The sequence below is a fragment of the Agromyces salentinus genome (genome assembly GCF_009749395.1).
Classification (GTDB): Bacteria; Actinomycetota; Actinomycetes; order Actinomycetales; family Microbacteriaceae; genus Agromyces; species Agromyces salentinus.
Window position 1 is genome coordinate 170,040 of record NZ_WBIR01000005.1, and the last position, 55,230, is coordinate 225,269.

Sequence of the window (55,230 nt, forward strand, 5' to 3'; positions counted from 1 at the left end):
CGTCGACCACCTGCACCCCGACTCGGGCATCGCGATCGCGACCGCGGCCGACGGCGAGGAGCTGACGGCGAAGATCTTCGGCGACGAGGTCGTGTGGGTGCCGTGGCGCCGCCCCGGCTTCCAGCTCGGCCTCGACATCGCGGCGATCAAGGCGGCGAACCCCGCCGCGATCGGCTGCATCCTCGGCGGGCACGGCATCACCGCCTGGGGCGACACGTCGGAGGAGACCGAGGCGAACTCGCTCCGGATCATCGACACCGCCGCCGCGTACATCGCCGAGCACGGCGCCGCCGAGCCGTTCGGCCCCGTCGTCGAGGGCTTCGAGCCCCTCGAGCCGGGCGAGCGCCGCGCGAAGGCCGCCGCCCTCGCCGCGACGGTTCGCGGCCTCGCGAGCCACGACAAGCCCATGGTCGGCCACTTCACCGATGCCCCCGAGGTGCTCGACTTCCTCTCGCGCGAGAAGCTCGCCCCGCTCGCGGCGCTCGGCACGAGCTGCCCCGACCACTTCCTCCGCACGAAGGTCAAGCCGATGGTGCTCGACCTGCCCGCCGCGGCGAGCATCGAGGACTCGGTCGCCCGCCTCCAGGAGCTGCACGAGGCCTACCGGGCCGACTACCAGGCGTACTACGACGCGCACGCGACGTCCGAGAGCCCCGCGATCCGCGGTGCCGACCCGCTCATCGTGCTCATTCCGGGCGTCGGCATGTTCAGCTACGGCGCGAACAAGCAGACCGCGCGCGTGGCGGGCGAGTTCTACGTCAACGCGATCAACGTCATGCGCGGCGCCGAGGCGCTCTCGACCTACTCCCCCATCAGCGACGCCGAGAAGTTCGCGATCGAGTACTGGGCGCTCGAGGAGGCCAAGCTCCAGCGGATGCCGAAGCCGAAGCCGCACGCCGGCCGCATCGCGCTCGTCACGGGCGCGGCATCCGGCATCGGCAAGGCCATCGCGACCCGGCTCGCGGCCGAGGGCGCGTGCGTCGTCATCGCCGACCTCGACCTCGAGAAGGCACAGGCCGCGGCAGCCGAGCTCGGCACGACGGATGTCGCGATCGGCGTGCAGGCGAACGTGACGGATGCCTCGGCGATCCAGCGCGCGATCGACGACGCCGTGCTCGCCTTCGGCGGCCTCGACCTCGTCGTGAACAACGCCGGCCTCTCGCTCTCGAAGCCGCTGCTCGAGACCACCGAGGCCGACTGGGACCTCCAGCACGACGTCATGGCCAAGGGCTCGTTCCTCGTGTCGAAGGCCGCGGCGCGCGTGCTCATCGACCAGGGCCTCGGCGGCGACATCATCTACATCTCCTCGAAGAACTCGGTGTTCGCCGGCCCGAACAACATCGCCTACTCGGCGACGAAGGCCGACCAGGCCCACCAGGTGCGACTGCTCGCCGTGGAGCTCGGCGAGTACGGCATCAAGGTCAACGGGATCAACCCCGACGGCGTCGTGCGCGGCTCGGGCATCTTCGCGAGCGGCTGGGGCGCGAACCGCGCCAAGACGTACGGCATCGAGGAGGAGGACCTCGGCAAGTTCTACGCCCAGCGCACGATCCTCAAGCGCGAGGTGCTCCCCGAGCACGTCGCGAACGCGGTCATCGTGCTGACCGGTCCCGAGCTCAGCCACACGACCGGGCTGCACATCCCCGTCGACGCGGGCGTCGCCGCAGCCTTCCTGCGATGAGGACGGCGGGCGTCGTCGGTCGAGTGGCGACGAAGGAGCGTATCGAGACCATGCGTCGGGTCTCGATACGGCGCCGGGGCGCCTACTCGACCGCCGGAGGCCGACGATGAGCGGCGGCACGGTCGCGGCCGTCGACCTCGGCGCGACGAGCGGGCGCGTCATCCTCGGCCACGTCGACCAGGCCGCGGGCCGGCTCGACCTCGAGCACGTCGCCCGGTTCCAGAACGGACCGGTCCGCCTCGCGTCGGGGCTGCATTGGGACTTCACCGGCCTCTACCGCGACCTGACGCGCGGGCTCGCCGACGCCTTCCAGCGCGAACCCGCCGTCGCCTCGATCGGCGTCGACTCATGGGCCGTCGACTACGGCTTGCTGCGGGGCGACCGGCTCCTGGGGCAGCCGTTCCACTACCGTGACGACCGCAACGCGGCCGCGGTCGACGGGGTGCACGCGATCGTGCCCTTCGCCGAGCTCTACCGGCGCAACGGCCTCCAGTTCCTGCCGTTCAACACCGTGTACCAGTTGGCCGCCGAGCGCGACGAGCCGACCGGCTGCCTCGCCCTCGCCGACTCGCTCCTGCTCGTGCCCGACCTCATCGGGTTCGAGCTCACTGGTCGCCGCGTCGCCGAGCGCACGAACGCCTCGACCACCGGGCTCGTCGGCGTCGGCACGGGCGAGTGGGACGACGAGCTCATCGAGCAGCTCGGCCTCCCGGCCTCCGTCTTCGCCCCGATCGTCGCGCCCGGGGACTCCCTCGGGCCCCTGCGTCCCGCGGTCGCGGCCGAGCTCGGGGCCCCGGCCGGCATCGAGGTCGTCGCGGTCGGCTCGCACGACACGGCCTCGGCGGTCGTCGCCGTCCCGATGCGGGCCGAGTCCGCCGCGTATATCTCCTGCGGCACCTGGGGCCTCGTGGGCGTCGAGCTCGAGCAGCCGGTCACGACGGATGCCGCGCGCGAGGCCAACTTCACGAACGAGGGCGGTGTCGACGGCCGGGTGCGGTTCCTGCACAACGTCATGGGCCTCTGGCTGCTGTCGGAGTCGGTGCGGTGGTGGGAACGCGACGGCGAGGCGATCGACCTCCCCGAGCTGCTCGCGGCCGCGGCATCCGTCACCGCGACCGTCGCCGTGTTCGACGCCGACGACCCGCGGTTCATGTCACCGGGCGACCTGCCGGGCCGGATCGCCGAGTGGTGCGCCGAGCACGGCGTGCCCGCGCCGCAGAGCCGCGCGGAGTTCGCCCGCTCGATCATCGAGTCGCTCGCCGAGGCGTTCGCGGGAACGGTGCGGCAGGCATCGGTGCTCTCGGGGGTCGACGTCGAGACGATCCACGTGGTCGGCGGCGGCGCGCTGAACGCGCTGCTCTGCCAGCGCACGGCCGACCGCTCGGGCCTGCCCGTGCTCGCCGGCCCCATCGAGGCCACCGCGATCGGCAACGTGCTCGTGCAGGCGCGGACGCAGGGGTTCGCGAGCGGACCGCTCGAGGACCTCCGCGATCTCGTCGCGGCCGCGTTCGAGCCACGACGCTTCGAGCCGCGCGCCCGCTGAGGCCGCGCCGGCGCGTCGTGACCGGTCAGTGGCCGTGGGCCGCGAGCTGGATCAGCACCACGCTGAGCCCGACCGCCATGAGCGCCGCGAGGGCCACGAGCTGCTTCCACCAGGGCGCACCGGTGCGTCGCACGCCGAGGTACGCGATCACGCCGAGCGTCACCACGTACACGATCGAGACGATGCGCAACGCCGTCTCGACGTCGACGAGTCCGACCACCGCGAGCACGAGCACGACCACCGGCACGCCGGCCGAGGCGAGCGCCGAGGCCGCGATGCGGAGCATGACCCGCACCTCGTGCCCGTCGGGGAACCTCGAGTGCACCGAGAGGAACGAGATGACGTCGGCGGCCAGGCCGGCGGCGGTGATCGCGAGGATGCCCACCACGAGCTCGATGGCGACACGACCCGCGGCGAGGTGCTCGACGTTCGTGAGCTGCACGAGCACGATGGCGAGCCCGGTGAACGTGGCGTACACACGCTCCTTGAGGGCTTCGGCCCGCACGTTCTCGGGCCGCACCCGATGGTCGTCGTGCGCGACGCCGCCGGCCGCGCCGTTCGTGCCGTCGGCGTCGGACCTGCCCCCAGCGTCATCCATGAGCGTTACGGTAGCAGCCGTCGGGCCGAGCCTCAGACCGTGACGGATGCCGCGCGCACGCGCCCCTGCGCCTGCTCGGTGTCGCGCATGGCCGTGAGCGAGACGCCGACCCCGTAGGTCACGAAGTCGCTCGTGGGGCGCACGCTCACCCCGACGATGTTGCCGTGCTCGCCGCCGTCGGTGATCTCGAGCCCGTGCAGCAGCGCGTCGCGCACGTGCTCGGGCATTTCGGCGAGCGGGACGATCCGGGCGTCGCCCGAGAAGGTCACGGTCGCGGCCGGGATCTTGACCCAGGGCACGAAGGGGATGCGCTTGGCGATCGGCACGGTGACGCCCACCGAGCCGTTCGCCGCGAGGTGCCGCGTCTTCCACGCCCGGTCGTGCGTGGTGAACCAGATGAGGCCGTCGTGCACGGCGTGCATGACCCCGGCGGTGCGCGCCTCGCCGCGCGGGGTCACCATGCCGATGACCATGAAGTTCTCGGCGGCGAGGGTCTTCCAGACGGCCTCGCTCGTGATGTCGACCATGTCGAGCCCCTTCCTGTGATGAGTGCTTTACAATGTAAAGCACACGATACGAGCGCGTGCTTTACATTGTCAAGCCCCGCGTTCGACCTTCCGGCCGCACTTGCTCGCCGGGCCCGCGCGAACCACGATGGGAGGCACCATGACCGAGACCGTCCCCACCGGAGCGCCCGGGCGCGCAGCGCTCCTGCGCGCCATGGAGGAACTCGCGCGCGAGCAGGGTGTCAACGGCGTCGGCCTCCGCGAGGTCGCTCGGCGTGCCGGACTCTCGCATGCGGCCCCGACCCACTTCTTCGGCAGCCGGGAGGGGATGATCCGTGCCCTCGCGCTCGAGGGCCTCGCCCTCCTCGACGACGAGCTCTGCACGGCGCAGGAGCGCGCGGCCCGCCTGCCGGGGCGCGAGCGACTCGTCGCCGACTCGCTCGAGTTCGTCGCGTTCGCGCAGCGGAACCCGGCCCACTACGACGCCATGTTCCGCACCCCGAGCATCGCCAACGGTGACGACGTGCTCGATCGTGCTCGGCTCGCGGCCCTCGGCGGCCTGCGAGCCCTGGTCGTCGACGTGCACGCCGCCGGCGACATCACGGGCGACATCGAGACGACCTTCCTCCAGCTCTGCGCCATGAGCCACGGCATCGCCTCGCTCGCCGTCGATGGCCTGCTGCACGGCTTCGACGAGCTCGCCCCCGGCGATTCGGGCATGGACATCGCCGAGCGCATCATCCGCGCGCAGGTCGCGCAGCTCCCGTGACGCCCCGGCTCCCCTGACTCCGCCCGCCCTCTGAGAGGATCGGAGCATGACCGATCGACTCCTCGTGTCCCTGCCAGGCGCCACCCTCCGCGACGCCGTGGGACCCCTGCCCGACGGAGTCGACGTCGTGCTGTGGGATCTCACGGGCCCCGCACCGGCCGAGCACCTCGACCTCGTCGTCCCGCCGTACATGGACGCCTCGGCGAAGCTCGGCGCGCTCGAGGGCGTCAGCACGCGCCTCGTGCAGTCGCAGTCCATCGGCTACGACGACGTCGCGGCGGCCCTGCCGCCCGGGCACGTCTACGCGAACGCGGCATCCGTGCACGAGACCTCGACCGCCGAGCTCACGCTGGCCCTCGTGCTCGCCGCGCAGCGCGGCATCCCCGACTTCGTGCGCGCGGCCGGCGAAGGGCGCTGGGCGCCGGCCAGGCATGCGAGCCTCGCCGACCGCCGCGTGCTCATCGTCGGCTACGGCGGAGTCGGCCGGGCCATCGAGGAGCGCCTGCTGCCGTTCGAGGTCGCCGTCACGCGCGTCGCCAGCCGCGCGCGCGACGATGAGCGCGGTCGCATCCACGGCATCGACGAACTCTCCGACCTGCTGCCCGACGCCGAGATCGTGATCGTCGGCGTGCCGCTGACGGATGCCACGACCGGCCTCGTCGACGAGGCCTTCCTCTCGGCGCTGCCCGACGGGGCGCTCGTGGTGAACATCGCCCGCGGCCGCGTCGCCGACACCGACGCGATCCTCGACCACGCCACGCGCGGGCGGCTCCGCTTCGCGCTCGACGTGACCGAACCAGAGCCGCTCCCCGACGGGCATCCGCTCTTCGCGCTCCCGAACGTGCTCGTCTCACCGCACGTCGGCGGCGCGTCGACGGCGATGATGCCTCGCATGGCCCGCCTCGTCCGCGATCAGGTCGAGCGGATGCTGCGCGGCGACGAGCCCCGCAACGTCGTGCTGCGCAGCTGATCCGAGTCGGCGCCCCGCCGACCGCCCGCGCACGACCCCTGCACCGACCCAGCCCCGCCCTCACCGGAAGGATCCCCATGCCGATCTTCGACCACGCCTTCGACTGGACCAGACGAGCCGTCGACCGGGGGCCGCTGCCCTCGGCGGTGCTCGGCATCGCCACGGCCGACGGCACGGTCGCGCTCGACGCGTTCGGCGCGGCATCCGTCGACGACCACTACCCGCTGTTCTCGGTGACGAAGCCGATCGTCGGCCTGGCGGCCCTGCACCAGATCGAGCAGGGCCGGCTCACGCCCGACACCCCGCTGAGCGCCGCGCTGCCCGAGTTCGGCGCCGGGCGCGACGACGTCGTGCGCCTGCGTCACCTCGTCAGCCACACCTCGGGCATCGCCGAACCGCCCCTGGATGCCCAGGGCCTGCGCGCGCTGCTCCTGCAGCCCGGACGCGACTTCGCGGCCGGTACCGCCAGCCGGTACTCGACCCTCGCGTACGAGGGCGTCGCCGCGCTCATCGAGCATGCATCGGGAGCGCCGTGGGAGCGATCGGTGACCGCCGTCGGAGAACGCGTCGGCGCCACGGGCTTCACGTTCGACGCGGAGGCGAGCCGGCATGCGCCGATCGAAGCCGCCGAGCAGGGCGTCGACTATGCGCAGTTCGCCGCCCTGCGGCATCCAGGAGCCGGACTGCTCGCACGCGCCGAGGACCTGCTCGCCGTCGGCAGCGCCCTGCTCCGCGACGACGGGTCGCTCGTCTCGCACGCGGCGAACGAGGCGATGCTGCGGCCGCTCACATCAGGCCTGCCGAAGCTCGAGCCGTACCCGGCGTCCCGCGGCCAGGACTGGGCCTTCACGTGGAACGTGCGCCACTCGGCGCCCGGCCTGCTCGCCAAGGACACGTACGGCCACGGCGGCTGGGCCGGCACGGAGTTCTGGATCACGCCGTCGCTCGGCGTCTGCTTCGTGCTGCTGACCAACGTCGGCGGCGGCTTCGGGCGCTACGGCGTGGATGCCGACCAGCTGCACAACGCGGTGGCCGCCGGGGCCTGACCACATCGGGGGCGCGCTCAGCGGGGTCGCCGGCTCAGCGGGGTCGCCGGCTCAGCGAGGTCGCCGGCTCAGCGAGGTCGCCGGCTCAGCGGGTCCAGGTGCCGAGGCCGTTGGTGTCGAAGAACTGCAGCCGCATCGTCTCGGCGCCGCCGCCCCCGATCGCGAACGTGGCGGAGGACTTCGACCCCCACGGTGCGTTCTCGCCGGTCGGCACGAAGGCGAACTCGTCGCCGTCCCAGGGCTCCAGTGCGAGCTCGTACCCGCCGTCTGGGCCGAGCCTCGCCACGAGCGCGTCGCCCTGCACCTCGACGACGGCATCGCCGTAGTACGGGTTCATCCACGTGCCCGCATACGCGTCGAGGGGCCCGGGCGCCGCGGCATCCGACGGCTGCTCCTCGCCCGAGAGGTCGCCGGCCGGCTCGTAGTAGTGCGCGAACGCCTGCCCGTAGTCGCTCAGCCAGTCGCGGTGCACCTCGCCGAACTGCACCCGGTCGAGGAACGTGCTGACGATCGCCTCCGGCACCCCGATCGGGCCGCCGTTGGTGAGCGCGACGACGCCGAGGCCGAGGCTCGGCACGATCTGGAAGTTCGTGGCGGCGCCCAGGCAGAATGCGCCGGAGTGGGATGCGGTCGTATGCCCCGTCGGGTCGGTGCCCGTGTTGAACCCGTATCCGTAGAAGCCCGCGCGCAGATCGGGTGCGCCCGCAGGGCTCGAGACGATCTCCGGCGAGAGCGCCGGCAGCAGCTCCGCGGGGGTCACGAGCTCCTCGCCCGAGAAGGTGCCCTCGCCGAGCAGCAACGACATCCACTTCGCGAGGTCCAGGACGTTCGAGCTGACTCCGCCCGCCGGGGTCTGGGCGTCGGCGTCGCGCTCGTAGAGCGGCTGGAACCGGCCGTCCTCGAGCGCGTGCAGGGTCGCCCGGTTCTCCTCGTCGAGGAAGTCCTCGGAGCGCGAGCTCGTCGAGTCCATGCCGAGCGGCTCGTAGAGGGCCTGCTCCGACAGCTCCTCCCACTCGGTGCCGACCGCGTTCGCGACCGCTTCGGCGCCCGCGGTGAGCCCGAAGTTCGCGTAGTGGTAGGTCGTGCGGAACGGATCGAGCGGAAGCTGGTCGAGGTGGTCGAGCACGTAGTCGCGGTCGTATCCGATGTCCTCGAGGGAGTCGCCGGCGGCCATCGGAAGCCCAGACCGGTGCGAGAAGAGATCGCCGACCGTCACGTGCTCGGCGACCCACGGGTCGGCGAGCCCGAAGCCCGGAAGGTGCTGCGCTGCGGGCGTGTCCCACGTGAGCTCGTCGCCCAGCTGCGACGCGACGACCGTCGCCGCGATCGGCTTGGACATGGACGCGATCTGGAACACCGTCGACTCGTCGACGGCGCCCTCCTCCCCGACCTCCCGCACGCCGAAGCCCTCGGCGTACAGCAGTTCCTCGCCGCGGACGACGGCGACGGCCGCGCCGGGCACCCCCGACTCCTCGAGGATCGCCTCGATGTCCCCCGTCAGGGACTCGAGCGCGCCGTCGAGCCCGCCCTCAGCGCCCTCGACCGCGTCGCCGGGCGGTGGCCCGTCGGCCGAGACGCGTGGCGCGTACGGTTCCGGTTCGGGCGCACATGCGGCGAGCGCGACGGCGATGGCGGCGATCGAGACGGCAGCGGCGAGCGAGCGCGCACGGCGACGAGACATGTGAACCCTCCCCCATGGAGACACTCCCGCGAGCGTATCGGCATCGGCGGTCGTGCGTCTGCCCCCGTTCGGGGCGGCCCTCAGCGATCCCCTGCCCCTTGCCCCTTGCCTCCTTGCCTCCTGCCACCTGCCTCCCGCCTCCTGCCTCCCGCCACCCGCCTCCCGCCTCCTGCCACCCGCCACCTGCCTCCCGCCACCCGCCTCCTGCTCGACCCGACGCTGCGGCGCGGACGCGAATGGTCGCCATTCCGTGGCGGACGCGACCATTCGCGTCCGCAGGGCCGCAAGGCGCGTGCGGGCGAGGCGCTCAGCCGGCCAGGCGCGCCGACACCTGCCAGGCACCGCGGCGCACCGCACGCTCGAGTTGCATCGACCGGGCCGCGAAGTCCTTCGCCTGCACGGAGACCGAGACGGCCCCGACCGTGCGGCCCGCCGACGAGCGCACGGGAGCGGCGATGCACGCGAGCTTCGGCAGGTACTCCTCGATCTCGACGGCGACCTGCTGCGCGCGGATCTCGTCGAGCTGCTCGTTCAGCGCCGCGGCATCCGTGATGCTCGATGCCGTGAGCCGGGCCGGCGCGTGCCGTTCGAGGAAGCGGGCGACCGCGGCGTCGTCGCGCGAGGCCAGCATGAGCTTGCCGAACGCCGTCGTGTGCGATGCCTCGGAGAACCCGACGTGCAGTTGGCCGATGCGCGGATGCGCCGCGGAGTCCTCGATGTGCGCCACGGCGATGTCGTCGCCGCGGAACACGGTCAGGTACGCGGGCGCCCCGACGGCGTCGTGCATCGCCCGAAGGACCTGGCGCACCGGGTCGGTCGCGACGAGCTGGACCTGCAGCGCCCGCCCGAGCTGGTCGACCGTGCGCCCGAGGATGTAGCGGTGCTCGCCCGACTGCCGGGCGAGGTAGTCCTGGCGGTGCAGCGTCGCGAGCAGCCGGTAGGTGGTCGACTGCCCGAGCCCGAGGCGCTGGGCGATCTCGGCAGCGGTCAGGCCGGTCGGCGTCGTACCGACGAGCTCGAGGATGCGCAGCGCGCGCTCGGCCGACTGGATGCCCGCGCCGCCGTGGCGCTCCCCTGCGCTCATGCCCCCGATGCTACGCCCGGCATCCGGCGCACGACACGGGCCGGCGACGGCGAGCGCGACGGATCCGGCGCCGTTTCGCACATAGTGCGAACCACGGGTGACACCGGATGCCGCGGCGGCGCAGAGTCGACCCGTCGCCGCCGACCGCGGCGACCGCCCGGGTCGCCGACCCCGCGGCATCCGATCAGCCGGCCCATGTACAGCGCCGTGCAACCCCGGAGGTACCCCTCATGACCAAGATCCTCATCATCACCGGCGACGCCGCCGAGACCCTCGAGGTGCTCTACCCGTACGAGCGGCTGAAGGAGGAGGGCTTCGAGGTGCACATCGGCGCGCCCGAGGTTCGCAAGCTGCAGTTCGTCGTGCACGACTTCGTCGACGGGTTCGACACCTACACCGAGAAGCTCGGCCACACCTGGCCCGCGGATGTCGCGCTCGCCGACGTCGACCCCGCCGACTACGCCGCGATCGTCATCCCGGGCGGCCGCGCACCCGAGTACCTGCGCAACAACGAGGACGCGAAGCGCATCGTCCGACACTTCTTCGAGGCGGATGCCCCGGTCGCGGCGACCTGCCACGGACCGCTGCTGCTCGCGGCGGCCGGCGTGCTCGCCGGGCGCACGTCGTCGATCTACCCCGAGCTGGCGATCGACCTCGAGGTCGTGGGCGCCGTGTTCGAGAACGGCGGCGGCGTGGTCGACGGCAATCTCGTCACCTCGCGGGCATGGCCCGACAACGGCACCTGGATGAAGGCGTTCCTGGGCGTGCTCGCGGCAGCGGGCGTGCAGGGCGGGAGCGAGCTGGCCGCGGCATCCGCCTGACGTCCGACCGCCTCAAGCCGGATGGCCCCACGCCCGACGCCCGTGGGCGTCAGCGGCCTCGCCGGCGACGCTCGTCGGATCCGGGCCCGTAGATGATGATGCCCGCGACCGGCACGAGGAGGAACCACGCCCACGACCATGCCCATCCGCCGGCGAACCCGGTGATCAGGAAGAGCGCGAACGCCGTGATCGGCACGAGCGCCATGATCGTGGCGCCGACCGTTCCGCCGAGCGCACCGCCGGTGCCGTCCCCTCGTCGCGGCCGTCCGGTGCGGCCGACCGGCGGTGCGGGCGGCACGGTGGGCGTGGGTGCCGGCGCGGGCGGCGTCGTCGGGGTGGATGCCGGCGCGAACGGCGGGGTCGAGCTCGCGGGCGGCGGGGTCGAGCTCGCGCCGTACCCGGCCGGCCCGGACGCGCGGCCCGCGCCGCCCGGCGCCGTCGGCGGTGCCGCCGGGAGGTCCGTGAAGAGCGGCGCGAGGTCGCCCCGGGTGACGGCCGCCCGCGCGGCGGTGGCGCGCTCGGCGTACTCGTCGCCCGTGAGCCGACCGGCCGCGAAGGCCTCCGCGAGGTCGGCGACGGCGGCCTCCCGCTCGGCGTCGCTCAGGCGGAGCTCGGGACGGTCGGGGTGCGCATGGTCGGTCATACGCCCCAGTGTGGCCGAGGCCCGCGTCGCGGGCCAGTACCGCTGGTGGCCGACCCTTCCGGGGCCTGCACAGGTCGCGGGCGTAGCATCAAAGGCACACCCTCGATGGAAGGCATCCATGCCCCTCACGGCAGAACCCCGCGTGGCCCTGTACTTCGACTTCGACAACATCGTCATCTCGCGGTACGACCAGCTGCACGGCGACAGCCAGTACCGGCGCGACACGTCGCGGCGGAAGACCGTCACGCCCGGCTCCGAGACCGCCGAGCGCCTCACGCAGGCCACGGTCGACGTCGACGCCGTCCTCGACTTCGCGGCGACGTTCGGCACCATCGCGATCGCCCGGGCCTACGCCGACTGGTCGACCCCGGTCAACGCGAGCTACCGCGGGCAGCTCATCGATCGAGCCGTCGACCTCGTGCAGCTGTTCCCGCTCTCGGCGACCAAGAACGGCGCGGACATCCGCCTGGCGGTCGACGCGATCGAGGACATGTTCCGCATCGACGACCTCACCCACATCGTCATCGTCGCCGGCGACTCCGATTACGTCGCGCTCGCGCAGAAGGCCAAGCGGCTCGGCCGCTACGTCGTCGGCATCGGCGTCGCGGGCGGCACCAGCCGCGCGCTCACGGCCGCCTGCGACGAGTACGCCGACTACGACGCGCTGCTCTCGACCGACGACTCTGTCGCCGATGAAGCGGATGCCGCGGCGACGCCGGAGCCCACCGCACCGGCCCGCTCGGGGTCCGGCCGCCGCGGGTCGCGCAAGGCCGCGCCCGCCAAGGAGACCGACGAGGCGCCCGCCGAAGCGGAGGCGGCAGACGCCGGCGACACCGACACCACCGCCGCGGCGCCGGCGACCACGGGCCGCACGAACCGCCGCGCGAGGTCCGGAGGCACCGCCGCGAAGGCGGCTGCCGCGGCATCCGCCTTCGAAGACGAGGTCCCCGAGCCGGTGGCGAGCGGCCCCCGCGGCATCCCGACGGTCTCGTTCATGTCGCCCGAGGCGGCGGCGCCGACCCGCAACCCGGGCCGACTGCTCGTGAAGGCGCTCGAGCTCCTGCACTCCAAGAACGACGACGAGTGGCAGCCGTCGGGCGCCGTGAAGAACCAGATGCTGCGCATGGACCCGTCCTTCCAGGAGCGCCGGCTGGGCTTCGCCTCCTTCACCGACTTCGTGAAGTCGCGCGGCGGCGTCGTCGAGCTCGAGGAGGGCGACTCGAACCGCATCCGCCTCCGTCCCGAGAAGGACTGACCGGGCACTTCCCCAGCACGACCCACCCACCCCCGTCAAGTCCCTAGGAACGACGGCCCGGGCACTTGCATGCTGGTCGCCCGGCGGGAATCACCCCGTCGGGCCGACGTGCGGATGCCCCGCGCGGGCGGGAGCTTCGAGCCGGGCGGGGGCGTTCCGACGATGGCCATCTCCACTGCAGCGTCCACCGTGGAACGCATCGAGGACGAGCGCCGGGCGGCTCGCCGTCGCGGCCTGGTCGTGCAGTTCCTGTCGACCACCGATCACAAGCGGGTGGGCTACCTCTACCTCGTGACGTCGTTCGCGTACTTCTGCTTCGGCGGGGTGCTCGCGCTCGTCGTGCGGGCCGAGCTCTGGCAGCCGGGCCTGGAGGTCGTGCAGACCGCCGAGCAGTACAACCAGATGTTCACGATGCACGGCACGATCATGATGCTGCTGTTCGCGACGCCGCTCTTCGCCGGGTTCGCGAACGCGATCATGCCGTTGCAGATCGGCACGCCGGACGTCGCGTTCCCGCGCCTGAACGCGTTCTCGTACTGGCTCTTCCTGTTCGGGTCGCTGATCGCGGTCGGCGGGTTCGTCTCGCCGCAGGGGGCCGCCTCGTTCGGGTGGACGGCCTACACGCCGCTGTCGACGACGACCTTCTCCCCGGGCGTGGGCGGCACGCTCTGGGTGCTCGGCCTCGCGCTGACCGGGTTCTCCACGATCCTCGGCGCCGTGAACTTCATCACGACGATCATGACGATGCGCGCACCCGGCATGACGATGTTCCGGATGCCGATCTTCACGTGGAACATCCTCGTGACCTCGATCCTCGTGCTCATCGCCTTCCCGATCCTCGCCGCCGCGCTCTTCGGCCTCGCCGCCGACCGTCTCTTCGGCGCGCACGTCTTCGACCCCGAGAACGGCGGGGTCCTCCTCTGGCAGCACCTGTTCTGGTTCTTCGGGCACCCCGAGGTGTACGTCATCGCGCTGCCGTTCTTCGGCATCGTCTCGGAGGTCTTCCCGGTCTTCAGCCGGAAGCCGATCTTCGGCTACAAGACGCTGATCTACGCGACCATCGCGATCGCCGCCTACTCGGTCGCGGTCTGGGCGCACCACATGTTCACCACCGGCGGCGTGCTGCTGCCGTTCTTCTCGATCATGACCGTCCTCATCGCGGTGCCCACCGGCGTGAAGATCTTCAACTGGGTGGGCACGATGTGGCGCGGGTCGATCACGTTCGAGACGCCCATCGTCTGGGCCATCGGCTTCCTCGTGACGTTCGTGTTCGGCGGGCTGACGGGCGTCATCCTCGCGTCGCCGCCGCTGGACTTCCACGTGCACGACACCTACTTCGTCGTCGCGCACTTCCACTACGTCGTATTCGGCACGGTCGTGTTCGCGATGTTCTCCGGCTTCTACTTCTGGTGGCCGAAGTGGACGGGTCGCATGCTCGACGAGCACCTCGGCAAGTGGCACTTCTGGATGCTCTTCATCGGCTTCCACATGACGTTCCTGATCCACCACTGGCTCGGGGTCGTCGGCATGCCCCGCCGCTACGCCAACTACCTGCCCGGGGACGGGTTCGGCTGGATGCACCAGCTCTCGACGATGGGCTCGGCCCTGCTCGCGGCATCCATGATCCCGTTCTTCCTCAACGTGTTCGTGAGCCGGCGGCACCCCAAGGTCACGGTGAACGATCCCTGGGGCTACGCCCGTTCGCTCGAGTGGGCGACGAGCTGCCCGCCGCCGCGGCACAACTTCACCTCGATCCCGCGCATCCGCTCGGAGTCGCCGGCGTTCGACCTGAACCACCCCGAGGCGGGCATCCCCGTCGGCATCGGCACCAAGCGGCTGCGCGACGCGCCCGATGCGCCCACGGTCGAGGCGACGGATGACACGATCCGCTCGCGCGCGGGCGACGAGGGCCGCTCGAGCTGAGGTCGACGCCGCCGGGCCGCCGCCGTCGTGCCGCGGTTGTGCTGCGGTCGCGCCGCCGCCTGTGGTCAGACCACACATGCTACTGTGGTCTGACCACAGCGCGGAAGGAGCCGACGTGACCGACGACGCCGAGAGCCCCCGCGCCTGGCGCGCCGTGCTCGAGCACATCGAGCGGCGCCTCCTCGACGGCGACCTCCTCCCCGGCGACCGGCTCCCCGGCGAGCGCGCCCTGGCCGTCGACCTCGGCGTCGGCCGCTCGAGCGTCCGCGAGGCGCTGCGCGTGCTCGAGGTCATGGGCCTCATCCGCACGGCGTCGGGCTCGGGACCCACCGCGGGCGCGATCATCGTGGCCACCCCCGGCGGCGCGATGAGCGCGCTCATGCGCCTCCAGGTCGCCGCGCACGGCTTCCCGGTCGCCGACATCGTGCGCACCCGCCTCATCCTCGAGTCGGCCGTCGCCGGCGAGCTGGCCGAATCAGCCGCGCCCGCGTCCGCGACCTCGCCCGACCTCACCGCGGCCGAACGACTGCTCGACGCCATGGACTCCCCAGACCTCGCCGCCGCCGAGTTCCTCGCGCTCGACGCCGCGTTCCACCTCGCCCTGGCCGAGGCCTCGGGCAACCAGGTGGTCACCGCGACGATGGCCGGACTGCGCAGCGGCATCGAGGGCTATGCGCTCGACGGCCTGGCGCGCATCGACGACTGGCACGCGACATCCGCTCGCCTGCGCCGTGAGCACCGCGGCGTCGTCGACGCGATCAGGGCAGCGGATGCCGCAGCCGCCCGCACCCGCATCCACGACCACATCTCGGGGTACTACGCCGAGACCTCCGAGCCCGACGCCCGCACGGCGGCGGCTGCACCGCACGTCGCGGCCGCGGACGCGACGAGCCCCGAACCCGACCCGACCCCCGCGCCGGCCCCCGCGCCGGCCCCGGTCTGACCCGCCGTCGGCGACCCCGAACCGAACCCCCAGAGAGCGAGCACCGAAGATGGTCCAGCGACAGTTCCCGAAGCCCAAGGAGCTCGCCGAGCTCATGAAGTTCAAGGTGCCGACGGCGAACCCCACCGACCGGCGCCTCGAGAAGGCGCTCACGATCGCCGACCTGCGGGCGATCGCGCAGCGCCGCACGCCGAAGGCCCCGTTCGACTACACCGAGGGCGCGGCCGAGGGCGAGCTGTCGCTGGCTCGCGCGCGCCAGGCGTTCCAGGACGTCGAGTTCCACCCGTCGATCCTCCGCAGCGTGCCCGTCGTCGACACGACGCGCGAGGTGCTCGGGGGCACGAGCTCCCTGCCCTTCGCCATCGCGCCGACCGGCTTCACGCGCATGATGCAGACCGAGGGCGAGATCGCGGGCGCCGGCGCGGCCGGCGCGGCCGGCATCCCCTTCACGCTGTCGACGCTCGGCACCACGTCGATCGAGGACGTGAAGGCGGCGAACCCGAATGGCCGCAACTGGTTCCAGCTCTACGTCATGCGCGATCGCGAGATCTCCTACGGCCTCGTGCGTCGCGCCGCCGCGGCCGGCTTCGACACGCTGTTCTTCACGGTCGACACCCCGGTCGCCGGCGCACGCCACCGCGACAAGCGCAACGGCTTCTCGATCCCGCCGCAGCTGACCCCCGGCACGGTGCTGAACGCCCTGCCGCGCCCGGCCTGGTGGATCAACTTCCTCACCACGCCGAAGCTCGAGTTCGCGTCGCTGTCCTCGACGGGCGGCACCGTCGGCGAACTGCTCGACAACGCCATGGACCCGACGATCTCGTTCGACGACCTCGACATCATCCGCGGCATGTGGCCGGGCAAGATCGTCGTCAAGGGCGTGCAGACCGTCGAGGACGCCCGGCTCCTCGCCGACCGCGGCGTCGACGGCGTCGTGCTCTCCAACCACGGCGGGCGCCAACTCGACCGGGCGCCGATCCCCTTCCACCTGCTCCCCCACGTCGTGCGCGAGGTCGGCACCGACATGGAGGTGCACATCGACACCGGCATCATGAACGGCGCCGACATCGTGGCATCCGTCGCCCTCGGCGCCAGGCTCACGATGATCGGACGCGCGTACCTCTACGGCCTCATGGCCGGCGGGCGTCGCGGCGTCGACAAGACCATTTCGATCCTCCGGACCGAGGTCGAGCGCACGATGAAGCTGCTCGAGGTCGCCACGCTCGACGAGCTCGGCCCGCAGCACGTCACGCAGCTCACGCGCCTCATGCCCATCGCGCGGCCGGTGGCGGATGCCGCGGAGCAGGCGCTCGCGGCGAAGCCGAAGGCCGTGCGGTCCCCGCGTCCGTCTGCGACGAAGTCGGCGGCCGCGGCGGCCGGCACGTCGTCGCCGGCGGCCAAGGCCGCACCGCGGAAGCCCGCCGCGAAGAAGGCCGCCGTCACCGGCTGAGCCCGCTCGACGACCGTGCCCGGCGCCTCTCGAAGGCGGCCGGGCACGGTCGTCTGCCCGGAGCCGGCGATCAGTCGCCGTCGATCAACTCGAGCAGCTTCTTCGCCGCGTCGCGGACGTCGTCGTGGTCGTACTGCCCGGCGCGACTCTCGAGCGAGATCACGCCGCAGCGGTGCACCTTGCGGAAGTCGCCGTACGGGAACGAGTACGCCTCCTTGGTCTCCTCGTTCGCGTCATCGTCGATGCCGAGGTGCCAGTGCCGGTACTCGGTCCAGCCGTGCTCCTCGATGAACGCGTTCTCCTCGTCGGCGCTCGGCGCGTGCTCGCTCCAGTCGTCGCGCTCGTCGCGCTCGACCTTGCCGTCGCGCACGAGCGAACGCGCGTTCCGCAGGGCGGTCTCGTTCAGCCTGATGGCCATGCGTGCTCCTCCTTCGTCGCGGATCTCTCGATGTCGCCGGATGGCTGCCGTGCGCCGGCGCTGCCCGCTCGGATGCCGCGGCACGACGGGCGCCCCAGCCGATGGCGCCACGCGGGTCACTTGGGAGGGGCGGCGCCCAGCTTCCACTGCTTCGCGGCGGAGTCCGCCCACTTCTGGACCCGCTTGGCGGCGTCGCGGCGGTGCTTGGTCGCGAGGACGAGCGCGGTCTGGTGGCGCTTCGCCGTGGCATCCGCCCGCTTGCGATCGTCGGCATCACCGGATGCCGCGGCCCTCGTCGTCGCGCCGACCAGCCGCCGCGTCGAGCGGTGCGCCAGGCGCCGCGCCTCGTGCGGGCGGCTCTTGCGCAGCTCGCGCGCGAGACGCAGGTCGGCCTGTGCATCGGCGGTCAGCGCCGCGAACCGCTCGCGGCCCTTGCGGGTGAGGCCCTCCCCGACCTTGCGCGCCTGCTTCGCAGCGCGCTTCGCCTCGCGCACGGCGCGCCTCGCCTCCGCGCGGGCCTCCTTGCGCAGCTTCTCGGACTTCGTCCGCGACATCCGGTACCCCTTCCGTCTGTCCAGTTCCGTCTGTCCAGTTCCGTCTGTCCAGCCAGTCTGGCATCGGGTCGTGCCGGCACAACAGGGGGTTGCGGCGCGACCGCGCATCCCCCTCGCGTCCGCCCTCACGCTCGCGCTCGCCCTCGCGCGCGCCCATCTCGATACGCGAACGGTCGCAGATGGTCACCATCCCACCGGAATGAGGACCATCTGCGACGTTTCGAGGGGTTGGCGGGACGAGCGCGCGGCGGGGCTCGCGCGACGACCACGCACGACGACGCCCCGCCCCTCCGAAGAGGGACGAGGCGCCGTGTCATGCTGCTGCGGGCTACGCGCCCTGCCCGTTCGAGGCGGCGATGAGTTGCTCGACCTGCTCCATCGTGACCGGCATGCCCGGGAACGACGCCAGGCGGCCGACCGGGAACGAGGCCATCATCTTGAACATCGCCGGGTCGCCCATGATCGCGCCCGCCGCCCCTCCGCCGTCGCCGCCCGTGAAGGCCGCGAGCACGATGGGACCGGCGACCGGGTGGGCGATGAGCTCGCCGATCGACGAGTTCATCGAGAGCGGCGCGCTGACCGCGTCACCCTCGACCTCCACGGTCGCGGCCGAGCGGATGTCGCGGCTCGACGCCCCGACCTCCACCGTGTACGAGCCGCCCTCGACGACCCACCGGTCGACCCGGGTGTCCCAGTACGCGAGGTCCTCGCGGCGCACGTGCACCGCGACCTCGCGCGACTCGCCCGCGGCGAGCGCGACCTTCGCGAAGCCCTTGAGCTCGCGCGGGGCGCGCACGACGGCCGAGCCGGCGAGCGAGGTGTAGACCTGCACGACCTCGGCGCCGTCGCGGTCGCCCGTGTTCGTCACGGTGACGCGCACCGTGAGGCCGGAGTCGTCGGCCGTGGCCGCGGCATCCGAGTACGCGAAGCTCGTGTACGACAGGCCGTGGCCGAACGGGTAGGTGACCTCGAGGTCGCGGGCGTCGTACCAGCGGTAGCCCACGAAGAGCCCCTCGCCGTAGCGCACGTGCCCGTGCTCCCCCGGGAAGTCGAGGAAGGCGGGGCTGTCGGCCAGGCGCACCGGCACGGTCTCCGTGAGGCGTGCCGAGGGGTTCACGACGCCGTAGAGCACGTCGGCCACCGCACCGCCGCCGGCCTGGCCGAGCAGCCAGCCCTCGAGGATCGCCGGTACCCGGTCGGCGAAGCCCGAAAGCCGCACCACGCCGCCGTTGGAGAGCACGACGACCACGCTCGCGTTGGCGGCGAGGACGGCGTCGAGCAGCTCGGTCTGCCCGGCGGGGAGCTCGAGGTCGTCGCGGTCGAAGCCCTCGGACTCCTGCTCGGCCGGGACGCCCAGGAAGAGCAGCACGGTCGAGGCGGCGGATGCCACGGCGACGGCCTCGGCCGTCAGCTCCTCCGACACCGAGGCATCGGAGGCGTACCCCGGGGCGAACGGCACGTCCGCGCCCGCGAGCGCGCGGATCTCGTCGAGCGCGTTGTCGAGACGCGTCGGGTTGATCTGCGACGAGCCGGCGCCCTGGTAGCGCGGCGTGCGGGCCAACTCGCCGATGACGGCGACGGAGGCGTCCGGCGCGAGCGGCAATACGCCGCCCTCGTTCTTCAGCAGCACGATCGACGCGGCGGCGACCTCACGGGCGAGGGCGTGATGGGCGTCGGCGTCGTACGCGGCATCCGCCTTCGCGTTGGCGACGACCTTCTGCACGAGCTCGACGTTGCGGCGGGCGCCGAGGTCGAGCACCGACTCCTCCAGCGAGCCGTCCTGCACGGCGGCGACGAGTTGGGCCTCGGTCCTGCCGCCGCTCGCCGGCATCTCGAGGTCGAGGCCAGCGACGAGGGCGTCGACGCGGGTGTTGACGGCTCCCCAGTCGGAGACGACGAGGCCCTCGAAGCCCCATTCGTCGCGCAGCACCGTCGCGAGCAGCCACGGGTCCTCCGACGTGTAGACGCCGTTGAGCCGGTTGTACGAGCACATGACGGTCCAGGGCTGCTCGTCCTCGACGACGCGCTGGAAGCCGCGCAGGTAGATCTCGCGGAGCGGCCGCTCGTCGATGTCGGCCGAGACGCGCATGCGGTCGGCCTCCTGGTTGTTGGCGGCGAAGTGCTTCAGCGAGGCGCCGACGCCCTGCGACTGCAGGCCGCGCACGAGCGCGGAGCCCAGCACGCCCGACACGATCGGGTCCTCCGAGAGGTATTCGAAGTTGCGGCCGCAGAGCGGCGAGCGCTTGATGTTGATGCCGGGGCCGAGCAGCACGCCGACGCCCTCGGCCTGCGCCTCCTCGCCGAGGGCGGTGCCCACCCGCTCGAGCAACTCGGGGTCGAACGACGAGCCGAGGGCCACGGCCGGCGGGAAGCAGGTCGCGGGCACGCTGTCGCCGATGCCGAGGTGATCGCTCTCGGCGCGCTGCAGGCGCACGCCGTGCGGTCCATCGGTCAGCAGGATCGACGGGATGCCGGCCCGGTCGATCGACTTCGTGGTCCAGAAGTCGGCGCCGCTCGTGAGCGAGGCCTTCTCCTCGAGGGTGAGGCCCGCGACGACCTCTTCGGCGGATGCCTCGGTGGCGGTGTTCACGGTGTCGGTCATGGTGCTCCTTCACATGCCGGCGATGGGCGCCGGCCTCTCTGGGTCGAGGTTACGAGGCGGGTCGCGCGGTGGGCGCGCCCGTGGTCGGTGCGGCTCGCCGGAACAGGGGGCCGAGCATTCGACGATGCGTGGCGGGCGTGCCCGCGGCATCCGCCATCACTTCACCGCCTTGATCGGCCAGACGGCGAACGCACCGAGGACCGAGAGCACGATGGCGACGGGGAAGAGCCCCTCGAAGCCGAACGCGAGCACGATCGCGCCGGCGACGCCGGGGGCGAGGGTCTGCGGCAGGGTCGCCGCGATGTTGACCACGCCGAGGTCCTTCGCGAAGGACTTCGCCGAGGGCAGCACCTCGCTCATGAGGGCCGTGTCGACGGCCTGGAACATGCCGAAGCCGAGACCGGAGATGAAGGTCATGATCATCCAAGCGGTGAGGTCGGGCCAGACCCACGGCAGCAGGAAGGCGAGGCCGGTCACGGCCGACGACACGAAGACGAAGATCTTCCGGCGACCGATCTTGTCCGAGAGCGGGCCGGAGACGATGGTCGCGATCAGGATGCCCGCGAGGCTGATGAGCCCGAGCACGGGGATGACGTCCTGCGGCCGCTCGACGCCGAAGTAGTCGGTGAGGAGGTAGAGCTGGAAGCCGGTGACGGCGAAGTACCCCGTGTAGAGCAGCAGGCGGCCGGTGAACGCCCAGAAGAAGTCGGGGTGCTTGATCGGGCTGACCCAGAAGGTGCGCAGGAAGTCCGCGAACCTGAACGGCTCGACCTCGAGGTCCTTCGACGAGTGGTCGGGGTTGAAGACGATGAACAGGGTGAGCATGACGAGCGAGAACGCCGCGAACGTGAGGTATCCGGCCGTGATGCTGCCGTAGAAGAGCGAGCCGATGACCTGGCCGCCGAGCGCGCCGACCATGAGGCCGATGCCCGAGAGCGTGGCGAACGTGCCGCGCCGCTTGACGGGCACGCGGTCGGGCATGACGGCGCTGAGCGGGCCCTGCGCGAAGTTGTAGGTGATCTGCACGAGCGTCCAGGCGATGACGATGCCGACGAGGCTGTTCGCGAAGGCGAGGCCGACGAGGGCGAGGCCGCCGGCGAGCGAGCCCAGGAAGATCCACGGCGCGCGACGACCGAACCGCGAGCGCGTGCGGTCCGAGACCTGGCCTGCGATGGGCTGGGCGATCATCGAGAAGAACGCGCCGATCGTCATGACGATCGCGAGGTTGCCGATCTTGTCGGCCTCGCCGAACTGGGCGGCGACCTGCGCGGGGAGGAGGATCCCGGGCACCGCGCCCCAGATGAGGAAGATGGCGAGGTTGGCCGGGATGATCCAGCCGAGGAGGCGTCGGACGCCGGTGATGGGAGCGGGCGGGTCGTCGTGGCCCGCGGCTTCCTCGATGAAGGCGATGGGCTGCTCGGGTTCTTCTGGGCGGTGCTCTGCTGCGGGGCTGGGGGTCGACGCCGTCGTCATGTGGTCTCGGGTTCTCTCGGAGCCTCCTCATCGAGGCTGGTCAGGAAACCATACGTCGCTCGGTTTTGGTTTGCAAGGGCGAGTCCGTAGCATTCCCCTATGGCACCACGGGGTTCGTACGCAAAGGGCATCGCCAAGCGCGAGGAGATCCTCACCACCGCGCTCCACGTCATCGCCCGCAACGGGTACCGGCGCACGAGCGTGAAGGAGCTCGCCGATGCCGTGGGCCTCAGCCAGGCCGGGCTGCTGCACTACTTCTCCTCGAAGGAGGAGCTCTTCCAGGAGGTCCTCCGCAAGCGCGACGAGGTGGACATGGCGGCGTACGGGCTCGAGGTCGAGCGCCCGATCGAGTCGTTCGTCGAGGTGATCCGGCACAACAGCGAGGTGCCGGGACTCGTGCAGCTCTACGCCCAGCTCTCCACCGAGGCCGCCGACGCGACGCATCCGGCGCATGCGTTCTTCGTCGAGCGATACGTGCAGTTCCGCGGCACCTTCGGAGGCATGCTCCGAGACGAGCAGCAGGCCGGCCGCCTGGACCCCGACCTCGACCTGGACCGCATCGCGAACCTCTTCATGGCCGCCGCCGATGGCCTCCAGACCCAGTGGATGCTCGACCCCTCGATCGACATGGCCGAGCACATCGAGTACCTGTGGCAGCTCGTCAGCCGCAACGCCGCGGGTTGAATTCGCGACCGGTGGCGCGCATACTCAACACCGAGCGTCACTAGGCTTTCACCGCCGCGGTGCGCGCCCCCTGCTCACCGAAGAGGAGACCATGTCGATCCACCCCGCTTCCATCGATGCCCGCGTCGAGGTCGACACGATCGCCGGCCGTGTCCGCGGCGCCTGGCGCGGCGAACCCGGTACGCCCGGGGCATCCGCAGCCTTCCTCGGCATCCCGTTCGCCGAGGCGCCCGTCGGCGACCTCCGCTTCGCCGCGCCCGTCCCGAAGGCGCCCTGGGAGGGCGTGCGCGACGCGCTCGAGTTCGGCGCGACCGCGCAGCGCGGCGACCCCGGCGTGACCCTCATCCCCGAGCCGAGCGTGCCCGGCGACTCGACGCTGAACGTCAACGTGTTCACGCCCCGGCCGGAAGGCACGGCTGCGAGCGTGCCGCCGGGTGACGGGAGCACGGGGAGCACGGCCGCCGGCCTGCCCGTGCTGGTCTGGATCCACGGCGGCGGCTACTTCGCCGGCTCGCCCGCGAGCCTCTGGTACGACGGTGCCCGCTTCAACCGCGACGGCGTCGTCACCGTCAGCATCTCGTACCGCCTCGGGTTCGACGGCTTCGGATGGATCGCGGATGCCCCGTCGAACCGCGGCGTGCGCGACTGGCTGCTCGCGCTCGAGTGGGTGCAGCAGAACATCGCCGCGTTCGGCGGCGACCCCTCGCGCGTGACGATCGCCGGGCAGTCGGCCGGCGGCGGCGCCGTGCTCACCCTGCTCGGCATGGAGGCGGCCCAGCACCTCTTCCACGGCGTCTACGCGATCTCGGGCGCCCTCGCCGATGTGAGCCCCGACCGCAGCGAGGCGTTCGGGCGAGGACTCGCAGCCGCGGCCGGCGTCGAGCCGACCCGCGGCGGCTTCTCGACCCTGCCCGAGGAGCGCATCCTCGAACTGCAGAAGAAGGCCACCGAACTCGGCCCCGACTCGCTCGCGTCGATGCTCACCGAAGGGCTGCCGCTCGGGCCGGCGATCGACGGCGACCTGCTCCCCCGGTCGACCCGCGAGTCGATCAGGGCCGGCGTCGGCGCCGACAAGCCGCTCGTCCTCGGCGCCACCGACGACGAGTTCACGATGGCCTTCGCCGAGGCGGAGCGGAAGCTGCGATGGATCCCCAAGTCGGTGGTGCTGCGAAAGCTCGGCCTCTCGAAGTCGGCGATGAAGCCCTACCTCGCGGCGAACGCGGACATCGCCCGCAAGGGCACCGCACGCATCGCCGGGCGGTACCTCACCGACATGATGTTCCGCACCTCCGTCGTCGGGCTGGTCGGCCTCCGCGGGGACGCACCGGAGCACGCGCCGACTTGGGTGTACCGGTTCTCCTGGCCCTCGGGCCGGTTCGGGTTCGCCGAGCACTGCCTCGACGTGCCCTTCTTCTTCGACTGCCTCGATTCGATCGCGATCGAGCCGCTCGCCGGGCCCAACCCGTCGCAGACCCTCGCCGACGAGGTCCACGGCGGCGCCGTCGCCTTCATCGAGCGCGGCGACCCCGGATGGCCTCGGTACACGGATGCCGCACGCGCGACGCGCGTCTACGACGACCCGTCGTCGGTGGTCTCCGACGGCTACGCCTCGGTCGCCTCGCTGCTGGCCCCGGCCTGACAACCCCCCGAACGGGGTACGTGACCCGCGGGGCATCCGGCAGCATGCTTGCGACATGACACCCGGCGATACGACGGTCCCGACCATCACCGGCCCCCTTGACACCCACCGCGAGCAATCCGCCCTCGTCGTCGAGCATCTCGTGACGCACGGCACCGCCACGCGCAGCGAGCTCGTGAACGCCACGGGCCTCGGGCGCGGCACCGTCGCGGGGCTCACGGCTCGGCTGCTCGACGCGGGCGTCATCCGGGAGTCGGGCGACGCCCACGGCGACGGCCGGTCGACGCCGCTGACGCTGGCGGGCGGCGATCGCGTGCTCGTCACCGCGCACCTGGCGCTCGACGATGCCGTCGCCACCGTCGCGAGCCTCGGAGGGGACGAGGTGGCGAGGTTCACCGAACCGCTGCCGACGCCGAGCGCCGAGCCGCCGTCGAGCCCGCTCACGCCGCTCGCCGTGGTGCTCTCCCGCGCGATCGCCCGGGCGGAGCGCTCGGGGCACCGTGTCGCCGACGTGAGCGTGCTCGTCGACGGCGCCATCGTCGGCTCCCCCGCCGTCGTCATCATGGACGCCCGCTTCGGAGCCGAGCCGGTCGACGTGCTCGGCGGGCTCCGCGCGACAGTTCCCGGCCTGGCCGAGGTTGAGGCGGCACTGCCGTTGCCCATGCGCATGGCCCCCGCGGCCGGAGCCGCCGCCGGCGTGGAGCTCGACGCCCTGCCCGGCATCGCCGACGTGCTCCACCTCGACGGCGACGTCTCGGTGGCGGCAGCGGCCATCGCCGCCGGCCAGCCGTTGCGCGGCGCACACGGGCTCGGGGCGACGTTCGGCCACCTGCCGATCGTGCCCGGGGGGCTGCGGTGCCGGTGCGGGCAGCAGGGCTGCCTCGCCACGGTCGCGGCGCCCGAGGTCGTGCTCGAGCGGGCGGGCCTGGCGGGCTATGCCGCGACGGACGGTCGCGCGGCCGCCCTCGAGGAGCTCGTCCTGCGCATCCACGAGGCCGAGGACCGAGCCCGCTGGGCCTGGCTCGATGCCGCCCACTGGATCGGCCGCACGCTCCAGGTCGTGGTGCCCACGATCGACCCGGCGGTCGTCGTCGTCGGCGGCTACTGGGCGGGGTTCGTGGGCGACATCCGCAGTGCCATGCAGGGCAATCGCCCGAGCGTGGGCAACGGGGCGATCAGTGCGATCCCCGTGTTCTCGCCGGCGTCAGGCGGCCTCGATGCGGCGCTCGTCGGCGCCCGCCGACAGGCGCGCGAGCGGCTGGTCGCCGATCCGCTGCTCCTCGTGGGCTGAGGCGGCGGGGCGCTGTTCCTCGCGAGCTGAGGCGGCCGCGCGCGCCGGTCGCCGGGAGCGATTGCGGGTTGCCTTCGGACGCGGTGTCCGACAGACTCCAAGGACGTATCACCCGAATGGGGGTCACGGACGACCGAACGGCGGGTCGCGGTGCCGACGACGAGGTGCACCGTCGCTCATCTCGAGCACGCGCCGGCAGTGAGGAGCACGACATGAGCAGCCCCGACATCGACCCGGCCTCGACGCATATCCCCGCCATCGAATCGGTCGACATCACGGCGTACCTGCCGAACCCCGAAGACGAGCCCTCCGCCTAGGAGTCGCCCGTTCCGGCGTCCGTTCGGGCGCGCTTCGGGCGGTAGGTCCGGCCGAAGCTGCGTTCGGCCCCCTCGTAGATCTCGACGAGCTCCCAGTCGACCCGGCGTCCGCCCGGGACGTCGAAGATGCGCGTCCCGTCACCGAGGAACACCGGCGCCACGAAGACCTGGAGCTCGTCGATGAGGTCGTGCTCGAGGGCCTGACGGGCGATGTCGGCGCTGATGATCTGGACGTCCCGGTCACCGGCGATCTCACGCGCACGGCGGATCGCCTCGACGACGTCGCAGTCCAGGGCGATGACCGACGGGTCGTCGGCGAGCTCCTCGGGACGGTGCGTGAGGATGAACTCGGTCCCCGACCACGCCCCGCCGTACGCCTCGGAGGTCATCTCGTCGCGCTCGTCGCGCTGAGCCCTCGCGGCGTCGTAGCCCGAGCGGCCCGAGATGATCACCGCGACCTCGCCCGCCATGCGCTCCGTGGTGCCCTCGGCGAGCGGCTCGCCCGCGGAGAGCCAGCTCATGTCGTGCCCGGGTCCGGCGATGAAGCCGTCGATCGAACAGGTGAATCCCCAGGCGACCTTGCCCATGTCTCTCCTCGCGGTGCTCGGTGACGCACGCCCCTCGGCGCTTCGATGCTAACCCCGAGGGGATGTCGCCTCCAGGCCGATCGACCGCGACATCCGGGAATGGATCGCGCATCGAGGCGATTGCACCACCCATGTGCAGGATCACGCCGTCGCCGCAGCCTCCGGGCTCGGTCGACGACGCCGACACGATCGCACGGCTCCTCGAGCACCTGAGGTGGTCGATGATCGAGTACTCGCACCGCGACCTCGCCGGCGGCGAGGTCCGACGCGACGAGCACGCCGTCACGAGGTTCCACGTCGTCGTCGCGGGCGTCGTCGAGCTCGCGCGCGGCGACGAGACGGTGACCCTCCATCGCGGCGACATCGCGCTCCTGCCGCAGGGCGGCCCGAGCCGGCTGACCGCCCTGGAGGACGCGCAACTCCTGAGCGCCAGCATCGCGCTGCTCGCGCCGCATCCGACGATGACACGGGCCATGCCGCCCGTCCTCGCCGCCTACGGGTTCGGACGGGCCGAGCCGGCCTTCTCCGGCCTCCTCCACACGATGCACCTCGAGGCATCCGCCGCACGCCCGGGTTCCGGCACCGTGCTCGCCGGGCTGACCGATGTCGGGATCTCGGCCGCGGTGCGGTTCTGGCTCGAGCACGGCTGCGGGACCGCCCGCGGATGGCTCGCGGCCGCACGCGACCCGAACGTCGGCGACGCCCTGGCCGCAATCCACGAGGATCCGGGCACCAGGTGGACCGTCGCCTCCCTCGCCCGCATCGCCCGCGCCTCGCGCTCGCAGTTCGCGGAGCAGTTCCGCGACGCGGTCGGCGACACCCCGGCCCGCTACGTCACGCGCATCCGCATGGCGCAGGCCGAGCGGATGCTCCGCGACGGCGAACCCGTGAGCGGCATCGCCTACCGTCTCGGCTACGACAGCGAGGAGGGGTTCAGCCGCGCCTTCCGCCGCCACAGCGGCGTCGCGCCGAGCCTGTGGCGACGGACCGCGCTCCTGCAGCCCGTCGCCTGAACCGGCCGTCCCTCGCAGGGTGGCGAGCTCGGACAGCCCGTCAGCGAGCCTTCGCCGAGGCGAGCACCACGCCGCCGATGACCGCGGTGACGCCACCGCCGAGCAGCGCGGCCTGCACGCCGACCGAGTCCACGAGGACCCCGCCGACGGCGGCACCGATCGTGATCGCCGTCTGGAAGGCCGCGACCACGAGACCGCCCGCGCTCTCGAGGCGGTCGGGCGCGACGCGGGCCATCCAGGTCTGGACCATCGTCGGGATGGCCCCGAAGCCGGCACCCCACACGACGACCGCGATCACCGAGACGACGGGGTCGGAGCCCCACAGCGCATAGAGGATGGTCGCGGCGCCGATGGCGGATGGCGCCCCGATCACGAGCACGTGCAGGGCCCGGTCGGCGAGCGGCCCCGCCGCCAGGTTGCCGACGAAGGAGGCGACGCCGAAGGCCGCCAGCAGCAGCGCGAGCGTCGCGGGCGTCACGCCGCCGATCTCCTCGAAGGCCGGACGGAGGTAGGTGAAGCCGGCGAAGTGTCCGCCGGCGATGAGCACGATCGACACGACGCCGAGCGCCACCACCGGCCGCGCCGCCGTGCGCACGAGGGTCCGGAAGCTCGGCGACCCGGTCGGCGGGACCGAGGGCAGGGTCAGCACCTGCACCGCCAGCGCGATGACGCCGACGGCCGCCGCTCCGAGGAACACCGTGCGCCAGCCGATGAGCTCGCCGAGGATGGCGCCCGCGGGAACCGCGGCGATCGTCGCGAGCGTGAGCCCGGTGTTGACCACCGTCATGGCGCGCCCGAGCCGGTCGGCGGGCACGAGCTGCGAGGTCACGGCGAGGGACATGGCCCAGAACCCCGAGATCGCGAGGCCGAGCAGGAGCCGCGAGGCGAGCATGAGGCCGAACACGGGCGCGACGGCCACGAGCACGTTCGAGATGACGGCGAGCGCGGTGAGGCCGACCATGACCCAGCGGCGGTCGACCCGCGGCAGCGCCGAGACGACCAGAGGTCCGCCGATGATGCCGATGATGCTCGTCGCGGTGACGAGCTGGCCGGCCGCTCCCTCGGTCAGCCCGAGGTCGGCGGCGATCGGGGAGAGCAGGCTCGCGGGCAGGAACTCGCTCGCCACGAGCGTGAAGATGCCGAGGCCGAGCGAGACGACGCCCGCCCAGGAGGCGCGACGAGGGCCGGAGGCCTCGCCGTGGGGGCCTGCGTCTCCGGGCGTCGCGGAGATGACCGTGGTGCTCGCGGTGTTCGTGGACATGGGTCTCCTTCAGGTGGAGACTCCACCCTCCCGGAGCAGCGACCGCACCGCCCGACCGTTCGTCGTCAGGACCCGACGAATCGTCCGGATGATGCGGGACGGCGACGGAACAGCCCGGCGATGCCCCATCCGGTCACCCTGAGCATCGCCTCGACGATGATCATCGGGCTCATCTTCGAGCGGCCACGGGCCCGCTCCACGAACGTGATGGGCACCTCGACGACGACGAGCCCGGACTGGCTCGCGTGCCAGAGCATGTCGACCTGGAAGCCGTAGCCGCGCGTGTGCACGTCCTCGAGGCGGATGGCGCGCAACGCCGACGCCCGGAACGCCCGGTACCCGGCGGTGACATCGCGGATCGGCAGACGGAGGATGGTGCGCGCGTAGGCGCTGCCCCACCGGGAGAGGAGCTCGCGATACCTCGGCCAGTTCTCGATGCGGCCGCCAGGGATCCACCGTGACCCGATCACGAGGTCGACGCGCCGGCCCGCGGCATCCGGCATCTCGAGGGCGCCGAGCAGGGAGTGAAGCTGCTCGGGCAGGTGCGAGCCGTCGGCGTCGAGTTGCACGATCGGGTCGAAGCCGCGCTCGAGCGCCCAGGCGAACGCGGCGAGGTACGCGGCCCCGAGGCCGTCCTTCGCGGTGCGATGCAGCACGTGCACGGCGCCGTCATCGGCCGCGAGGCCCTCGGCGATGTAGCCCGTCCCGTCGGGCGAGCTGTCGTCGACCACGACCACGGAGGCGTCGGGAACGGCGGCCCTGACCCGGGCGACGGTCTCGGCGATGTTCTCGCGTTCGTTGTACGTCGGGATCACGACGAGGGCGCGCGACATCCGTACTCCCCTCGTGCGTGCTCGCCAATCTTAACCGGGCGGAGCCCTGCGCAGTTCTCAGGGGCCGTTGACCTCGGCGCACCGCGGTCAGCGCACGCCCGCCATGAGGCGCAGCACCGGCTTGCGGCCGAGCCACAGGCCCGCACCGAGCACGATCGCGATGGCGCCGAGCACGCCGAAGTAGGTCGCCTCGTTCACGACCGTGTAGAAGCCGGCCAGCAGTCCGGCGATGGACGAGCCGAGCGCGACCGAGAGGAAGAACAGCGCCACCATCTGGGTGTGGAACACCCCTGGCGCCAGCTTCGTGGCCACCGACAGGCCGACGGGCGAGAGCAGCAGCTCGGCGACGGTGAACACGAACAGGATCAGCACCATCCAGAGCAGCGGCGTCGAGTTCGCGCCCCCGCCGGCGAACGGCAGGAACAGCAGGAACGCGACGCCCATGAGCGCCGTGCCGAGGGCGAACTTGATGGGCGTCGACGGCTGGCGATCGCCGAGCTTCGTCCAGATCGCGGCGAACACCCCCGAGAGCACGATGATGAAGATCGGGTTGATCGACTGCACCCACGGCACCGGCATCTCCCAGCCGAAGATGCTGCGGTTCAGCTGCTCGTCGGCGTAGATCGTGAGCACGGTGAACTGCTGCTGGTAGAGCGACCAGAACGCGACGCTGGCGATGAACAGCGGGATGAACGCGTAGACGCGGCTGCGCTCGGTCGAGGTGATGCGGCTGCTTCGCAGGATCACCACGAAGTACGAGACCGCGGCGACGACCGTGGCACCGATCACCCAGGTGACAAGGTTGCCGGCGTTCACGAGCCCGGTGAGCACGAGCACCACGATGACGAGCACCGCGGCGATCGCGACGCCGATCACGAGCCCTCGGCGCGAGCGCGGCAGCGGGTTCGGGACGACGGATGCCACGGCCGGCAGGCCCTTGCGCCCGAACGCGTACTGGATGAGGCCGAGCGCCATGCCGACCGCGGCGACGGCGAAGCCCCAGTGGAAGCCCCAGGTCTCCTGGACGAGTCCGGTGATGAGCGGCCCGAGGAACGCCCCGAGGTTGATGCCGAGGTAGAAGAGCGAGAAGCCGGCGTCGCGTCGCGGGTCGTGCTCGGAGTAGAGGGTGCCGACCACGCTCGTGGCGTTGGCCTTCAGGCCGCCCGAGCCGAACGCCACGAGCACGAGCCCGACGCCGACCCCGAGGAACCCGGGCAGCGCGGCGAGCGCGATGTGCCCGGCCATGATCACGACGGCGCTGGTGAAGAGCACGCGCTCGGAGCCGAGCAGGCGGTCGGCGATCCACGCGCCGAGGATCGTCGAGAGGTAGACGGCGCCGCCGTACGCGCCGACGATGCCGGCCGCGGCGGCCTGGTCCATGCCGAGTCCGCCGTCGGAGACGGTGTAGTACAGGTAGAGCAGCAGGATGCCCTGCATGCCGTAGAAGCTGAACCGCTCCCACATCTCGACGCCGAAGATGTGCACGAGTGGTCGTGGCTGCCCGAAGAAGCCGTGGTCCCCCGAGGTGTCGCGCCCGTCGTCGACGGCGACCGGCTCGGCCGATCCGTGCTCCCCCGAGGCAGGTCCGATGCCGCTGCCCATGGGGGCAGCCTAGACCTCCTCGGGCGGATGCCGCGAGCGATCGGCCGGCTCGCGGCCCCCGCTCGGCCCGGCGGACCCGGGGGCATGCCCCCGTGCGGCGGCCACGGCGATGTCGCTACCGTCGAGGACAGGGCGCACGCCCGCGGGGGGAGAACGATGAGTCGAGCAGGACGGGCGATCGCGACGGGTGTCGTCGTCGCGACGGTGGCCGTGCTGCTCGGGGGGTGCGGATTCCTGTCGCCGCCCGAGCGGTTCAGGGACGCGGCGACGCTCGACGCCGTGGTGCGGACGGTCGAGATCGACGAGCCCGACGGGCGGGTGACCGTGAAGGGGGTCGAGGGCGCCACCGGCATCGAGGTGGCCCGCACCGTCTCGTACCGCGACGACCGAACGGTCGGCGCGACGGCCGAGGTCGTCGACGACGTGCTCGTGCTGAGCGGGTGCGGCCGCAACTGCACCATCGACTACACGGTCGAGCTGCCGGCGGGCGTCGACGTGCGCGGGGACACCTCGAACGGCGCGATCCGGCTCATCGGGGTGAACGAGGTCGACGTCTCGACGAGCAACGGGGCCATCCGACTCGACGACGTCACCGGCGCGGTCGAGGCCGAGACGAGCAACGGGCGCATCGAGGGTCGCGGCCTCGCCGGCGCCGGCATCCGGGTCTCGACCTCGAACGGCGGCATCGAGCTGCGGCTCTCCGCCCCGCAGGACGTGCACGCGCGCTCCTCGAACGGCGCGATCGACCTCGACGTGCCGACCGGCGAGGCCGGGTACCGGGTCACGACCGACACCTCGAACGGTTCGGTCGACGTCGACATCGACGAGGACTCCGACGGCGAGTTCGAGCTCGACCTCGCGACGTCGAACGGGTCGATCACCGTCACCGGTCGCTGACGTCGGAGTCGTCGGAGTCGCCGGGTGGGCGCCGCGGCGCTCAGTCGGCGGCGAGCCGCGACTTCGCGTAGTGCCGCCGGGCCTTCTCGCGGTTGCCGCACAGTTCCATGGAGTGCCACTTCCGCGCGTTCGCACGACTCTCGTCGATGAGGAAGTGCTGGCAGTCGGAGGCCGCGCACGGCCGGATGCGGGAGCCATGCTCGGTCTGGAGCGATGCCCACTCGGCGATCGCCATGGCGCCCACGACTCGGGCGGGGTCGATCTCGTCGACCCAGTCGAGGCCATCCTCGCGAAGGCTGGCGCGCTTGCGCATCGCGCCGGCCCAGGGCTCGAGTTGCGCGGCATCCGCTTCGCCCCTGAGGAAGGGCACGAGCGCCGAACGCGCCGCGCGCGCATCGCCGACCTCGTCGCCCGTGCCGCTCAGCCCGTGGGATCGCAGCCACTCGGATGCCGCGGCGTCGTCGTCGAGCTCGTCGCGCACGCCGTCGGGGTAGACGAGTCGCGAGTTGACGAGGTCGAGGAGCAGGGAGTCGGTCATGGGTCTCGATTCAGCTGATATTTCTAACCATATTAGCGCACTAGACAAGTTGGAATCCTGGCGCTATGGTTTCGTTATAACCACTTCAACCGGGGAAGCCGGTTAGAACCCAACGAGGAGCAGGACATGTCGACCATCACCGTCGGAACCGAGAACACCACCCCCATCGAGCTCTTCTACGAGGACCACGGCAGCGGCCAGCCCGTCGTGCTCATCCACGGCTACCCGCTGAACGGCCGCTCGTGGGAGAAGCAGTCGGCCGCCCTCCTCTCCGCCGGCTACCGCGTCATCACCTACGACCGCCGCGGGTTCGGGCTCTCGAGCCAGCCGACCACCGGCTACGACTACGACACGTTCGCCGCCGACCTCAACGTGATCCTCGAGACCCTCGACCTGCGCGACGTCGTGCTCGTCGGGTTCTCGATGGGCACCGGCGAAGTCGGCCGCTACCTCAGCACCTACGGCAGCGAGCGCGTCGCGAAGGCGGGCTTCCTCGCATCGCTCGAGCCGTTCCTGCTGCAGACCGACGACAACCCCACCGGCGTGCCCGCAACGGTCTTCGACGGCATCTTCGAGGCCGCGACCACCGACCGCTACGCCTGGTTCGACGACTTCTACCAGAACTTCTACAACCTCGACGAGACCCTCGGCAGCCGCATCAGCGAGGCCGCCGTGCGCGCCAGCTGGAACGTCGCCGCGAGCGCCTCGTGGTTCGCCTCCTCCGCCGTCGTGCAGTCCTGGCTGACCGACTTCCGCAGCGACATCGAGAAGATCGACGTGCCGGCCCTCATCCTGCACGGCACGGCCGACCGCATCCTCCCCATCGACGCGACGGCTCGCGAGTTCGCCAAGCGCCTCCCCTCTGCCGACTACGTCGAGATCGAGGGCGCCCCCCACGGCCTGCTCTGGACCCACGGCGCCGAGGTCAGCGAGGCCCTCCTAGCCTTCCTCGCCAAGTAGTCGGGGCCGGTCGGCCCTCACGACGGCGAACGCCCCCGGCACGTCCGGGGGCGTTCGCCGTGTCTCGCAGCAGTCGTGGGTGAATCCGGCCGGGCACGCGCCATTGCCCCGGCCGCCCCGCTGGGGCATCCTGAACACGACCGGAGCGGTTCGCGAAGCCACCGCCGCCCCGGGTGACGGAGGATGCCGTGCCAGAACCCGACGACGACCTCGCCCGCCTGCAGCGCATCGCGTTCGGCTCGGGTTCCTCGGAGGCCGAACGGGCGGATGCCGCGCGCGAGCTCGACGCGCGACGCGCGGCCGCATCCGTCGGCGAACCGGGTCCCGGCGATCCGACGGTCGAGCACGATCACGTCGCGGCGACTCCCACGGGCACGGATGCCGCGACGGTAGCCCTCGCTCCCGGCGAGCCGCCCACGTCGGCCGGTCTTCGGTGGCTGCGGCTCGTGATCGGCGTGGGCGCGGCGACCCTCGTCGTCGGCCTCCTCGCGGGATGGCAGCTCGGAGCTTCGCAAGTGCGGGAGCAGTCGCCCGCGGTCGGGCCGTCGGCAACCCCGTACGACGGCCCGCGAACGCTCGCCGAGTACCTCGACACCCTGCCGCGCGCGCTCGAGAGCCGCGCGGCGGAGGTCTTCAGCCGGCCACTCACGGCCGACGACGTGCCCGACGGGCTGAGCATGTACGACGCGGCCACCGGCAGCCCGGAGTACCGGCTGCTCGCCACGACGAAGGAGGGCGTCCGGATGTACGCCTCCCGCGACGACCTCGACCTCTGCCTGACGGTCACGACCCCCGCCGGCGCCGGCATCGAGGCGACCGGCATGGTCGCCTGCACCGAGGACGGCCTGTTCCCGGAGGCCGGGCTCGCCCTCGACGCCTCCGCCGTGCGCGAGGTGACGGATGCCGACGGCTCGACGAGCTTCGTGCTGACGTCGTTCCTGGTCACCTGGAAGGCCGACGGCTCGCTGTCGTTCGGGCCGCCCCAGGGGTAGCCCTCCGGGAGCAGCCCCCGCGGCGGCATCCGAGCGGCGGGGCTCAGCCGTTCTTCGCGTCGCGCCAGGCGAGGTACTCGCGCACGGCCGTGAGGTCGTAGTCGGGTCCGCTGATGCCGAGCGTGAAGAGGCGCACTCCGGCGTCGTACAGGGCGTCGGCGTGCTCGAGGTCGGCGGTGCCGCGGGAGAGCTCGTTCGACACCGTGATCTGCGAGACGTCGCGGCCGACCTCGTCGCCCCACTTGGCGAGCACGTCGAGCTTGCGGCCGAGCTCGTCGGGCGCCACGAAGGAGTGCCAGATGTCGGCGTGCTGGGCCACGATGCGGAGCGTCTTCTGCTCGCCCTTGCCGCCGATCATCACCGGGATCTTGCGGGTGGGCGCCGGGTTGAGCTTCGCCCAGCGGGCCTCGATGCGCGGCAGGGCGTCGGCGAGCGCGTTCAGGCGTCCGCCCACCGTGCCGAATTCGTAGCCGTACTCGTCGTAGTCGCGCTCGAACCATCCGGAGCCCGTGCCGAAGATGAAGCGGCCCTCGCCGCCCTTCGCGCTGATGTGATCGAGCGTGCGGGCCATGTCGGCCTGCAGGTCGGCGTTGCGGTACGAGTTGCAGTTCACGAGCGTGCCGAACTCGAGGCGCTCCGTCTGCTCGGCCCACGCCCCGAGCATCGTCCAGGCCTCGAAGTGCAGGCCCTCGCGGTCGCCGCTGAGCGGGAAGAAGTGGTCCCAGTTGAAGACGATGTCGGCGCCGAGCTCCTCGAGGCGGAGCACCGTGTCGCGGATCGCGGTGTACTGGGCGTGCTGGGGCTGCACCTGGATGCCGAGGCGCACGGGAGAGGTAGGGCTCATGCATCAAGCCTAGGCATTGGCGGGCCGCACCCGGCCTCCTCGGCAGGATTGACGCATCACCGGCGTGGCCGGACCACGAGCCCGGTGCCCCCGCCGCGGCGCACGGGCTCCGCGGCCGCCGTCATCGTGCCGTCGGGGGCCACCTCGATGGCCGCGGCGGCGCCGATCTGCGAGGCGGACGTGAACCGGTCGCCCGATGGCGTGAACGAGTGGCCGTACGCGCCGAGCGCTCCGCCGTAGGCGTCGATGAACTCCGGCTCGGCCGGTGTGACCGCGGCGTTGCGCTGCGAGGCACGGGGGGCCGCCACGGCTTCGGGCAGCGTCATGCCGAGATCGATGCGGTTGAGCAGGATCTGCGTGACGGTCGTGATGATCGTCGCGCCGCCCGGGGAGCCGAGCACGTACCGCACCTCATCGCCGTCGAGCACGATCGTCGGCGACATCGAGGATCGCGGCCGCTTGCCGGGCTCGATGCGGTTCGGGTCGGCCTCGTTGTACACGGTCGAGAAGTCGGTCAGCTCGTTGTTGAGCAGGAACCCCCGGCCGGGCACCGTCATCGCCGATCCGCCGGTCTGCTCGATCGTGAGCGTGTACGCGACGGCGTTGCCCCACTTGTCGACGACGGAGAGGTGGGTGGTGGACACGTTCTCGGTGTCGGTCGGCTCCGCGGCATCCGCCGTGGCGCAGCCGACGGCGTCCAACGCGCCGGGTGCGACCGGTCGGACCGAGGCGGCGGACGGGTCGATGGTGCAGTCGCGGGCGTCGGCGAAGTCCTGGCTCAGCAGCGTCTCGGTCGGCACGTCGACGAAGGCGGGGTCGCCGACGTAGGCGTTGCGGTCGGCGAAGGCGCGGGCCGTGGCCTCGAGGAACAGGTGCAGGCTCTGCGCGCTCGCCTCGGGGGTCTCGCCCGACAGGTCGTGGTTCTCGAGGATGTTCAGCGATTCGCCGACCGTGGTGCCGCCCGACGAGCTCGGCGCCATGCCGTAGACGTCGAGTCCGCGGTACTCGACATGGGTCGGCGCCTGCTCGACGACCTCGTAGGCGGCGAGGTCGGCCGCCGTCAACGTGCCGGGCGGGGCCGGCAGCGGCGACGCCGGGTCCTTCCGGGGATTCTGCACCACGTCCGCGATCTCGCGGGCCAGGCGTCCCTCGTAGAAGGCGTCGGTGCCGCGCAGGGCGATGAGCGCGAGCGTCTTCGCGAGGTCGGGATTGCGGAAGGTCGTGCCGACGACCGGGGCATCGCCGCCGGGCAGGAAGAGCTTCGCCGTGTCGGGGAACGCCGCGAACCGCGCCTTGTTGTCGAGCGTCTGGCTGCGGAACGTCTCGTCGACCGTGAATCCCGCCGCGGCGACCGCGATCGCCGGCGCGAGCATCTTCGGCAGCCGCTTCGAGCCGAACCGGTCGAGCGCCGCCTCCCAGGTCGCGAGCGTGCCGGGCACGCCGACCGAGACGCCGGACGAGACGAGCTCGGGCGTGAACCGGTAGGGCTGCCCGGTCGCCGGGTCGATGAACGCGTCGGTCGGCATCGCGGCCGGGGCGGTCTCGCGTCCGTCGATCGTGGCGACCTCGCCGGTCTTCGCGTCGAAGTGCACGAAGTACCCGCCGCCGCCGATGCCGGCGCTGTAGGGCTCCGTGACCCCGAGCGCCGCGGCGGTGGCGACGGCGGCATCGGCCGCGTTGCCGCCGTGTCGCAGCACCTCGAGGCCGATGCGGCTGGCGACCGCGTCGACGGAGGAGACGGCTCCGCCGGACCCGACCGAGGTCGCCTGCGGTTGCGGCGACCATCGGGACCCAGCGGATGCCGCGCCCGCCGTCGCGCCGGATCGCGCGTCGGCGTTCGTGGCCGGAGCCGACGGCGGTGCCGCCGTGGCCGGAGCCCCGACGGCCAGCAGGCCGGCGACGGCGACCGCCGCGATCGAGAACGTGAGTGCGCGACGCGTCGCCATCTGGTGCATGGAGTCCCCCTCGAAACATGACACTGGCCGATGCGGTTACGCTACGCCGCGGCATCCGCACGGCGCCAGGGGTTGCGGGGCGTCTGCGGCCATGGAAGGCTTCTCGGCCCGGCGCTCCGAGGGTCTCGTGCACCGCTGCGGGCCGCGATCAACCCTCGCAGGTGAGCGACCCTCGGCGCTCGCGCAACTTTCGCGCGTCAAGGGGTATTCTCACGCAACCGATCGTCGTACACTCCGAGGATGGACAACCTCGATCGCGCCATCCTCGACCTCCTCCGGCAGAACGCCCGCGCCGGCTACGGCGACATCGGGTCCTCCGTCGGCCTCTCGGCATCGGCCGTCAAGCGACGCGTCGACCGGCTCGTCGCCGACGGCGTCATCCGCTCGTTCACCATCCAGGTCGACCCCGCAGTCGACGGCATGTCGACCGAGGCCTACGTCGAGCTGTTCTGCCGCGGCACCGTCGCGCCCGACGAACTGCAGCGCATCCTCCAGGGCGTGCCCGAGGTCATCTACGCGGGCACCGTTACCGGCAGCGCCGACGCGATCGTGCAGATCCGCGCGCGCGACATCGCCTCGCTCGAGGACGCGCTCGAGCGCGTGCGCGTCGCCCCCAACGTCGATCACACCCGAAGCGCGATCGTGCTTTCCCGGCTGGTCAACCGCAGCAGGGACTGACGATGACGGATGCCGCGGCGGGGCCCGCGTTCACCATCGACGCCGAGGCATCCGCACCGCCCTTCGAGCAGGTTCGGCGCCAGGTCGTCGACGGCGTCTCCGACGGCACGCTCTCCCCCGGCACGCGGATGCCCACCGTGCGCGCCCTGGCGGCGCAACTGGACCTCGCCGTCAACACGGTCGCCAAGGCGTACCGCGCGCTCGAGGCCGACCACGTCATCGAGACCCGTGGACGCGCGGGCACCTTCGTCGCGGCGACCGGAGATGCGGCCACCCGTGAGGCGCAGGAGGCGGCGATCGTCTACGCCGATCGGGCGCACCATCTCGGCCTCGCCGACGCCGACGCTCTCGCGCTCGTCGAGGCGGCGCTCCGCGCGAAGCGGTGAGCCGAGCGGCGGAGCGCCATCGGCTCACCCCTCGGGGATCGGCTCCTTCGGCAGGCGGCGCACCTTGGCACGACGCTTGCGGCGCTCGGGGATCATCGAGCGCATCTCCTCGAGGCGTCCGAAGCAGAGCAGCCGGTCGCCCGACTCGAGCACGACGCTGCCGCGCGGGTTCGGCACCACGTTGGCGCCGCGGTGCAGGGTCAGCACGCTGATGTCGCGGTCGGCGAGCCCCGACTCCCGGAGCGGCTTGCCCACCAGGTCGGCGTTGCCGTGCACGAGCAGCTCGGCCACGCCGTAGCCCGTCGAGACCGTGAGTCGCTGGCGCACGTCGATCTCGGGGAACGCGACCTGGTTGGCCATGTAGTCGATGATCGCGCCGGCGACGTCGAGGTTCGTCGCCGTCTCGATGCCCTGCAGGCCCGGCGACGAGTTCACCTCCATGACGAGCGGGCCGTCGTTGCCCTCGAGCATGTCGACGCCCGCGACCTTGAGGCCCATGATCTGCGCCGAGCGCACGGCGGCGAGCTCGTACTCGGGGTCGAGCTCGACGGGCTCGACGGTGCCGCCGCGGTGCACGTTCGAGCGGAACTCGTCGCCGCTCGCGACACGGCGCATGGCCGCCACCACGCGGTCGCCGACCACGAGCGCACGGATGTCGCGGCCGCGGCTCTCGGCGATGAACCGCTGGATCAGCACGTTCTGCTTCGTCGAGTGCAGCGTCTCGATGATCGCCTCGGCGACCTTGACCTGCGGCGCGAGGATGACGCCGATGCCCTGGGTGCCCTCGAGGAGCTTGATGACCACGGGTGCGCCGCCGACCCGCTCGATCGCCGGGCGCACGTCGGCGCGGTCGCGCACGAACGCCGTCGCGGGCATGCCGATGTTGTGGCGCGAGAGGATCTGGTTGGCGCGGAGCTTGTCCCGCGCGTTCGTGATGCCGTTCGCGGTGTTCGGCGTGTAGACATCCATCTGCTCGAACTGGCGGACGACCGCGGTGCCGAAGTACGTGATCGAGTTGCCGATGCGCGGCAGGATCGCGTCGTAGTCGCTCAACTGCCGGCCGCGGTACTGCAGGTCGGGATCGGGGCCCGTGAGGTCGATCGCGAACCGCAGGGTGTTCAGCACCTTGACCCGGTGCCCGCGCTGCAGCGCCGCAGCACGGAGTCGTTGGGTCGAGTACGCCTGCGGGGCACGCGAGAGAATCGCAAGTTTCAAGGTCGGCCCCTGCCATGATGGTTCGAGTGAGAGAGCCAGACCATTCAAGCACCATCGCAGGATGGCGCGAGTGGGCGAGCCTTCCCGCGATCGGCGTCGAGTGGATCAAGGTGAAGCTCGACACCGGAGCCCGCACCTCGTCGCTGCACGCGTTCGACATCGACGAGTTCGAACGCGACGGCGAGGCCTGGGTGCGCTTCGGCGTGCGGCCCTGGCAGAACTCCGACGACGACGCGGTCGTCGTCGAATCGAGGGTGCGCGACCGACGTCAGGTCCGCAGCTCGTCTGGCCACTCCGAGGAGCGCATCGTCGTGCTCATGGACATCGTGCTGCTCGGCCGCGAGGTCGAGGCCGAGGTCACCCTCAGCAACCGCGACGAGATGGGCTTCCGCATGCTCATCGGCCGCGAGGCGCTGCGCAACGGGTTCCTCGTCGCCGCGGGCGAGTCCTTCCTCGGCGGACGCGCGCCCCGCGTCATCCGCCGCCAGAACCGCGGGCGCACCCCGGCGATCGAGTAGCGACCACCGGCACACGCCCCGGCGGTCGAGGTGCGGCCACCGGCACACGCCCCGGCGGTCGAGGTGCGACCACCGGGCGCACCCCCGGCGGTCGAGGTGCGACCACCGGCACACGCCCCGGCGGTCGAGTAGTGACGAAGGAGCGTACCGAGACCCCGGGACGACCAGGGACTCGATACGCTCCGCGGGCGACGCGTCAGATGACGCCGTCGGTGATCGTCGTCGGGTTGCCGAAGCGGTGGTTCGTGATCGAGATCGCCTGCTCGTGCAGGAACGGGAGGAGCTCGACGCGACCCGACGGGGTGACGGGGTGGGACCACACCGCGACATCCGGCGTGCCGTCGAGCGCGACCGCGAGGCCGGACGGGTCGCCGCCGACCAGGCGCACGCGCGAGGCGCCCACGCCGTGCTTGGACACTCGCGTCAGCCACGCGGCGTCGCCCTCTCGGACCACGTCGACGCCCTTCGCCCCGAGGAGCTGGCGCACGCGCTTGGGCAGCTCGTGCGCGGTCGAGACCGTGAGCGGAGCGTTGGCGAGCACGCCGGCCGCGATGACCCGGAGGCCCTCGGCGAGCGTCGCCGCCTCGCCGATGCGCACCGCCACGGGCAGCGCCCGGTAACGGAACACGTTGCGCTCCACGCCGACGCCCGAGACGTCCTTGACCGTGCCGTACTCCTCGGCCCAGGCGATCTGGTCGGACAGCGCGGAGCGGCGCAGGACCTCGAACGACTCGAAGTCGATCGAGGACTGCGACGCCTCGATGAGCTCGGAGACGCGCTTCTCGAGCCCGCGCAGGTGCAGCGACTCCGACGTGACGTCGTGTCGCGGCATCCACTCGCCGAGCCCGAACAGGTAGTTCGGTCCGCCGGCCTTCGAGCCGGCGCCGACGGCCGAGCGCTTCCAGCCGCCGAACGGCTGGCGCTGCACGATGGCACCGGTGATGCCGCGGTTGACGTAGAGGTTGCCGGCCTCCACCTGGTCGAGCCAGGTCGCGACCTCGTCGGAGTCGAGGGAATGCAGGCCCGCCGTGAGGCCGTAGTCGACCGCGTTCTGCATGCGGATCGCCTCGTCGAGGTCCTTCGCGTGCATGATGCCGAGCACGGGGCCGAAGAACTCGGTCAGGTGGAAGTACGAGCCGGCCGTGACGCCGGTGCGCACGCCGGGCGACCAGAGGCGACCGGTGTCGTCGAGGCGCTTCGGCTCGACGAGCCACTCCTCGCCGATGCCGAGCTGCGTGAGGGCATGCTCGAGCTTGCCGTTCGCGGGCTCGACGAGCGGACCCATCTGGCTGGTGGCGTCCTCGGGATAGCCGACCTTCAGCGACATCGTGGCGTCGACGAGCTGACGCCGGAAGCGCTCGGACTTCGCGACCGACCCGACGAGGATCACGAGCGACGCGGCCGAGCACTTCTGGCCGGCATGTCCGAACGCGCTCTTCACGACGTCGGATGCCGCGAGGTCGAGGTCGGCCGAGGGCGTGACGATGATCGCGTTCTTGCCGCTCGTCTCGGCCAGCAGGGGCAGGTCGGGGCGGAACGACCGGAACAGCTTCGCCGTCTCGTACGCACCCGTCAGGATGACCCGGTCGACGTCGCGGTGGGTCACCAGGCGGCTGCCGAGCTCGCGCTGCGTCAGGTCGACGAGCACGAGCAGGTCGCGCGGGATGCCGGCCTCCCACAGGGCCTCGACCATGACCGCGCCCGAGCGCTGCGCGAGCTTGGCGGGCTTGATGATGACGGCCGAGCCCGCGGCGAGCGCGGCGAGCACGCCGCCCGCGGGGATCGCGACCGGGAAGTTCCACGGCGGGGTCACGACGGTGACCTTGGACGGCACGAACTCGGCGCCCTGCACGTGGTCGAGCTCGCGGGCGCGCTCGGCGTAGTAGTGCGCGAAGTCGATGGCCTCGCTGATCTCGGGGTCGGCCTCCGCGATGGTCTTCCCGGTCTCGGCGGCCATGACCTCGATGAGGCGGTCGCGGTTCGCGGCGAGCGCGAGGCCCGCACGGTGCAGCACGGCGGCGCGCTCGTCGCCGGACAGCTCGCCCCAGGCGCGGCCGCGTTCGGCGGCGACCGAGATGACGTGGTCGAGGGTCGCGGCATCCGAGATGGCGGCCGACTCGACCGTGTCGATGCCGAGCCGGGACCCGGGGACCTTCGCGAGGATGCGGCGGCCCCACTCCCGGTTCGCGGCGAGCGCGGGATCGGTGTCGGGCTCGTTGCGGAAGCCCGGGGTCACGCCCGATCCGGCCGGCGCCGGGGCGTCGTCGAGCTCGGTGGCGCCGTCGAGCACGCCCGATCCGTCGCCGAGGCTGCCGCGACGGATACCGAGCACGACGCTCGTGAGCGACTCGTCGACGCCGTGCTCGCTGCCGGGCGCCGGCGCGCTCTTGGGCTCCATGGCCGCGGCGAAGGACTCCTCGGTCCACTCGGTGCGGCGGTTCTGCGTGCGGTTCGGGGCGGGCGGCGCGGGCTCGGCCTCGAGCGCGGCGAGCGAGGCGAGGTAGCGGCGCATCTCGCGATCGAAGAGCGGCTCGCTCGCGGCGAGGTCGAATACCGCCGACATGAAGTTCTCCTGGCTGGCGTTCTCCTCGAGGCGGCGCACGAGGTACGCGATCGCCACGTCGAACTCGCTGGGGTTCACGACGGGCGTGTAGAGGAGCAGGTTGCCGACGTCGCCGCGAACGGCCTCGGCCTGTCCGGTGGCCATGCCGAGCAGCATCTCGAACTCGATGCGGTCGGTGACCCCGCGGTCGACCGCGGTGACCCAGGCGTCGGCGACGTCGAAGAGGTTGTGACCGGCGATGCCGAGCTTCACGGCGTCCGTGCGCTCGGGGGTCATCGACCAGCGCAGCACGCGCTTGTAGTTGGTGTCGGAGTCCTGCTTGGTGTCGTAGGTCGCGAGCGGCCAGCCATGCACGGCGGCGTCGACGTGCTCCATGGCGAGGTTCGCGCCCTTGACGACGCGCACCTTGATGGGCGCGCCGCCCTGCGCGCGGCGCTCGGTCGCCCACGCGTTCAGGTGCTGCATCGCACCGAGCGCGTCGGGCAGGTAAGTCTGGAGGACGATGCCGGCCTCGAGGTCCTTCAGCTGCGGCTGGTCGAGCAGTGCCGTGAACACCGCGATGGTCAGGTCGAGGTCGCGGTACTCCTCCATGTCGAGGTTGATGAACTTCGCCTTGCCCCTCGCCTCGTTCTGGGCCGCGAGCTCGTACAGGGACGTGAGCTTGGCGACGACCTTCGCGACGGCCTCGTCGAACGACCACATCGAGAGCTGGCTCACGACGCTCGAGACCTTGATCGAGACGTAGTCGACGTCGTCGCGCGCGAGGAACTCGGTCGTGCCGCGCAGGCGACGGTCGGCCTCGTCCTCGCCGAGCACGGCCTCGCCGAGCAGGTTCAGGTTCAGGCGGTTGCCGGATTCGCGCAGGTGCGAGATGGCGGGCCCGAGCTTGGCGGGCGTCGCGTCGAGCACGAGGTGCCCGACCATGGCCCGCAGCACGCGGCGCGCGATGGGCACGACGATCCACGGCAGCACGGGCGCGACGACGCCGCCGACGCGGATGGCGGCCCGCAGGTACCAGGGCAGGAACTTCGGGGTGAGCTGGGCCACCTTCGCGAGGTTGCGCCCGGCGACGCCGAGGTCCTCGGGGCGCATGACGCCGTCGACGAAGCCGACCGTGAAGGCGAGCCCGTTCGGGTCCTTCAGCACGCCCGCGAGCCGCTCGGCGGAGACTTCGGTGGGATGCTCGGCGCTCTCGACGAGCCAGCGTCGCACGAGGGCGACGACCCGGTCTGTGGTGGGCGCGGCGAGCGTGACGGGGTCCGACATGGTCACGAGGGTAGTGTCCTTTGCTTCGGGCGCTCCGGGGATCGCTGCGCCTGTCGGGGTTAAGTGTGCGGCTCGACCTCACATCGGTAAAGCGAATGAATCTGACGGATACTGTTCAGAGAAACCGAACGATCGACGGATGCCGGAGGCCTACCCATGCTCGACGTGCGACGCCTGCGACTGCTGGTCGAGCTGAGCCAGCGCGGAACGCTCGCGGCGGTCGCCGAGGCGCTCGCGTACAGCCCGTCATCCGTGTCGCAGCAACTCAGCCAGCTCGAGCGCGAGGTGGGCGTGCGACTCCTCGTCCAGGTGGGCCGGCGCGTGCAGCTCACGCCGCAGGCGGAGCTCCTCGTCGGGCATGCCCGTGCCGTCCTCGACCGGCTCGAGGAGGCCGAGGCGGATGTCGCGCGCTCGCTCACCGATGTGGGCGGAACGGTGCGCATCGCCGTCTTCCAGTCGGCGGCCCACGCCATGGTGCCGCAGGCGCTCACGCTGCTGCGTGCGGAACATCCCACCCTGCGCGTCGAGGTGACCGAGCGCGAGCCCGACGCCGGGCTCTTCGAGGTCGCGGCCCGCGACTTCGACCTCGTCATCGCCGAGCAGTACCCGGCGCACACCCGCGCGCATCGGGAGGACCTCGACCGCGTGCACCTGGCGGCCGACGCGATCAGGCTCGCGCTGCCGCCGCATCCGTCGCGGGGTCCCGCCTCCTCGTCACGCGGCCGTTCCAGCCCTGAAGCCCGGGATGTCGCTCGAACGGTCGGCACTCCGAGCCCGAACGAGCGATTCGCACGACCTCCCGACCCCCGGGCGGCGCTCGAGGCGGCCAGTGGGATGCCGTGGGTGCTCGAGCCGAAGGGCACCGCCTCGCGCGACTGGGCCGAGGAGCTCTGCCGCGAGGCCGGGTTCGAGCCCGACGTGCGGTTCGAGACGGCCGACCTGATGGCGCACATCCGCCTCATCCGCACGGGCAACGCCGTGGGGCTCCTGCCCGACCTCGTCTGGGCCGGCGAGGCGCCGAGCGTCGCCCTCGTCGACCTGCCGGGGCATCCGCAGCGCGAGGTCTTCACCTCGACCCGACTCGCCGCCGCCGCGAGACCGGCCGTGGTCGCCTGCCGCGACGCGCTCGAGCGCGCGGCCAAGGCCACCGCGACGCCGGCCGAGCGCTGAGCGCGAACGCCGAGTGCCGCCCGCCGAGCGCGACGGGGTGCCGCCGACCGCCGACCGGGTGTCACCGACGGGGCGTCGCCCACCGGCGCAGCCTCGAAATGCTGGCGCCCCGGCGGCCTGCGGGTCTAGCCTGCGACCATGGGTGGGATTCGAAAGACCGTGTTCGCCGCCGGTGCCGTCCTCGGCCTGATGCTCCTCTCCGGCTGCGCCGGCGAGGAGGGCTCGGCCCGAGGGGGCTCCGAGGATCCGTCGGGCGAGTGGGGTGACTCCTCCGACACGACCGCGCCGTCGCTCGAACTCGACGACGACGGCAGCTTCAGCGGAACCGACGGCTGCAACCAGCTGAGCGGCTCGTGGAGCATCGACGAGGCCGATCACGTGCAGTTCGAGGATGTCGCCTCGACGCGCATGGCGTGCGAGGACGTCGACACCTGGCTCATGGACCTCAGCCAGGCGACGATCGCCGACGACACCATGACCGTGCTCGGCACCGACGGCTCCGAGATCGGCACGTTGCAGCGCGAGTCCGACTGAGCCGGCCGGCCCGACGGCGTCGGCGCAGGGCGCGTTCGAGAAGACTCGGGCAGACTCGAGCACGGCTCGGCGAACGCGAGGGATGCCGCGGCGTCAGGCCTGTTCGTGCATCCAGGGCGTGTAGCTGACCCCGACGAGCAGCCCCTCGGGACTCATGAGGCGTGAGGTGGTCTGCCCCCACGGTTCGTCGTGCGCGCCCACGAGGATCTCGTGCCCGGCCGCGCGCAGCTCGTCGACCGCATCGGCCACCGCCGCAGGCGACGCGACGTCGAACTCGATCCAGGCCTGCGGCGTCGGCAGCGAGCCCGGCCATTCGGGCGTGCCGAACGTCGCCTCGGCGGCCTGGCTCAGCGGCCAGATCGCGAACGTCTTGACGCCCCGCAGGTCGTCGGTGTGGAAGTAGCCCGGCGCGTTCTCGTGGAATGCGATGCCGAGGGCGCCACGCCAGAAGTCGAGCGAGGCGGAGTCGGAGGTGCCGATGGGGCCGAAGCCGGCGACGAAGGAGATGTCCATGCGGCCATGGAACCGTGTGGCGCCGACATCCGCCACCCGCGCTCCGCTCGTCAGGCGCGAGCGGCCGCGGCGAACCGCTCGGCCTGCTCGGCGAGGAAGGCGTGCACCTCGGGCGGGCCGTCGATGCGGTACGCCGCGCCGCGCGGCAACCACATGAGCGCCATCACGAGGTTCTCGACCGTGTCGGCCGCGAGAGGCCACGCGCACTGCGCCTCGTCGACGGCGACGACGTCGCGCCCGTACCAGCCGAGGTACGCGACGAGCTCGTCCTTCGGCATCGCGACGATCACGCGGGCGGACACGCCGCGGTCGCGCCATCGCAGCGCCCGCTCGACACGCTCGCGCGCGACCTCGTCGGTCATGGGCTGGGCCTCGAAGTGCACCCGGGTCTGGAAGACGTCGCCCATGCGGTCCAGCCGGAAGGTTCGCCAGTCGTCGCGGTCGCGGTCGAAGGCGAGCAGGTACCAGCGTCGCGCCACGGGCACGAGTCGGTACGGCTCCACGACCCGAGCGGATGCCTCGCCTGCGGCATCCGTGTACCGGAACCGCAGGCGCTCGGCGTCGCGGCAGGCCAGCGCGAGCAGGCCGAGCAGCTCGGAGTCGATCTCGGGTGACGGGCGCGCCGAGCGTGCCGATCCGACGCCGCCCGTGCCCACGGCGGCGTGCGACTGCAACGCCTCGATGCGACGGCGGAGGGCGGCCGGCAGGACCTGCTCGATCTTCGCGAGCGCGCTGAGCGTCGTGTGCTCCGCGCCGCGGAGGCCGGCCGTCGCCTGCGAGCGCAGGCCCACGGCGATCGCGACGCCCTCGTCGTCGCTGAGCAGCAGCGGCGGCAGGCCGGTCCCGGCCTCGAGCCGGTAGCCGCCGGCGCTGCCCCGCAGCGACTCGATCCCGTACCCGAGGTCGCGCAGCCGCTCGACGTCGCGGCGCAGCGTGCGATCGCTCACGCCGAGCCGATCGACGAGTTCGCGCGCGGTCCAGTGCCGGTGGCTCTGCAGTAGGGAGAGCAGTTCGAGGGTCCTGGAGGTGGTCGCGGCCATGTTCCCAGTCTCTCGCGATACCGGACGGAAACTGACCGCATTGCCGAGGAGACTGCGGGTATGACGAATCAGATGATCACCGCACAGGGCCTCACGAAGACGTTCCGCTCCAAGGGGCAGGCCGTCGAGGCCGTCCGTCCGCTCGACCTCGCCGTCGCCGAGGGCGAGCTCGTCGCGTTCCTCGGCCCGAACGGCGCGGGCAAATCCACGACCCTCCGCATGCTGACCACGCTGCTGCCGCCGAGCGCCGGCGAGGCGACGGTGGCCGGATGCGACATCCGGTCGGATGCCGCCGGCGTGCGCCGCCGCATCGGCTACGTGGGCCAGGGCAACTCCGCCGGGCACACCCAGCGCGTGCGCGACGAGCTCCTCGCGCAGGGCGCGTTCTACGGCCTCGGTCGCCGCGAGACGCGGGTGCGCGCCGATGAGCTCATCGAGTCGCTCGAGCTCGGCCAGGTCGCCGGTCGCACGGTGCAGGCACTGTCGGGCGGCCAGAAGCGGCGCCTCGACATCGCGCTCGGGCTCATCCACCGCCCCGCGCTGCTCTTCCTCGACGAGCCGTCGACGGGCCTCGACCCGCACAGCCGGGCCAACCTCTGGGAGCACATCGTCGACCTGCGTCGGGCGACCGGCACGACGATCTTCCTCACCACCCACTACCTGGACGAGGCCGACCAGCTCGCCGAGCGCGTCATGGTCATGGACCACGGCGCCGTGATCGCCGACGACACCGCGACCGCGCTCAAGTCCTCGCTCGCGGGCGACCGCGTGACGCTGTCCTTCGCGACGGCGACGGATGCCGCGGTCGCCGCCGCCCGGATCGGCGGCGAGGTGGAGCCGGGCGATGCCCGCACCGTCGCCGTGGTCGAGCGCGACGGGTCGCGCGCGCTGCCGCGGTGGATCCGCGAGCTCGGCGACGTCGACCTCGAGGTCGTCGGCGCGACGCACCGCCAGCCGACCCTCGACGACGTGTTCCTGGCGCTCACCGGCCGGAGCCTCCGCGAGGAGGCCGCGCACGCCCAGCCCGCCGAGGCGGAGGGTGCCGACGCGCATTCCGCCACGGTCGCCGCCTGACCCACCACCCCCGCGCGCCCGCCCGCGCACCCGCGCACCCGCGACCGGGCCGGCCCGCCCGCCCCACCGCGCCACCGCACCACCCGCACCACCGCACCACCGGCACCATTCCGAAAACAGGCGGACACGCCGTCTCGACCTCCAGCACAGGCACGAACGGCCGTTCCCGCCCTCGACCGCCTGTCCACAGAAACACGAAGGAGCATCCTCATGTCCACCATCGACGCCACCGCCCGCCCGACGGGCTTCGTCCGCGACACCGCTGCGGTGTTCGTGCGAGAGTCGCGCCCGCTCGTGCGCGACCCGTTCAGCGTGGTCTTCTCGCTCGTGCAGCCGCTCGTCTTCCTCGGGCTGTTCGGCCCGCTGCTCATCGGCGCGTCCGGCGGCGACGTGGCCGGCACGCTGCAGTGGTTCGTGCCGGGCATCCTCGTCATGGTCGCGCTGTTCGGCACCGCCTCGACCGGCGCGAACCTGCTCTTCGAGATGCAGACGGGCTCGCACGAGCGCACCCTCGTGGCCCCGCTCTCGCGAAGCGCACTGCTCGTCGGCCGAGCCCTGAAGGAGGTCGTGCCGCTCGTCATCCAGGGCACGATCGTCGTGCTCGTCGCGGTCCCGTTCGGCTTCCGAGTCGACGTCCCCGGGCTCGTCGCCGGCCTCGCCGTGCTCGCCGTGTTCGGCATCGGCTTCGGCGCGTTGAGCTACGCGCTCGCGCTCGCGTGCCGCAACCGCGACTGGATGTTCTGGATGGTGCACCAGACGCTGCTGTTCCCCCTCATGATCCTGTCGGGCATGCTCCTCCCCCTCGAGGACGGGCCCGAGTGGATGCAGGTCGCCGCGGCGATCAACCCGCTCAGCTACCTCGTCGACGCCGAGCGGGCGCTGCTCGGCGGGGACTTCGCCGATCCGAGCGTGTTCGGCGGCGTCATCGCGGCCGCGGCGACCTGCGCGATCGGCGTGATCGTCGGCGTGCGGTCGATGCGCCGGGCCCGCTGACCGGCCGCATGACGAAGGGCGAGCGGATGCGACATCCGCTCGCCCTCGTCAGCGCGCCGGGCCGCACGCGACCCGGTCAGCGCGCTACGTGCAGGTGCTGCCCGAGTACGGCGCGGGGTAGGTCGAGTACTTGCCGACCCCGTCCTTCCACGTGTAGCCGGAGACGGTCGCCGTGCCGTCGGCGACCTTCTTGCCGACCTTCCACAGGTAGGTCACCGTGGCGCCGGGGGCGACCTTGGTGAACTTCACCGTGCCCTCTGCGGTGGTCAGGCGGATGTCGGCGGCCAGCGCCGCCCCGTTCACCGCCGAGACGACGATGTACGCCTTCTCGTCGAGGCACTGCGTGTGCGCCTTCACCTCGAGCGGCACGTCGGGCACGACGACGATCGCGACCGTGCCGGTCCAGGATGCCTCGGCCGAGAGGTTGCCCGCGGCATCCGTGGCCCGGGCGAGCACGGTGTGGGTGCCGTCGCCGACCTCGATCGGGCCGCTGACGGCCGTCCAGGCGCCGGCGTCCACCTTCGCCTCGAGCGCGGGCGGCGGCGTGTAGTCGTCGCTGCCGCTGATCGTGAGCACGACCTTCGACGTGTAGGTGCCGCCGGGGCCGGGCGCACCCGGGTCCGCGGCGATGGCGACGCTCGGGGCCGTCGTGTCGGCCGGCGGGTAGGACACGAGCTGCGGCGAGGCGAACGAGCCCACCGCGGGCGCGCCTGCATCGTTGACGATGTGGTTGATGCCGCCCGTGCCGTTCAGGAACACGCTCGTCATCGACTCGAACCGCACGTCCGCCGACTTCGGCGTCTGGATGCCGCTCTCGACGCGGATGTCCTGGCCGCCGTTGATCGTCTGGTCGAAGAACGAGTAGACGCCGAGACCCTGCGCCAGGTGCGAGGTCACGCCGTCGCCGACGCGGTACGACGCGTAGCCGAGCCGGTCGCCGTCCATGTACGCCGCCTGGGTCGGCGGGTCGTACGGGATCTCGCTCTGGTAGAAGATCGTGCGCCCGCCGTCGCCGTTCCAGACGACCTGGTTCTTCTGGTAGTGCTCGACGAACAGGCCGAGCGCGGTGACGTCGTCGCCGTTCACGACGAGGCCGTGGTCACCCGTGTTCGAGTCCCAGGCGACGCCCGCGCCGTGATCGGCCCGCCAGGCCCAGATGTGGTCGAGCAGCGTGTTCGGGCTGTTGACCTCGATCGAGGTCGTGGCCTTGCCCGCCCACGGCCCGCCGATGCGGATGAACACGTCGGTCAGGGTGGTCGGGTCGGCGGCGTCCGAGACGGATGCCCCGGTCGGGCCGACCTTCACGAGCACGTCGGAGTTCGTGGTGCCCGCGTCGACCGTGAGGCCGGCGATCTTGACGCCCGCGACATCCGCGACCTCGATGGCCGCGTTGCCTGCGGTGGGCACGAGCGACGCGTAGCCGAGTCCGAGCACGACGGTGCCCGCCTCGTCGACCTGCAGGGCCTCGTCGAGTTCGTACACGCCGGGCGTGACGAGCAGGTTGAGGCCGCTCGCGAGCGCGGAGTTGAGCTCGGCGGCGGTGTCGCCGGGCTTGGCGATGAAGAACTCGGAGAGGTCGAGGCTCTCGCCGTCGGCGGCATCCGTCGACCAGTCGTGGCCGCGCGTGTCGGCCTTCGCCGCCGGCACGAACACCTTGTAGTCCTCGCCGTCGAGGTAGAGGAACGGGGACTCGCGGTTGATCGGCGTCTCGTCGACGACGGTCTTGTTGCCGGCGCCGCCGCCGGGCAGCGGTCCGAAGTCCTGCGCCGGTGCGCCCTCGACGCCGGAGAACACCATGTTCCAGACGCCGCCGTCCCACGTGCCGACGGTGGAGTTGCGCGTGAACCACTGCTGCTGCGAACCCGTGACGATCTCGCCGTCGACCTTCGAGTTCGCGAGGTAGCCACCGGAGGCGTACTCGCCGACGCGGCCGAAGAGGGTCAGGTCGCCCTGGATGTGCACGCGGCGCAGCGGGGCGGCCTGCGAGACCGCGAACCGCATCTGGTGCGGGTCGGTCACGCCGCTCGGGAACGGCCGGGTGGCGTCGACGCCGACGGGTCGCTGGATCGGGTTGATCGCGACGTTGCTGAGCGAGCGCCAGAACCTCGTGAGGGAGCCGGGCTGCTGGCAGTCCCACGGGTTCGCCTCGCACTGGCGCACGGGCTCGACGTGGATCGCCCCGTTGATGGTGACATCGTCGGGCGACGCGCCGAGGCCGGCGACGGCCTGGTAGTAGCCGAGCTCGGAGTTCACGATGCCGGTGGCGGTCGCCGGGTCGTCCTGCCCCGCGGCGCTGCCGTAGGTGCCGGGCTTGAAGAAGAACTGGTGGCGGTCGGCGCTGAACTCCTCCTCCTGCGAGGCCGCCATGAGCGCGGTGTTGATGTCGTCGACGGACCAGGTCTCGTCGAAGATGGTCACGTTGGGCCCGAAGTCGGGTTCGGCTGCAGCGGCGGCGGTCGCCGTCACGGTCACTCCTCCTGCGACCAGGGCCGCGATCGCGACACCCGATCCGATTCGTCGTGTCACGCCGGCGACCCCGGCGCGACGCGTTCGTTGCGTCGTCACATGTTCTCCTTTGAACGGCGGTCGGCGGTGCCCCGCGATCGACCGGTGGATCCATTGCGATGGTGCACGCCGTCGCCGTCGTCGGCGCGGTCGCACTCGTCACCCTAGCGAGAAGTTACTTACTTGTCAGTAACCAATTCAGCGGATGCCCCGAGCCACCGCCTCCGGCCGTGATGCGCCTACGCTCGACACATGCCCCTCCCCCACACCGGCCACGATGTCGTGATCGTCGGCGGCGGTCACAACGGCCTCACCGCCGCCGCCTACCTGGCCCGCGCCGGCCTCCGCGTGCTGCTCCTCGAACGCGACGACCACCTCGGCGGCGCCGCGGTCTCGGCGCAGGCGTTCGACGGCGTCGACGCCCGCCTCTCCCGCTACTCCTACCTCGTCAGCCTGCTGCCGCAGCGCGTCATCGACGACCTCGGGCTCGACATCACGCTCGTGCGGCGGCGCTTCTCGTCGTACACGCCCGACCCGCGCGACCCGTCGCGCGGCCTCCTCATCGACGCCGAGGCCGGCCCCGAGGCATCCGCCGCCGCCTTCGCACGCATCGGAGCCGAAGCGGATGCCGCCGCCTGGGGCGCCTTCTCCGACCAGACCGCGCGGCTGGCCGAACGCCTGTTCCCGACGCTCACCGAACCGCTGCCGACGCGCGAGGAGGCGCGCCGGCTCGTGGACGACCAGGATGCCTGGTCGGCATTCGTCGAGCGGCCCCTCGCGGAGGCGATCGACACCCGCTTCGCCGACGACCTCGTGCGCGGCGTCGTCGCCACCGACGGGCTCATCGGCACGTTCACCGAGCTGGACGACCCGGCCCTCGACGCGAACCGCTGCTTCCTGTACCACGTCATCGGCGGAGGCACCGGCGACTGGGACGTGCCCGTCGGCGGCATGGGCGACGTGACGGGCGAGCTCGCGCGAGTCGCCCGCGAGTCGGGTGCCGAGCTGGTGACGGGTGCGGAGGTGCTCGCCGTGGACGCCGACGGCGGACGGGTGCACTACCGGCTCGACGGGGTCGAGCAAGTCGCCTCGGCGCGCACCGTGCTCGCGAACGTGGCCCCGATCGTACTCGACCGCCTGCTCGATGCCGGCGCCGACGCGGCAGCTGCCGCCGACGCACGCGCGGCCGCGGCCGCTCCGGGCTCGGCCGCTCCGGGCTCGGACTCGGGCTCGGCGTCCGCGGTCGCCCCGAGGCACCAGTCTCCGTTCGTGCCCGACGTGCCCGTGGGCCTGCCGGCCGTCGTGCGCGAGCGGCTGCGCCAGCTCTCCGAACCCGAGGGGGCGCAGGTCAAGGTGAACCTTCTGCTCACGCGCCTGCCCCGCCTCCGTGACGAGCAGGTCGACGCGGAGGCCGCCTTCTCGGGCACGTTCCACATCAACGAGCTCGAGTCGCAGCTCGCGACGGCCTACCGCACCGCCGCCCGCGGCGAGGTGCCGTCCCCGCTGCCGTGCGAGATCTACTGCCACACACTGAGCGACCCGTCGATCCTCGCCCCCGAGCTCGTCGAGGCCGGCTGGCACACGCTCACCGTGTTCGGACTGCACGTGCCGCACCGCCTCGTGGAGCGGCTCGGCAACGACGTCCTGCGCGAGCGGCTGCAGGCCGAGGTGCTCGCCTCCCTGAACTCGGTGCTCGCCGAACCCGTCGAAGACATCATCGCGACGGATGCCGCGGGCCGCCCCTGCATCGAGACGAAGACCACGCTCGACCTCGAGCATGCGCTCGGCATGCCGGGCGGCAACATCTTCCACGGGCCGCTGTCCTGGCCGTGGGCGGAGCCGGGTACCGCCCTCACGACGCCGGCCGAGCGATGGGGCGTCGCGACGCGGCATCCGCGGGTCCTGCTGTGCGGATCGGGCGCGGTGCGCGGCGGGGCGGTGAGCGGCATCGGCGGCCACAACGCCGCGATGGCCGTGCTCGAGGCCGGCACCGACTGACGGGGGCGCGCCGGGCCATACCTTCGGGTACGGTTCACGTATGTCCACGACCAGGCAGCGATGGCTCGACGAGGGACTCGCGGTGCTCGCCGAGGAGGGCGAGGGCGGGTTGCGCATCGACCGCCTCGCCGCGAGGCTCGGCCTCACGAAGGGCTCGTTCTTCCACCACTTCGGCGGCGCTGCCGGGTTCCGCACCGCACTGCTCGAGGAGCATGAGCGCACGGCGCTGGCGGCACTGACGGAGGCTGTCGGGTCACGCGCCGACGACGGCACCGGCGACGGCACGGGCGCCGGCACGGACGCGACGCTCGCCTGGCTCACCGAGCGCATGACGGCCGAGCCGGGCGCGACCCGCCGAACCCGCCTGGATCTCGCCGTGCGGGCATGGGCGGCATCCGACCCCGAGGCGCGCGAGACGCAGGCACGCCTGGACGCCGCCGCGATCGACGCCCTGCAGGCGGCCTGGCGGCCCGCCGTCTCCTCCGACGAGGACGCCCGCGTCGCCGCCCTCGTGCCCTACCTCGTCGCGCTCGGCGCGGCCGCCATGGTGCCGCCGGTCACGGCCGACGAACTCCGTCGCGTCTACGACCTGCTGCTGGCCACCGTGCCCGAGGTCACAGCACGAAGCTCCAGAGCAGTGTCGCGACGCAGATGACGAGCATCCCGGTCGCGTTCAGGAAGAGCGTTCGACCGAGGTCGCGGGCGGCGACGTGCATGATGATCGCCACGACGAAGTACGCGATGAGCGCCGCACAGGTGATCACCCCGAGGGAGGGAACCCAGATCCCGGCGATCAGGCCGGCCGCAGCCGCGAGCTTGATGGGCGTGAAGATCCACCACCACCGGCGCGGGAATCCCACGTCCTCGAAGCACGCCGCCACGAAGGCGACGGGCTTGAAGCTGATGGCGGCGTCGACGAGCTGGATCAGCGCGAGCACGACGACCGGCCAGACCGGGTCCGCAACGAGGCTCATGCTGCATACCGTACCGTATGGTACGGAGGAGCCGCCAGCGAATCAGCCGAGGAACACCCAGCCGAGCCCGACCAGGAGGGCGAAGACGCCGAGCACGATGCTCGGCACGGCGGTCTCGCGGCGCTTGACATGCAGTGCGGTGCCGACCGCCATGGTGAGCGCGAGCGCGAATGCGGCGACGGGCGTCAGCCACGGCAGGATGCCGGTCGCGGCGGGGAGGACGAGGCCGAGCGCACCCAGGAACTCGAGGATGCCGACGGCACGCGCCTGGCCGTCGGAGAGATCCTCCATGTAGCCCATCTTCTCGATGAGCTTCTCGCGCGGCGTGAGGCTCTTCGTGATGCCGGCGGCGAGGAAGAGGAGGGCGAGCAGCCCGGTCGCGATCCAGAGGGCGATGATCATCAGGTTCTCCAAAGTAAGTCGGTTACGA

The 55,230-nt window shown here is 72.0% G+C and carries 49 protein-coding genes (1 of these 49 cut by a window edge); 26 read left to right on the top strand and 23 right to left on the bottom strand.

Annotated features, from left to right (window positions below):
• Together GQQ95_RS06595 and GQQ95_RS06600 are read left to right on the top strand one after the other, a co-directional pair.
• Window positions 1–1,681, top strand: the 3' portion of a protein-coding gene (locus GQQ95_RS06595) for a bifunctional aldolase/short-chain dehydrogenase (protein ID WP_157426859.1). The gene continues 356 nt to the left of window position 1, outside the view; the window shows 1,681 of its 2,037 coding nt (coding positions 357–2,037); its start codon lies beyond the left edge, outside the window; its stop codon occupies window positions 1,679–1,681.
• A 106-nt stretch (window positions 1,682–1,787) separates the two neighbouring features.
• A complete protein-coding gene (locus GQQ95_RS06600; protein WP_157426860.1) occupies window positions 1,788–3,224 on the top strand; it encodes a rhamnulokinase in 1,437 nt (478 codons plus the stop codon).
• Between the two features lie 25 nt (window positions 3,225–3,249).
• On the opposite strand, the gene GQQ95_RS06605 is transcribed toward GQQ95_RS06600, so the two are convergent.
• Both GQQ95_RS06605 and GQQ95_RS06610 read right to left on the bottom strand, forming a co-directional pair.
• Window positions 3,250–3,822, bottom strand: a complete 573-nt coding sequence (locus GQQ95_RS06605) for a hypothetical protein (protein WP_157426861.1) — start codon at window positions 3,820–3,822, stop codon at window positions 3,250–3,252.
• A 32-nt stretch (window positions 3,823–3,854) separates the two neighbouring features.
• Entirely contained in the window at window positions 3,855–4,349 is a 495-nt protein-coding gene (locus GQQ95_RS06610) for a pyridoxamine 5'-phosphate oxidase family protein (RefSeq protein ID WP_157426862.1), read from the bottom strand.
• Window positions 4,350–4,488: 139 nt separating this feature from the next.
• Here GQQ95_RS06610 and GQQ95_RS06615 point away from each other — a divergent pair, with 139 nt between their 5' ends.
• The 3 genes from GQQ95_RS06615 to GQQ95_RS06625 all read left to right on the top strand — a co-directional run bounded on the left by GQQ95_RS06615 (window position 4,489) and on the right by GQQ95_RS06625 (window position 7,113).
• Window positions 4,489–5,097 carry a TetR/AcrR family transcriptional regulator gene (locus GQQ95_RS06615; protein WP_170296993.1) on the top strand — a complete coding sequence of 203 codons (609 nt, stop codon included), beginning with the start codon at window positions 4,489–4,491 and terminating at the stop codon, window positions 5,095–5,097.
• 46 nt (window positions 5,098–5,143) lie between these two features.
• Entirely contained in the window at window positions 5,144–6,067 is a 924-nt protein-coding gene (locus GQQ95_RS06620; protein WP_157426864.1) for a 2-hydroxyacid dehydrogenase, read from the top strand.
• A gap of 77 nt (window positions 6,068–6,144) precedes the next feature.
• Window positions 6,145–7,113: a serine hydrolase domain-containing protein gene (locus GQQ95_RS06625; protein WP_157426865.1), complete on the top strand. Its 969-nt coding sequence runs from the start codon at window positions 6,145–6,147 to the stop codon at window positions 7,111–7,113.
• Window positions 7,114–7,198: 85 nt separating this feature from the next.
• Here GQQ95_RS06625 and GQQ95_RS06630 read toward each other — a convergent pair whose 3' ends face one another.
• Window positions 7,199–8,794, bottom strand: coding sequence for a serine hydrolase (locus tag GQQ95_RS06630; protein ID WP_157426866.1), 1,596 nt, complete (start codon window positions 8,792–8,794; stop codon window positions 7,199–7,201).
• Window positions 8,795–9,101: 307 nt separating this feature from the next.
• Complete coding sequence (locus tag GQQ95_RS06635; RefSeq protein ID WP_170296994.1) at window positions 9,102–9,878, bottom strand: IclR family transcriptional regulator; 777 nt, start codon at window positions 9,876–9,878, stop codon at window positions 9,102–9,104.
• A gap of 230 nt (window positions 9,879–10,108) precedes the next feature.
• Here GQQ95_RS06635 and GQQ95_RS06640 point away from each other — a divergent pair, with 230 nt between their 5' ends.
• Window positions 10,109–10,699 carry a DJ-1/PfpI family protein gene (locus GQQ95_RS06640; RefSeq protein ID WP_157426868.1) on the top strand — a complete coding sequence of 197 codons (591 nt, stop codon included), beginning with the start codon at window positions 10,109–10,111 and terminating at the stop codon, window positions 10,697–10,699.
• Between the two features lie 49 nt (window positions 10,700–10,748).
• Here the strand turns inward: GQQ95_RS06640 and GQQ95_RS19595 are convergent, their stop codons facing one another.
• Window positions 10,749–11,342, bottom strand: coding sequence for a DUF1707 SHOCT-like domain-containing protein (locus tag GQQ95_RS19595; RefSeq protein ID WP_157426869.1), 594 nt, complete (start codon window positions 11,340–11,342; stop codon window positions 10,749–10,751).
• Window positions 11,343–11,460: 118 nt separating this feature from the next.
• On the opposite strand from GQQ95_RS19595, the gene GQQ95_RS06650 reads away from it, so the two are divergent.
• The 4 genes from GQQ95_RS06650 (at window position 11,461) to GQQ95_RS06665 (ending at window position 16,913) form a co-directional block, all read left to right on the top strand.
• Window positions 11,461–12,597 carry an NYN domain-containing protein gene (locus GQQ95_RS06650; RefSeq protein WP_157426870.1) on the top strand — a complete coding sequence of 379 codons (1,137 nt, stop codon included), beginning with the start codon at window positions 11,461–11,463 and terminating at the stop codon, window positions 12,595–12,597.
• A 162-nt stretch (window positions 12,598–12,759) separates the two neighbouring features.
• The gene (ctaD, locus tag GQQ95_RS06655) at window positions 12,760–14,520 is read left to right on the top strand and encodes an aa3-type cytochrome oxidase subunit I (protein ID WP_157426871.1); all 1,761 of its coding nucleotides are present in this window, start codon (window positions 12,760–12,762) and stop codon (window positions 14,518–14,520) included.
• 115 nt (window positions 14,521–14,635) lie between these two features.
• Entirely contained in the window at window positions 14,636–15,463 is an 828-nt protein-coding gene (locus tag GQQ95_RS06660; RefSeq protein WP_246205217.1) for a FadR/GntR family transcriptional regulator, read from the top strand.
• Window positions 15,464–15,512: 49 nt separating this feature from the next.
• Window positions 15,513–16,913 carry an alpha-hydroxy acid oxidase gene (locus GQQ95_RS06665; protein ID WP_157426873.1) on the top strand — a complete coding sequence of 467 codons (1,401 nt, stop codon included), beginning with the start codon at window positions 15,513–15,515 and terminating at the stop codon, window positions 16,911–16,913.
• Between the two features lie 70 nt (window positions 16,914–16,983).
• Here the strand turns inward: GQQ95_RS06665 and GQQ95_RS06670 are convergent, their stop codons facing one another.
• The 4 genes from GQQ95_RS06670 to GQQ95_RS06685 all read right to left on the bottom strand — a co-directional run bounded on the left by GQQ95_RS06670 (window position 16,984) and on the right by GQQ95_RS06685 (window position 21,960).
• Complete coding sequence (locus tag GQQ95_RS06670) at window positions 16,984–17,331, bottom strand: hypothetical protein (RefSeq protein WP_157426874.1); 348 nt, start codon at window positions 17,329–17,331, stop codon at window positions 16,984–16,986.
• 116 nt (window positions 17,332–17,447) lie between these two features.
• Entirely contained in the window at window positions 17,448–17,885 is a 438-nt protein-coding gene (locus GQQ95_RS06675) for a hypothetical protein (protein ID WP_157426875.1), read from the bottom strand.
• Window positions 17,886–18,213: 328 nt separating this feature from the next.
• Window positions 18,214–20,487, bottom strand: a complete 2,274-nt coding sequence (locus tag GQQ95_RS06680) for a glycoside hydrolase family 3 C-terminal domain-containing protein (protein ID WP_157426876.1) — start codon at window positions 20,485–20,487, stop codon at window positions 18,214–18,216.
• 156 nt (window positions 20,488–20,643) lie between these two features.
• Complete coding sequence (locus tag GQQ95_RS06685) at window positions 20,644–21,960, bottom strand: MFS transporter (RefSeq protein ID WP_157426877.1); 1,317 nt, start codon at window positions 21,958–21,960, stop codon at window positions 20,644–20,646.
• Between the two features lie 99 nt (window positions 21,961–22,059).
• Here GQQ95_RS06685 and GQQ95_RS06690 point away from each other — a divergent pair, with 99 nt between their 5' ends.
• The 3 genes from GQQ95_RS06690 (at window position 22,060) to GQQ95_RS06700 (ending at window position 25,574) form a co-directional block, all read left to right on the top strand.
• Window positions 22,060–22,644, top strand: a complete 585-nt coding sequence (locus GQQ95_RS06690) for a TetR/AcrR family transcriptional regulator (protein ID WP_212275322.1) — start codon at window positions 22,060–22,062, stop codon at window positions 22,642–22,644.
• Between the two features lie 91 nt (window positions 22,645–22,735).
• A complete protein-coding gene (locus GQQ95_RS06695; RefSeq protein ID WP_157426878.1) occupies window positions 22,736–24,283 on the top strand; it encodes a carboxylesterase/lipase family protein in 1,548 nt (515 codons plus the stop codon).
• 55 nt (window positions 24,284–24,338) lie between these two features.
• On the top strand, window positions 24,339–25,574 hold the full coding sequence (locus tag GQQ95_RS06700; protein WP_170296995.1) for an ROK family transcriptional regulator: 1,236 nt from the start codon (window positions 24,339–24,341) through the stop codon (window positions 25,572–25,574).
• 313 nt (window positions 25,575–25,887) lie between these two features.
• On the opposite strand, the gene GQQ95_RS06705 is transcribed toward GQQ95_RS06700, so the two are convergent.
• The gene (locus GQQ95_RS06705; protein WP_157426880.1) at window positions 25,888–26,478 is read right to left on the bottom strand and encodes a dihydrofolate reductase family protein; all 591 of its coding nucleotides are present in this window, start codon (window positions 26,476–26,478) and stop codon (window positions 25,888–25,890) included.
• 131 nt (window positions 26,479–26,609) lie between these two features.
• Between GQQ95_RS06705 and GQQ95_RS06710 the strand changes: the two genes are divergently transcribed.
• The gene (locus GQQ95_RS06710; protein WP_170296996.1) at window positions 26,610–27,491 is read left to right on the top strand and encodes a helix-turn-helix transcriptional regulator; all 882 of its coding nucleotides are present in this window, start codon (window positions 26,610–26,612) and stop codon (window positions 27,489–27,491) included.
• A 40-nt stretch (window positions 27,492–27,531) separates the two neighbouring features.
• Here GQQ95_RS06710 and GQQ95_RS06715 read toward each other — a convergent pair whose 3' ends face one another.
• The 3 genes from GQQ95_RS06715 to GQQ95_RS06725 all read right to left on the bottom strand — a co-directional run bounded on the left by GQQ95_RS06715 (window position 27,532) and on the right by GQQ95_RS06725 (window position 31,187).
• On the bottom strand, window positions 27,532–28,752 hold the full coding sequence (locus GQQ95_RS06715; protein WP_157426882.1) for an MFS transporter: 1,221 nt from the start codon (window positions 28,750–28,752) through the stop codon (window positions 27,532–27,534).
• Between the two features lie 65 nt (window positions 28,753–28,817).
• Window positions 28,818–29,585, bottom strand: coding sequence for a polyprenol monophosphomannose synthase (locus GQQ95_RS06720; protein ID WP_157426883.1), 768 nt, complete (start codon window positions 29,583–29,585; stop codon window positions 28,818–28,820).
• Between the two features lie 87 nt (window positions 29,586–29,672).
• On the bottom strand, window positions 29,673–31,187 hold the full coding sequence (locus GQQ95_RS06725) for a peptide MFS transporter (RefSeq protein ID WP_157426884.1): 1,515 nt from the start codon (window positions 31,185–31,187) through the stop codon (window positions 29,673–29,675).
• A gap of 156 nt (window positions 31,188–31,343) precedes the next feature.
• Here GQQ95_RS06725 and GQQ95_RS06730 point away from each other — a divergent pair, with 156 nt between their 5' ends.
• Window positions 31,344–32,084: a DUF4097 family beta strand repeat-containing protein gene (locus tag GQQ95_RS06730; protein ID WP_170296997.1), complete on the top strand. Its 741-nt coding sequence runs from the start codon at window positions 31,344–31,346 to the stop codon at window positions 32,082–32,084.
• A 40-nt stretch (window positions 32,085–32,124) separates the two neighbouring features.
• Here the strand turns inward: GQQ95_RS06730 and GQQ95_RS19430 are convergent, their stop codons facing one another.
• Window positions 32,125–32,622, bottom strand: a complete 498-nt coding sequence (locus tag GQQ95_RS19430) for a CGNR zinc finger domain-containing protein (RefSeq protein ID WP_212275323.1) — start codon at window positions 32,620–32,622, stop codon at window positions 32,125–32,127.
• Window positions 32,623–32,748: 126 nt separating this feature from the next.
• Between GQQ95_RS19430 and GQQ95_RS06740 the strand changes: the two genes are divergently transcribed.
• Both GQQ95_RS06740 and GQQ95_RS06745 read left to right on the top strand, forming a co-directional pair.
• Complete coding sequence (locus GQQ95_RS06740; RefSeq protein WP_157426886.1) at window positions 32,749–33,582, top strand: alpha/beta fold hydrolase; 834 nt, start codon at window positions 32,749–32,751, stop codon at window positions 33,580–33,582.
• A gap of 188 nt (window positions 33,583–33,770) precedes the next feature.
• On the top strand, window positions 33,771–34,574 hold the full coding sequence (locus GQQ95_RS06745) for a hypothetical protein (protein WP_157426887.1): 804 nt from the start codon (window positions 33,771–33,773) through the stop codon (window positions 34,572–34,574).
• A gap of 43 nt (window positions 34,575–34,617) precedes the next feature.
• Here the strand turns inward: GQQ95_RS06745 and GQQ95_RS06750 are convergent, their stop codons facing one another.
• Both GQQ95_RS06750 and ggt read right to left on the bottom strand, forming a co-directional pair.
• Window positions 34,618–35,418, bottom strand: coding sequence for an LLM class F420-dependent oxidoreductase (locus tag GQQ95_RS06750; protein WP_157426888.1), 801 nt, complete (start codon window positions 35,416–35,418; stop codon window positions 34,618–34,620).
• A 56-nt stretch (window positions 35,419–35,474) separates the two neighbouring features.
• Complete coding sequence (gene ggt / locus GQQ95_RS06755) at window positions 35,475–37,373, bottom strand: gamma-glutamyltransferase (RefSeq protein ID WP_246205223.1); 1,899 nt, start codon at window positions 37,371–37,373, stop codon at window positions 35,475–35,477.
• Window positions 37,374–37,613: 240 nt separating this feature from the next.
• On the opposite strand from ggt, the gene GQQ95_RS06760 reads away from it, so the two are divergent.
• Entirely contained in the window at window positions 37,614–38,051 is a 438-nt protein-coding gene (locus tag GQQ95_RS06760; protein ID WP_157426889.1) for an Lrp/AsnC family transcriptional regulator, read from the top strand.
• A gap of 2 nt (window positions 38,052–38,053) precedes the next feature.
• Entirely contained in the window at window positions 38,054–38,437 is a 384-nt protein-coding gene (locus tag GQQ95_RS06765) for a GntR family transcriptional regulator (RefSeq protein WP_157426890.1), read from the top strand.
• Between the two features lie 24 nt (window positions 38,438–38,461).
• Here the strand turns inward: GQQ95_RS06765 and GQQ95_RS06770 are convergent, their stop codons facing one another.
• Window positions 38,462–39,652, bottom strand: coding sequence for a RimK family alpha-L-glutamate ligase (locus GQQ95_RS06770; protein WP_157426891.1), 1,191 nt, complete (start codon window positions 39,650–39,652; stop codon window positions 38,462–38,464).
• A gap of 17 nt (window positions 39,653–39,669) precedes the next feature.
• Between GQQ95_RS06770 and GQQ95_RS06775 the strand changes: the two genes are divergently transcribed.
• Window positions 39,670–40,170 carry an ATP-dependent zinc protease family protein gene (locus GQQ95_RS06775; RefSeq protein ID WP_157426892.1) on the top strand — a complete coding sequence of 167 codons (501 nt, stop codon included), beginning with the start codon at window positions 39,670–39,672 and terminating at the stop codon, window positions 40,168–40,170.
• A gap of 196 nt (window positions 40,171–40,366) precedes the next feature.
• Here GQQ95_RS06775 and GQQ95_RS06780 read toward each other — a convergent pair whose 3' ends face one another.
• The gene (locus GQQ95_RS06780) at window positions 40,367–43,999 is read right to left on the bottom strand and encodes a proline dehydrogenase family protein (RefSeq protein WP_157426893.1); all 3,633 of its coding nucleotides are present in this window, start codon (window positions 43,997–43,999) and stop codon (window positions 40,367–40,369) included.
• A 156-nt stretch (window positions 44,000–44,155) separates the two neighbouring features.
• Here GQQ95_RS06780 and GQQ95_RS06785 point away from each other — a divergent pair, with 156 nt between their 5' ends.
• Window positions 44,156–45,169 (top strand): LysR family transcriptional regulator, encoded by a 1,014-nt coding sequence (locus GQQ95_RS06785; RefSeq protein ID WP_157426894.1) that lies wholly within the window; start codon window positions 44,156–44,158, stop codon window positions 45,167–45,169.
• A 138-nt stretch (window positions 45,170–45,307) separates the two neighbouring features.
• Window positions 45,308–45,703, top strand: coding sequence for an META domain-containing protein (locus GQQ95_RS06790; protein ID WP_157426895.1), 396 nt, complete (start codon window positions 45,308–45,310; stop codon window positions 45,701–45,703).
• A gap of 93 nt (window positions 45,704–45,796) precedes the next feature.
• Here GQQ95_RS06790 and GQQ95_RS06795 read toward each other — a convergent pair whose 3' ends face one another.
• Both GQQ95_RS06795 and GQQ95_RS06800 read right to left on the bottom strand, forming a co-directional pair.
• Window positions 45,797–46,216, bottom strand: a complete 420-nt coding sequence (locus tag GQQ95_RS06795; protein WP_157426896.1) for a VOC family protein — start codon at window positions 46,214–46,216, stop codon at window positions 45,797–45,799.
• A gap of 50 nt (window positions 46,217–46,266) precedes the next feature.
• Window positions 46,267–47,256, bottom strand: a complete 990-nt coding sequence (locus tag GQQ95_RS06800) for a helix-turn-helix transcriptional regulator (RefSeq protein ID WP_157426897.1) — start codon at window positions 47,254–47,256, stop codon at window positions 46,267–46,269.
• A 60-nt stretch (window positions 47,257–47,316) separates the two neighbouring features.
• On the opposite strand from GQQ95_RS06800, the gene GQQ95_RS06805 reads away from it, so the two are divergent.
• Window positions 47,317–48,330, top strand: coding sequence for an ATP-binding cassette domain-containing protein (locus tag GQQ95_RS06805; RefSeq protein ID WP_212275325.1), 1,014 nt, complete (start codon window positions 47,317–47,319; stop codon window positions 48,328–48,330).
• Window positions 48,331–48,540: 210 nt separating this feature from the next.
• On the top strand, window positions 48,541–49,323 hold the full coding sequence (locus GQQ95_RS06810; RefSeq protein ID WP_157426898.1) for an ABC transporter permease: 783 nt from the start codon (window positions 48,541–48,543) through the stop codon (window positions 49,321–49,323).
• Window positions 49,324–49,407: 84 nt separating this feature from the next.
• Here the strand turns inward: GQQ95_RS06810 and GQQ95_RS06815 are convergent, their stop codons facing one another.
• Window positions 49,408–51,789 (bottom strand): adenylyl cyclase, encoded by a 2,382-nt coding sequence (locus tag GQQ95_RS06815; protein WP_212275327.1) that lies wholly within the window; start codon window positions 51,787–51,789, stop codon window positions 49,408–49,410.
• A gap of 291 nt (window positions 51,790–52,080) precedes the next feature.
• On the opposite strand from GQQ95_RS06815, the gene GQQ95_RS06820 reads away from it, so the two are divergent.
• Together GQQ95_RS06820 and GQQ95_RS19310 are read left to right on the top strand one after the other, a co-directional pair.
• On the top strand, window positions 52,081–53,826 hold the full coding sequence (locus GQQ95_RS06820; RefSeq protein ID WP_157426899.1) for a phytoene desaturase family protein: 1,746 nt from the start codon (window positions 52,081–52,083) through the stop codon (window positions 53,824–53,826).
• A gap of 40 nt (window positions 53,827–53,866) precedes the next feature.
• On the top strand, window positions 53,867–54,481 hold the full coding sequence (locus GQQ95_RS19310) for a TetR/AcrR family transcriptional regulator (RefSeq protein ID WP_170296998.1): 615 nt from the start codon (window positions 53,867–53,869) through the stop codon (window positions 54,479–54,481).
• On the opposite strand, the gene GQQ95_RS06830 is transcribed toward GQQ95_RS19310, so the two are convergent.
• The gene (locus tag GQQ95_RS06830; protein ID WP_157426900.1) at window positions 54,441–54,800 is read right to left on the bottom strand and encodes a DoxX family protein; all 360 of its coding nucleotides are present in this window, start codon (window positions 54,798–54,800) and stop codon (window positions 54,441–54,443) included. The genes GQQ95_RS19310 and GQQ95_RS06830 overlap by 41 nt on opposite strands.
• A 42-nt stretch (window positions 54,801–54,842) precedes the next feature.
• Window positions 54,843–55,202, bottom strand: coding sequence for a DoxX family protein (locus tag GQQ95_RS06835; protein WP_157426901.1), 360 nt, complete (start codon window positions 55,200–55,202; stop codon window positions 54,843–54,845).
• Window positions 55,203–55,230: the final 28 nt, after the last annotated feature.

What these genes read in the sequence shown, in the direction of transcription:
- GQQ95_RS06605 (WP_157426861.1), bottom strand. Translation starts at nt 3,822, where the DNA reads ATGGATGACGCTGGGGGCAGGTCCGACGCCGACGGCACGAACGGCGCG.
- GQQ95_RS06630 (WP_157426866.1), bottom strand. Translation starts at nt 8,794, where the DNA reads ATGTCTCGTCGCCGTGCGCGCTCGCTCGCCGCTGCCGTCTCGATCGCC.
- GQQ95_RS06665 (WP_157426873.1), top strand. Translation starts at nt 15,513, where the DNA reads ATGGTCCAGCGACAGTTCCCGAAGCCCAAGGAGCTCGCCGAGCTCATG.
- GQQ95_RS06765 (WP_157426890.1), top strand. Translation starts at nt 38,054, where the DNA reads ATGACGGATGCCGCGGCGGGGCCCGCGTTCACCATCGACGCCGAGGCA.
- GQQ95_RS06780 (WP_157426893.1), bottom strand. Translation starts at nt 43,999, where the DNA reads ATGTCGGACCCCGTCACGCTCGCCGCGCCCACCACAGACCGGGTCGTC.
- ctaD (WP_157426871.1), top strand. Translation starts at nt 12,760, where the DNA reads ATGGCCATCTCCACTGCAGCGTCCACCGTGGAACGCATCGAGGACGAG.
- GQQ95_RS06720 (WP_157426883.1), bottom strand. Translation starts at nt 29,585, where the DNA reads ATGTCGCGCGCCCTCGTCGTGATCCCGACGTACAACGAACGCGAGAAC.
- GQQ95_RS06785 (WP_157426894.1), top strand. Translation starts at nt 44,156, where the DNA reads ATGCTCGACGTGCGACGCCTGCGACTGCTGGTCGAGCTGAGCCAGCGC.
- GQQ95_RS19430 (WP_212275323.1), bottom strand. Translation starts at nt 32,622, where the DNA reads ATGACCGACTCCCTGCTCCTCGACCTCGTCAACTCGCGACTCGTCTAC.
- GQQ95_RS06635 (WP_170296994.1), bottom strand. Translation starts at nt 9,878, where the DNA reads ATGAGCGCAGGGGAGCGCCACGGCGGCGCGGGCATCCAGTCGGCCGAG.
- GQQ95_RS06805 (WP_212275325.1), top strand. Translation starts at nt 47,317, where the DNA reads ATGACGAATCAGATGATCACCGCACAGGGCCTCACGAAGACGTTCCGC.
- GQQ95_RS06670 (WP_157426874.1), bottom strand. Translation starts at nt 17,331, where the DNA reads ATGGCCATCAGGCTGAACGAGACCGCCCTGCGGAACGCGCGTTCGCTC.
- GQQ95_RS06740 (WP_157426886.1), top strand. Translation starts at nt 32,749, where the DNA reads ATGTCGACCATCACCGTCGGAACCGAGAACACCACCCCCATCGAGCTC.
- GQQ95_RS19310 (WP_170296998.1), top strand. Translation starts at nt 53,867, where the DNA reads ATGTCCACGACCAGGCAGCGATGGCTCGACGAGGGACTCGCGGTGCTC.
- GQQ95_RS06810 (WP_157426898.1), top strand. Translation starts at nt 48,541, where the DNA reads ATGTCCACCATCGACGCCACCGCCCGCCCGACGGGCTTCGTCCGCGAC.
- GQQ95_RS06830 (WP_157426900.1), bottom strand. Translation starts at nt 54,800, where the DNA reads ATGAGCCTCGTTGCGGACCCGGTCTGGCCGGTCGTCGTGCTCGCGCTG.
- GQQ95_RS06800 (WP_157426897.1), bottom strand. Translation starts at nt 47,256, where the DNA reads ATGGCCGCGACCACCTCCAGGACCCTCGAACTGCTCTCCCTACTGCAG.
- GQQ95_RS06695 (WP_157426878.1), top strand. Translation starts at nt 22,736, where the DNA reads ATGTCGATCCACCCCGCTTCCATCGATGCCCGCGTCGAGGTCGACACG.
- GQQ95_RS06725 (WP_157426884.1), bottom strand. Translation starts at nt 31,187, where the DNA reads ATGGGCAGCGGCATCGGACCTGCCTCGGGGGAGCACGGATCGGCCGAG.
- GQQ95_RS06685 (WP_157426877.1), bottom strand. Translation starts at nt 21,960, where the DNA reads ATGACGACGGCGTCGACCCCCAGCCCCGCAGCAGAGCACCGCCCAGAA.
- ggt (WP_246205223.1), bottom strand. Translation starts at nt 37,373, where the DNA reads ATGCACCAGATGGCGACGCGTCGCGCACTCACGTTCTCGATCGCGGCG.
- GQQ95_RS06705 (WP_157426880.1), bottom strand. Translation starts at nt 26,478, where the DNA reads ATGGGCAAGGTCGCCTGGGGATTCACCTGTTCGATCGACGGCTTCATC.
- GQQ95_RS06775 (WP_157426892.1), top strand. Translation starts at nt 39,670, where the DNA reads ATGGTTCGAGTGAGAGAGCCAGACCATTCAAGCACCATCGCAGGATGG.
- GQQ95_RS06600 (WP_157426860.1), top strand. Translation starts at nt 1,788, where the DNA reads ATGAGCGGCGGCACGGTCGCGGCCGTCGACCTCGGCGCGACGAGCGGG.
- GQQ95_RS06675 (WP_157426875.1), bottom strand. Translation starts at nt 17,885, where the DNA reads ATGTCGCGGACGAAGTCCGAGAAGCTGCGCAAGGAGGCCCGCGCGGAG.
- GQQ95_RS06835 (WP_157426901.1), bottom strand. Translation starts at nt 55,202, where the DNA reads ATGATCATCGCCCTCTGGATCGCGACCGGGCTGCTCGCCCTCCTCTTC.
- GQQ95_RS19595 (WP_157426869.1), bottom strand. Translation starts at nt 11,342, where the DNA reads ATGACCGACCATGCGCACCCCGACCGTCCCGAGCTCCGCCTGAGCGAC.
- GQQ95_RS06690 (WP_212275322.1), top strand. Translation starts at nt 22,060, where the DNA reads ATGGCACCACGGGGTTCGTACGCAAAGGGCATCGCCAAGCGCGAGGAG.
- GQQ95_RS06610 (WP_157426862.1), bottom strand. Translation starts at nt 4,349, where the DNA reads ATGGTCGACATCACGAGCGAGGCCGTCTGGAAGACCCTCGCCGCCGAG.
- GQQ95_RS06820 (WP_157426899.1), top strand. Translation starts at nt 52,081, where the DNA reads ATGCCCCTCCCCCACACCGGCCACGATGTCGTGATCGTCGGCGGCGGT.
- GQQ95_RS06710 (WP_170296996.1), top strand. Translation starts at nt 26,610, where the DNA reads ATGTGCAGGATCACGCCGTCGCCGCAGCCTCCGGGCTCGGTCGACGAC.
- GQQ95_RS06700 (WP_170296995.1), top strand. Translation starts at nt 24,339, where the DNA reads ATGACACCCGGCGATACGACGGTCCCGACCATCACCGGCCCCCTTGAC.
- GQQ95_RS06715 (WP_157426882.1), bottom strand. Translation starts at nt 28,752, where the DNA reads ATGTCCACGAACACCGCGAGCACCACGGTCATCTCCGCGACGCCCGGA.
- GQQ95_RS06625 (WP_157426865.1), top strand. Translation starts at nt 6,145, where the DNA reads ATGCCGATCTTCGACCACGCCTTCGACTGGACCAGACGAGCCGTCGAC.
- GQQ95_RS06680 (WP_157426876.1), bottom strand. Translation starts at nt 20,487, where the DNA reads ATGACCGACACCGTGAACACCGCCACCGAGGCATCCGCCGAAGAGGTC.
- GQQ95_RS06750 (WP_157426888.1), bottom strand. Translation starts at nt 35,418, where the DNA reads ATGAGCCCTACCTCTCCCGTGCGCCTCGGCATCCAGGTGCAGCCCCAG.
- GQQ95_RS06730 (WP_170296997.1), top strand. Translation starts at nt 31,344, where the DNA reads ATGAGTCGAGCAGGACGGGCGATCGCGACGGGTGTCGTCGTCGCGACG.
- GQQ95_RS06615 (WP_170296993.1), top strand. Translation starts at nt 4,489, where the DNA reads ATGACCGAGACCGTCCCCACCGGAGCGCCCGGGCGCGCAGCGCTCCTG.
- GQQ95_RS06790 (WP_157426895.1), top strand. Translation starts at nt 45,308, where the DNA reads ATGGGTGGGATTCGAAAGACCGTGTTCGCCGCCGGTGCCGTCCTCGGC.
- GQQ95_RS06760 (WP_157426889.1), top strand. Translation starts at nt 37,614, where the DNA reads ATGGACAACCTCGATCGCGCCATCCTCGACCTCCTCCGGCAGAACGCC.
- GQQ95_RS06620 (WP_157426864.1), top strand. Translation starts at nt 5,144, where the DNA reads ATGACCGATCGACTCCTCGTGTCCCTGCCAGGCGCCACCCTCCGCGAC.
- GQQ95_RS06650 (WP_157426870.1), top strand. Translation starts at nt 11,461, where the DNA reads ATGCCCCTCACGGCAGAACCCCGCGTGGCCCTGTACTTCGACTTCGAC.
- GQQ95_RS06640 (WP_157426868.1), top strand. Translation starts at nt 10,109, where the DNA reads ATGACCAAGATCCTCATCATCACCGGCGACGCCGCCGAGACCCTCGAG.
- GQQ95_RS06795 (WP_157426896.1), bottom strand. Translation starts at nt 46,216, where the DNA reads ATGGACATCTCCTTCGTCGCCGGCTTCGGCCCCATCGGCACCTCCGAC.